A 46,116-nucleotide genomic window follows, 5' to 3' on the forward strand; every position below is an offset into this window, starting at 1 on the left:
CCACCCCGCCACCCCGTAAACGGGCCCGGTCGGGCGCCGGCCCGGCCCCATGCGCGGGGGCCGGGCCGTCGTCGTACGGGCGGCGCCATCCCTCGCGGCGGAGTTTTCCCGCGCCCGGCGAGGGAAGCCGCCGCCCGAGGAGGCACATCATGACCGGACGCGAGCGCACAGGCAGCGAGAGCAGGGGACGCGAGAGCGAGGCACGGGACACCGGGGGCCGCGAGGGCGAGGGTGCCCACGCCCACGCCCAGTACCAACGCGACAAGGCGGAACACCTTCTCCAGCGGGCACGGCGCAGCGCCGACCCCGAGGAGGCCGCACGCCTGCGGGAGCAGGGGGAACGCCTCAAGGAGCGCAGCGAGCGAGCGCTGAGCGAGGAGCACGAGCCCTGGCCCGACGACCTCCACGAGCGGTACCCCGGCTAGAGCCTCTCCGACCCCGATCCGCCGGACAGGCCCTGGCGGCGCCACCCGGGTGAAACCCCGGCCGCCAGGTGTGTCCCACCGCGGACGGGGGCACCCGGCGCACATGGCCCCCATGACGCCCGACAGCACCGCCGCCCTGCTCCTCAAGGGCTACGCCTGGCTCCCCGACCTGCGCCGCCGCAGCGGCGACGGCGCCCTCGTGCGGATCCGGCTCCTCGGCCGGCCGGCGGTCGTCCTGCACGGGCCCGGGGCCGTCGCCTTCTTCTACGACGCGCGGCATGTGCGGCGCCACGGAGCATTGCCGGGACCCGTCCTCGACACCCTGTTCGGACGGGGAGCCGTGCACACCCTGGACGGCGAGGAGCACCGTGTGCGCAAGGCGCTGTTCCTCGGCGAACTGACCGAACCCGCCGCCGTCGCCGAGCTGGTCGACCGGGTCCGGGCCGAGTGGCAGCGCGCCTTCGCCCCGCCGCACGACCGCGAGGTGGTGCTCTTCGACGAGGCCGCGCTCGTCCTGGCCCGCGCGGTCTGCGCCTGGACCGGCCTGGCGCTGACGGAGCGACAGATCGTACGCATGGCCCGGGACTGCGTCGCCATGGTCGACGGCTTCGCCACCCCCGGCCCGCGCCACCTGCGGGCCCGGCGCGCCCGCTCCCGCCAGGAGGAGGTGCTCGCCCGGCTGGTCGAGGCGGCCCGCGGCGGCGCCGCCCATGCCCCCGGCACCCCGTTCGACGCGGTCGTGCGCCACCGCGACGCCGACGGCACGCCGCTGGACGCGCGGACGGCCGCCGTGGAGCTCCTCAACATCGTGCGGCCCACCGTCGCCATCGCCTGGTACCTCGTCTTCGCCGCCCACGCCATGGACCGCAGGCCCGGGCAACGCCAGCTGTTGCGCGAGGACACCAGCCCGCTCGCGGGGCCGTACCCCGAGGCGTACGCCGCGAGCCATGCCGAACTCTTCGCCCACGAGGTCCGCCGCTTCTACCCCTTCGTGCCGTTCGTCGGCGGCCTGGCCGCGGCCGATCTGCGCCGGGACGGCCAGGAGATCGCCGAGGGCACCCTCCTCCTGCTCGACGTCTACGGCCGGAACCACGACCCCGAGCTCTGGCACGAGCCCTACCGCTTCGACCCCGAGCGGTTCCTGCGCCGGGCGCCGCTCCCCGACGAGCTGATTCCCCAGGGCGGCGGCCGCGCCGAGAACGGGCACCGCTGCCCCGGCGAGGACATCACCGTCGCCGTCCTCGCCGCCCTTGCGACGGAACTGGCCCGACTGGAGTACACCGTCCCGGAGCAGGACCTGGGAATCCCCCTCCACCGCATCCCGACCCGCCCCCGCAGCGGCTTCCGCTTCGTCCCGCACCCGTCCTTCCGAGGCCCCGAACGGCCCGTCTGACGTGCGGCGCCCCGGGCCGCCGCCTGGAATGGGGGGATGACCGCGCCTCCAGACGACTGCCTCGCGCGCAACGAGTGGATCTGCGGCGCCTATCTGTCCTCCCGGAGCGAGATCCTCGGCGACGCCGTCCTCCAGCACCTCGGGCTGACCGTCGTCTCGGTCCTCCTCGCTCTGCTGCTCGCCGTCCCCCTCGCCCTCGCCGCCCGCCGCCGGCGCTGGGCCGCGGGCCCCGTCCTCGGGGTCACCACGATCCTGTACACGATCCCGTCCCTCGCGATGTTCTCGCTGCTCCTGCCGGTCTACGGGCTCAGCGCCTCGCTCGTCATCGCGGGGCTCGTCCTGTACTCCCTCACCCTGCTCGTACGGAACATCCTGGCGGGCCTCCGCGCCGTCCCCGAGGACACCCGCCAGGCCGCCCGCGGCATGGGGTACGGCCCCGTCCGCCTGCTGCTCGCCGTCGAGCTGCCGCTCGCGCTCCCCGCGGCGATGGCGGGGCTGCGCATCGCCACCGTCTCCGCCGTCTCCCTCGTCACCATCGGGGCGATCGTCGGCCACGGCGGCCTGGGCAACCTCATCTACTCCGGAATGAACACCTACTTCAAGGCGCAGGTCCTCACCGCCTCCGTCCTCTGCGTGATCATCGCCGTCGTCGCCGACCTGCTGCTGCTCGGCGTGCAGCGGCTCCTCACGCCCTGGACCCGAAGGCAGGCCGCGTGAACACCCTCTCCGCCACCTGGGACTGGCTCACCAGCGCCGCCAACTGGTCCGGCGACAACGGGGTCTGGCACCGGCTCGCCGAGCACCTCTTCCTGACCGTCGTCTGCCTCGCGCTCAGCTGCGCCATCGCGCTCCCGGTCGCGCTGGTCCTCGGCCATCTCGGCAAGGGCGGCGCGCTCGCCGTCAACCTCTCCAACGTCGGCCGCGCCGTGCCCACCTTCGCCGTCCTCGTCCTGCTGCTGCTCAGCCCGATCGGTACGTGGGGGGACTGGCCGACGATCATCGCGCTCGTCCTGTTCGCCGTACCGCCGCTGCTCACCAACGCGTACGTCGGGATGCGGGGCGTCGACGCCGATGTCGTACGGGCCGCGCGGGGGATGGGCATGACCGGGCAGCAGATGCTCTTCCGGGTCGAACTGCCGCTCGCGCTCCCGCTGATCCTCACCGGAGTCCGGATCGCCGCCGTGCAGCTCGTGGCCACCGCGACGGTCGCCGCGCTCGCCGGTGGCGGCGGGCTCGGCCGGATCATCACGGCCGGCTTCAACCTCGCCTCCACCCCGCAGGTGGTCGCGGGCGCCGTCCTCGTCGCCCTCTTCGCGCTCGTCGTCGAGGCCGTCTTCGAGGGGGCGCAGCGGCTCGCCCCGGCCTGGGTGCGGGGGAGCACGGGATGAGGGGGCGGCGGGTCGTGGTGGGTGCGGCGGCGCTGCTCGCCCTCACCGGCTGCTCCACCGGCCCCTCCCTGGAGAACCAGGGCGAGGTCACGGGCTCGCCCGGCGACAGCCGCCATCTGACCATCGGCTCCGCCGGCTTCACCGAGAGCGATCTGCTTGCCCAGATGTACGCCGTGCTCCTCGAACAAGCCGGCTACGGCACCAGGATCCTCTCCGTCACCAACCGCGAGATCTACGAACCGGCCCTGGAGAGCGGCCAGATCGACGTCGTCCCGGAGTACGCGGCCACCTTCGCCGACTGGCTGAACGCGAAGGTCAACGGGCCGGAGGCGCCCACGGTCGGCTCGCCCGACCTCACGGAGACGATGACCGCCCTGCGGCGGTTGGCGGGCCCGCGCGGGCTGACCGTCCTCGACGCCGGGAAGGCCGTCGACCAGAACGCCTTCGCCGTCACCGCGGCGTACGCCACCGAGCACCGGCTCAAGACCCTCAGCGACGTGGGCGCGGCGAAGCTGCCGGTGCGGCTCGCGGCGGGCGACGAATGCGTCCAACGGCCCTACTGCGCGCCCGGCCTGAAGGAGACGTACGGCATCGACATCACGGACGTCGACCCGAAGGGCGTCGGCACCACGCAGGCCAAGCAGGCCGTGCAGAGCGGTCAGGACCAGATGGTCCTGACGACGACCACCGACGCCACCCTCGACGACTTCGGCCTGGTCCTGCTCGCCGACGACAAGCACCTCCAGAACGCCGACCACATCGTCCCGGTCGTCAACCACTCCCGAGCCGGCAGTGAGGGCGTCACGAACGCCCTCGACCGCCTCAACACGGTCCTGACCACGGCCGATCTGGCGCACATGAACAAACAGGTGGACAGCTGGCGCCGCCTCCCCGAGGACGTCGCGAGGACGTACCTCCGGGAGAAGAAGCTCATCCCCGCGGGCTGAGGAACGAGCGCGACGCACGCCAGGTCGCGGTCGCTCACGCGTCCGCGACCGAGTCGAACTCGACCTCGTTCCGGGCCACGCCCCGTGCCTCGGCGTCCACCGAGCGGCGCAGGGCCTCGTGGAGCTTGGCGGGGGTCAGGACGCCGAGGAAGCGGGTCCCGTCGAGGACGGCCACCCAGCCCGCGTCGTGCTGGAGCATCTCGCTGAAGGCATGCTTCAGCGGGGCGCCGACCGGCACCCAGGCCTCCATGCGGCGCGCCAGGCCGCCGACCGTGCCTCCCCGGCCCGCGAGGTCGAGGGCGTCGGCGGACACCCAGCCGTGCAGGTCGCCGTCTTCCCCGAGGACCACCGCCCAGCGGGCCCCGTCGGCGCGCAGCCGGGCCGCCGCGTCCGTGGCCTGCTCGTCCAGGCGGGCGACCGGCGGCTGTTCCAGATCGTGCGGTTCGATCTCGGTGACCGAGAGGCGCTTGAGGCCCCGGTCGGCGCCCACGAACTGGGCGACGTACGGCGTGGCGGGGGTGCCGAGCACGGCCGCCGGCGTGTCGAACTGCTCGATGCGCCCCTGCCCGTACACGGCGATCCGGTCGCCCATCCGGACCGCCTCCTCGATGTCGTGGGTGACGAGGAGAACCGTCTTGCGCACGGTGGCCTGGAGGTTCAGGAACTCGTTCTGGAGGTGCTCGCGGACGACCGGGTCGACCGCGCCGAACGGCTCGTCCATCAGCAGGACCGGGGGATCGGCGGCCAGGGCGCGGGCGACGCCGACGCGCTGACGCTGTCCGCCGGAGAGCTGCGCCGGGTAGCGGCCGCCGTAGACCTCGGGGTCGAGGCCGACCAGATCGAGGAGTTCGGCGGCGCGGGCCCGCGCCCGCGCCTTCTTCCAGCCGATCAGCGAGGGCACGGTCGCGGTGTTGTCGAGGATCGTCCGGTGCGGGAAGAGCCCGACCTGTTGGATCACGTAGCCGATGTTCCTGCGCAGTTCGACCGGATCGACCTTCGCGATGTCCTCGCCGTCGACCAGGATCCGGCCGGAGGTCGGCTCGATGAGCCGGTTGACCATCATCATCGTGGTCGTCTTGCCGCAACCGGACGGGCCGACCAGGGTGACCAGTTCGCCCTCGGAGACGTCGAAGGAGAGTCCGTCGACGGCCGTGGTGCCGTCCGCGTACACCTTGCTGACCTGCTCGAACCGGATCATGGATCCACGCTAGGAGGCGCGGGGGCGGTGCGCACGGGGGCCGGGACCGTCCGGGGACGGACAGCCCGCTGAACCCCGTCTCTTGTCATGACCCTTGCGAGCCTCTCCGTCGGACTGCTATTCATCCGTTAGGAAACTTTCCTTCCAATCCATCGTTCCGGGAGACCCCCATGACATCGGCACGATCGGCACGTCTCCGCCTGCGTTCACTCGGTGCCGCCGGCACCGCGGTGACCGCCCTGTTCCTGGGCCTGGCCGCCGCACCGAGCACCGCCGTGGCCGCCCCCGTCACCCACGAGGCGGAGACCGCCACCGTGTCCCGCGGCGTGGCCGAGTCCAACCACACCGGCTTCACCGGCACCGGATTCGTCAACTACGACAACGTCACCGGCAGTTACGTCCAGTGGAACGTCAACGCCGCCCAGGCCGGCACCGCGACCCTCACCCTGCGCTACGCCAACGGCACCACCACCAACCGCCCCATGGACATCTCCGTCAACGGCGCGGTGGCGACCTCCGGCAAGGCCTTCGCCGGCACCGGAGCCTGGACCACCTGGGCCACCACCACCCTCACGGTGAACCTCAAGGCCGGCGCCAACACCATCCGCGCCACCGCCACCACCGCCAACGGCGGCCCCAACGTCGACCACATCAAGGTCGACACCGCCACCCCGCCGCCCGTCACCGGCACCCCCGTCGAGATCAACGGTCAGCCGTCGGTCTGCGGCACCAAGCTCTGCAACCAGTACGGCAACCCGATCCAGCTGCGCGGCATGTCCAGCCACGGCACCCAGTGGTACCCGCAGTGCCTCACCAGCGGTTCGCTGGACGCCCTCGCGAAGGACTGGAAGGCCGACATCCTGCGCGTCTCCACCTACGTCCAGGAGGACGGCTGGGAGACCGACCCGACGAAGTTCACCAACCTCGCCCACACGCTGATCGACCAGGCCACCGCCCGCGGCATGTACGTGATCGTGGACTGGCACATGCTCACCCCGGGCGACCCGAACAGCAACCTGGCGAACGCCAAGAAGTTCTTCACGGACATCGCCAACCGCCACAAGGGCAAGAACAACATCTTCTACGAGGTCGCCAACGAGCCGAACGGCACGAGCGTGACCTGGCCGAAGATCAAGAGCTACCACGAGCAGATCATCCCGGTGATCCGGAGCATCGACGGCAACGCCCCGATCCTGCTGGGCACCCGCGCCTGGTCCTCCCTCGGGGTCTCGGACGGCGGCAACGAGACCGAGGTCGTGAACAACCCGGTCAACGCCACCAACGTCCTCTACACGTTCCACTTCTACGCGAAGTCGCACCGAGACGAGTACCTGAACACCCTCTCCCGGGCCGCCGACCGGATCCCGATGTTCGTCACCGAGTTCGGCACCCAGGACTACGCGGGTGAGGGCGCCAACGACTTCACCATGTCGCAGAAGTACCTCGACCTGATGGCCGCCAAGAAGATCAGCTGGACCAACTGGAACTTCTCCGACGACCACCGATCGGGCGCGGTCTTCAAGGAGGGCACCTGCAACAGCAACGGTCCCTGGACCGGCACCTCGTCCCTGAAGGAGGCCGGCGTCTGGATCCGTGACCGGATCAAGTCCGCCGACGACTTCCCGACCTCCTGACGCACCTCGATGCGCCTCCGTCCCGCTCCCTGTGATCCACTGGGCGGGCGGGGGCGTACCGAACAGGAGCAGCGTTGACCAGCTACCGCCAGCCCGGCCTCGTCCTCACCGACCGCCGCTTCGCCGTGCCGCTCGACCACGCGGACCCCGGAGGCGAACAGATCGAGGTCTACGGCCGTGAGGTCGTCGCGAGCGACAAGGCCACGGACGACCTGCCGTGGCTGGTGTACCTGGAGGGCGGGCCCGGCTTCGGGGCCCGCCGATTCATCGGCCCCCAGGCATGGCTCGGCCGGGCCGTCCAGGAGTTCCGCGTCCTCCTCCTCGACCAGCGCGGCACCGGCAACTCCACCCCCGCCAACCGCCAGACCCTGCCCCTGCGCGGCACCCCGCGGCAGCAGGCCGACCACCTCGCGCACTTCCGGGCCGACTCGATCGTCAAGGACTGCGAGCTGATCCGGAAGCGGCTCGCCGGCGGGGCACGCTGGACCGTCCTCGGCCAGAGCTTCGGCGGCTTCTGCGCCACCCACTACCTCTCCACCGCCCCCGAGGGCCTGCGCACCGTCCTGATCACCGGCGGACTGCCGTCGCTGCACGCCACCGCCGACGAGGTCTACCGGGCGGCCTACCCCCGCATCCACCGGAAGGTGGAGGCCCACTACGCCCGCTACCCGCAGGACGTCGACCTCGCCCGCCGGATCGCCGCCCACCTCCTGGAACACGAGGTCACGCTCCCGTCCGGCGGAGAGCTCACCCCGGCCGCGTTCCAGTCCCTCGGCATCCTCCTCGGCAGCGGCGACGGCACCCATCAGCTCCACCTCCTCCTGGAGGACGCCTTCGTCCCCACGCCCGCCGGACCCGCGCTCTCGGACACCTTCCTGGAGAACGTCCAGGCCGTCCTCTCGTACGCCGGACACCCGCTGTACGCCGTGCTCCACGAGGCGATCTACGCCCAGGGGCAGGGCCCCACCGCCTGGGCCGCCGAACGCGTCCGCGCCGAGTTCCCCCGTTTCGACGCCGCGAAGACGCTGGCCGGCGACGAACCGCTGCTCTTCACCGGCGAGACCGTCCACCCCTGGCACTTCGAGACCGACCCGGCCCTGCGCCCGCTGCGCGAGACCGCGCACCTCCTCGCCGAACGGGAGGACTGGGCGCCGCTCTACGACCCCGCACGCCTCGCCGTCAACGAGGTGCCGGTCGCCGCCGCCGTCTACCACGACGACCTGTACGTGGACACCGCCCACTCCCTGGAGACCGCCCAGGCGATCCGGGGTCTGCGGACCTGGGTGACCGACGAGTTCGAGCACGACGGCGTACGGGCCGGTGGGCCGCGTGTGCTGGACCGGCTGCTCGCCCTCGCACGGGGCGAGATCTGATCGTCCGGGGATAGGATTCGCCGCGCAATCCGTCAGCAATTCGAGGTGAGCGCGCGGGAGGTCCGGGTGGCACGGAACGAGGTACCGGCGGCCGGACGGGAGCTGAAGTTCCGCGCGCTCATGGCCGAGCTCCGCCGCGGCATCCTGGACGGCACCTGGCCGCCCGGCTCCAAGCTCCCCACCGAGCGGGCACTCGCCACCGAGACCGGACTCTCGGTGACCACGGTCCGCCGCGCGTACGAGGACCTCGTCGCCCTCGGCCTCGTCGAACGCCGCCAGGGCGCGGGGACCTTCGCCGCACACCGACCCGACGGCGACACGGCGACCGCCGCCGACCGGCGGGTCGTCGGCGTCCTCGTCCCCGACACCACCTTCTACTACCCGCGCGTCCTCCAGGGCATCGAACGGGAACTGGCCGCGGCCGGCGCCCGGCTCGTCCTCGCCTGCTCGCACTACGACCCCGACGAGGAGGACGCCGCGGTGCGGCGGCTGCTCTCCGCCGGCGTCCACGGACTGCTGCTCGTCCCCTCCCTGCACACCGCCACCGACCCCGGCCGGCGCGCCGACGAACTCCTCGCGCTGCCCGTCCCTGCGGTCCTCGTCGAACGCCGGCTCGCCGCGCACGGCCCCGGCGACCCCACCGAACACGTCTGCACCGACCACGAGGGCGGCGCCTACGACGCCGTACGCCATCTGCGGGCCCTCGGCCACGAACGGCTCGCCCTCCTCGTCCGCACCGACGCGCCCACCACCGCGCCCATCGAGTCCGGCTTCGCCCGGGCCGTCGCCGACCTCGGCCTCGACGAGCCGCTGGGCGTACGGGCCGAGCGGGACGGCTGGACCCCCGAACGGGCCGACCTGGCCATCGCCGAACTGTGCGCCGCGGGGGTCACCGCCGGGCTCTGCTTCGGCGACCGCGAGGCCGCCCTCGTGCTCGCCGCGGCCCGCCGTGCAGGGCTGCGCGTCCCCGACGACCTCGCCCTGATCAGCTACGACAACGAGTTCGCGGACGTCGCCGAGACCCCGCTGACCGCCGTGTCACCGCCGAAGTTCCAGGTCGGCAGGCTCGCCGCGCAGATCCTGCTGCGCCGGCTCGCCGACGGCGACGCCTCCCCGCTGCACCAGGTGCAGTTGCGGCCGAGGCTGGTGGTCCGGGCCTCGTGCGGCGCGGCGCGGGCGACGACCGCGCGCAAAAGTCCAAGAAGTGCGTACTGATTGCTCCTGGTGCGTCCTCGGCCGGGACGGATAGAACTCGTCGGAGCGCTTTCGACGAGAGGACCCGGACATGACCACCCACGTCAGTGCCGAGATCGCCAGCCAGCCCGACTGCTGGCGCCGCGCCGCCGACACGGCCGCCGACCACGCCGCGCTGCTGCCCGCGCGGGGTGAACGGATCGCGGTCGTCGGCTGCGGTACGTCGTACTTCATCGCCCGTGCGTACGCGGCCCTGCGCGAGTCCCTCGGCGAGGGCGAGACCGACGCCTTCCCGGCCTCCGACGAGACCCCGTTGGGCCGCGGCTACGACCGGATCGTCGCCCTCACCCGGTCCGGGACGACGACCGAGGTGGCGACGCTGCTCGCCCGGGCCGCCGGCCGCATCCCGACGCTCGTCCTGACCGGCGTCCCGGACAGCCGCGCCACGCACCATGCGGACCGCGTGATCGCCCTCGAGTTCGCCGACGAACGCTCCGTGGCCCAGACCCGGTTCGCCACCACGGCACTCCAACTGCTGCGCGCGGGGCTCGGAGTGGACCTGACGTCGTCGATCGTCGACGCCGAACTCGCCCTGTACGAACCGCTGCCGGCGGCCTGGGAGCAGCGCGGCCAGTTCACCTTCCTCGGCACCGGCTGGACCGTCGGACTCGCCGACGAGGCGGCGCACAAGCTCCGCGGAGTCGCTCGCGCTTGGGCGGAGTCGTACGCGGCGATGGAGTACCGGCACGGGCCGATCGTCATCAGCGACCGCTCCAGCCTCGTGTGCTGCCTGGGGCCGGCGCCGGCCGGCCTGCGAGACGAAGTCGAGGCAACCGGGGCGCTGTTCGCCGCCGACGCCATCGATCCGGTGGCCGCCCTGGTGCGCGCCCAGCGGCTCGCCGTCACACTCGCGGTCCGGCGCGGGCTGAACCCGGACCGTCCCCGCCATGCGTCGCGCTCGGTGATCCTCTCCGGAGCGATCCGGGCCTAGGGCGTCTGTCCGCCCGATCTCGCCGGGCGGTCGTCGCGCAGGGAAGTCGCCGTAGCCGTCGACCGTGCTGCTCGAAAACGTGTCGACACCCCCTCCGCGCTGCGGCAGACTTCCCGCGATGACTCGACGAACCGATACGCCTCCCGCGTGGGACGAGCGCACGCAACTGACCACTTTCCTGGACTACGCCCGTGACACGGCGCGAGCCAAGTGCGAGGGCGTGTCCGCGGAGGACGCCCGCAAGGCCCCGCTCCCGAACTCACCGCTGATGACGCTGTGCGGGCTGATCAACCATCTGCGGTGGGTCGAGCACTACTGGATCCAGGTGGTGTTCCTGGGCGAGGAGGACTCGGGTCCGCTCGCCGGGGCGACCGAGGACGACCCCGACCCGGAGATGCGGACGGCGGTCGACATTCCGTTGCCCCGGATTCTCGCCGAGTACGAGGAGCAGAGTGCCCGCTACCGTCGCCTGGTGGCCGAGCACGACCTGAACGCGACGGCCAAGCGCCCCATCCGGGACGGCCGGCACGTGGACCTCCGCTGGGTGATCCTCCACCTCATCGAAGAGACGTCCCGCCACAACGGCCACCTCGACATCGTGCGTGAGCTCCTCGACGGACGGACCGGAGTCTAGGGCCTGTTCGCCCCGCACCGCGTGAGTATCCTGCGCCCATGATCGACACGAGCACCACACAACTCGACGACATGCCCGGTGACTGGCAGCGCGCGCTCGCCGTGGTCGCCCACCCGGACGACCTCGAGTACGGCTGCGCCGCCGCCATCGCCGGCTGGACGGACTCCGGGAAGGAGGTCGTCTACGTCCTCGCCACCCGCGGCGAGGCCGGCATCGACTCGCTCGACCCCGCCACCTGCGGCCCGCTGCGCGAGCAGGAACAGCGGGCGAGTGCGGCCGTCGTCGGGGTGGAGACGGTGGAGTTCATGGACCACCGGGACGGTGTGATCGAGTACGGCCTCGGGCTGCGCCGCGACATCGCGGCGGCCATCCGCCGCCACCGTCCCGAACTGGTCATCACCCTGAACCACCGGGACACCTGGGGCACCGGAGTGGGCGGGTTCTGGAACACCCCGGACCACGTGGCCGTCGGCCGCGCCACCCTGGACGCGGCGGGCGACGCGGGCAACCGCTGGATCTTCCCCGAACTGACCGACCAGGGCCTGGAGCCCTGGGACGGCGTCCGCTGGGTGGCGGTCGCCGGATCGAACACCCCGACCCACGCCGTCGACGCCACCCCGGGCGCCGAGCGCTCCGTCCACTCGCTGCTATCCCACCGCGCGTACATCGAGGCCCTGACGGAGGAGGACCCGGAGGAGTACGTCCGCACCTTCCTCGCGAGCAACAACCAACGCTTCGCGGCACGGTACGGCGACCGGCCGACGGTGGCCTTCGAACTGTTCTCCCGCTGAACACCGGCAGCGGCCTTCCTCCGGCCGCGCCGACCCCCTAACCTGACGCCTTGTCAGATCTAGGGGGTGGGTGCACGGTGATCGACACGCTCGACACGGAGATCCCGGAGGGGGAGGAGCGGCTCACGCTCACGGTCGAGGACGGTGTCGGTGTCCTCACCCTCTGCCGGCCCGAGAAGCTCAACGGCTGGAGCTGGGAGGCGAGTCGGCAGCTCGGGCTGATGGCGGACCGGATCCGGTTCGACGAGACCGTACGGGTCGTGCTGCTGCGGGCCGAAGGGCGCGCGTTCTGTGCGGGGATCGACGTCACCGCACCCGGCGGGGGCATCGCAGGCCGTACGGTCGCCGAGCGGATCCAGCGGTACGACGAGGGCATCCGCTGGGTCCACGAACGCTTCGCCGTCTTCGCCCGGCTGCCCCAGCCCGTCGTGGCCGCCGTGCAGGGCTACTGCCTCGGCTTCGGATTCGAGCTCGCCCTGATGGCGGACGTCCGGATCGCCGCCGACGACGCCCTTTTCGCCCTGCCCGAGGCGGGCATCGGCGTCGCCGTGGACGCGGGCGGCGATCTGAGGATCGCCCGGGAGGCGGGTGCGGGCTGGGCCAAGTATCTCGCCCTCACCGGCCGCCGCATCGATGCGGCCACCGCCGAACGGCTCGGCCTCGTCCAGCTCGTCACGTCCCGCGACGAGCTGGAGCGCACCGCCCGCGAGACGGCCGCCGCTATCTCGGGGAACGCTCCGCTCGCCGTCCGCGCGATCAAGCGGAACATCGACGCCTACGCCGACCACGGAATGGCCGCGGCCCTCGACCGTACGGCCCTCGCCGCGGCGCTCACCCTCTCCTCGGACGACGCCCGCGAGGGCTACGCGGCGAAGGCCGCACGCCGCCCTCCGCACTTCGATGGACGATGAACTACCCCTGCGGGGGTGACGGCTTGAGGACGGCGAAGGGCGCTCCGAAGGGGTCGGTGAGCCAGGCGATCCGCCCCACGTCGGGGATGTCCGCCGCCGGCATCAGGACCGAGCCGCCGTTGCCCTGGGTCCGCACCGCGATGTCGTCCACGTCCGCCACGCCGAAGTACGGAATCCAGCGCGCGTGGTCCCCGCCCTCCTGGAGCTCGGCGATCCCGCCGAACGAGGTGTCCTCCAGGTCGCCCTCGGCGGTGGACAGCACCCGGTAGGTCATCCCCGGCGCCTCCATCTCCTGCGAGCGCCAGCCGAACAGCTTGCCGTAGAAGTCCAGGGCGGCCCGCGGGTCGGGCACGTGCAACTCCGCCCAGATCAGCGCGTTGTCCTCGGAGGTCTTCTCCAGGCCCTTCGTCGTGCCCGGCTGCCACACCGCGAAATCGGCCCCGCCCGGGTCGGTCAGCTGGGCCATCCGCCCGGCGTCCATGACGTCGAAGGGCTCGGCACGCACGGTTCCGCCGGCGCTCTGCGCGGTCTTGGCCGTGGCGTCGGCGTCGGGCGTCTGGAAGTACACCGTCCAGGCACTGCTCGCCCCCTCCTCGGTCAGCGGACCGAGGGCGGCGACCGTCTTCCCGTCCTGCTGGAAGAACCCGTAGCCACCGGCGTCCGGGCCGGCCGAGGCGAACTCCCAGCCGAAGACCGCGGTGTAGAACGCGGCGGCGACCGCCGTGTCGGGACTGCCCAGGTCGATCCAGCTGGGGGAGCCCTTGGTGAAGTCCGTACCGAGCATGTGGTGTGCCCTGCCTTTCCGCTTCTGGAGGTCGTCCGGCCACCCTCGCCGATCCTCGCCGCTCGGTCCCGCCCCCGCAGCCGCAGGCGCCCGGGTTCATCCGCGTGGACCAGCGCGCGTCACTCCCCGAACCGCCCCCGCCCCAGTTGCTCGCGCACCGGCACCACGGGGTCGTTGACGAGGGCCCGGCGCTGCCAGTTCGCGCCGTCCACGACCAGCGTGTGCCCGGAGACGAACCGCGCGTACGGGGAGGCCAGGAAGGTCGCCGCCCAGCCCAGCTCGCGCGGGTACCCCACCCGGAAGGCGGGCTGCCGGGCGTCCTGACCGGACGCCCGGTCGAGGGCGCCCCGGATGTCGGCCGTCATGTCCTCGTGCGGCATCAGCCCCGGCACCAGGCCGTTGACCTGGATCCCGTACGGCCCCCACTCCACGGCCAGCGTCTCCACCAGGTTCTTCACCCCGGCCTTCGCCGCCGCCGAGTGGGCGAAGCCGGGGCCTCCGGTCCAGGCGTACGAGGCCCCCACGTTGACGACGGACCCGGGAGTGCGCCCCGCGAGGTGGCGTCGGGCGAACTCCCGGGTCATGAACCAGGTGCCCGTCAGCGTGATGTCGACGACCGCCCGCCAGCCGTTCGGCGACAACTCCTCGGCCGGTACGGGGAAGTTGGCCGCCGCGTTGTTGACCAGGACGTCCGGGCGGGAGTCGAACGCCGTCTCGCAGGCGTCGAAGGCCGCGGCGACGGCCTCCGACTCGCGGATGTCGCAGACCGCGGCCGCCACCCGCGTCCCGCCGATCCCCTCCAGTTCCTCCCGCGCCGCCTCCAGCCGTGCGGCCGTGCGGCCGACGAGCAGCAGCTCGGCCCCGAGCCGGGCGAACTCGGCCGCGATCGCCTTCCCCAGCCCCGATCCGCCGCCGGTCACCAGGACCACCCTCCCCTCGTACGTCCCCGGTGGGAGCGCGCTCGCACCGAGCGGGGGAGGGGTGGGCAGTCCGGGCGGGTCCGTCTCCGCGTTCGTCACGCCGCATCGATAGCGCGGCGGGAGCGAGAACTGAAGGCCCGTCAGTCGCCCGCAGGGGTCGAGATCGAGCCCGAGGCCGCGGCCTCGCGGTCCAGATCATTCATGATCAGCTCCATGTTGATCGCCACACCGGCCCGGTAGCCGCCGCTCGCCGCGTTGATCACCTGCTCCTGGGCGCCGATCGCGTTCCCCGCCGCCCACACGCCCGGCACGCTGGTCCGCCCCGTCTCGTCCACCGCCACGAACGCGCCGAGCGGCGTCTCGCGCGTGGTCGCGCCCAGCGCGGTCAGCAGGTCGTCCCGGGGCGTCATGCGCGGTCCGACGAAGAGCACGTCCCGCTCGACGACCCTGCCGTCCGCCATGCGTACGCCCGTGAACCGGTCGTCCTCGACGACCAGACCGGCCACCTCGCCCGTCACCACCTTCACGCCGGCCGCCGCCACCCGGGCCCGGTCCTGCTCGGAGAGGGCACCCGCGGTGTGCAGGAAGAGCGTCACGTCATCGGACCAGTGCGCGACGATCAGGGCCTGATGGACGCCCATCTCCGGGTGCGCGATCACCCCGAAGGCCCGGTCCTGGACCTCCCAGCCGTGGCAGTACGGGCAGTGCAGCACCTCGCGGCCCCACCGCTCGGCCACGCCGTCGATCTCCGGGAGCCCGTCGACCAGGCCGGTGGTGACGACGAGCCGGCGCGCCTCGACCCGGCGGCCGTCCTCCACGGTCACCACGAAGCCGTCGGCGCCGTCCGGTACCGCCGCCGTCACCCGCCCGGCCGCCCACTCCACGCCGTACGCGGCGATCTCCCGTCGTCCCGCCGCCAGGAAGTCCGCCGGACTCATCCCGTCCCGGGACAGGAAGCCCTGCATGTGCGCGGCCGGGGCGTTGCGCGGCTCGCCTGCGTCGATCACCAGCGTCCGGCGCCGTGACCGGCCGAGGATCAGGGCCGCGCTGAGCCCGGCCGCGCCGCCGCCGACCACCACCACGTCGTACCGCTCGTTGTCGTGCTCCTCGTGTGCGTTCATGCTGCGACCATGCTCCGGGGCCGCGTGCTTGACAAATGTTCTTGCCGGTTCCGCAAATGGAACCATGACCGAAGACGAACGCATCGACGCCGTCCTGACCGAGGTCGGCCCGCGGCTGCGCCGCATCCGGCGCGAGCGCGGGGCGACCCTGGGAGACCTGTCCGCCTCGACCGGGATCTCGGTGAGCACCCTCTCCCGCCTGGAGTCGGGTCAGCGCAAGCCCAGCCTCGAGCTGCTGCTCCCCATCGCCCGCGCCCATCAGGTCCCGCTCGACGAACTGGTCGGCGCCCCGCCGGTCGGTGATCCCCGGGTGCGCGCGAAGCCGATCGTGCGACACGGCCGGACCATGTATCCCCTCACCCGCCAGCCGGGCGGCCTCCAGGCGTACAAGATCGTGCAGGAGAAGGCCGAGGAGCGGGTGGAGCAGCGCGTCCACGAGGGGTACGAATGGCTCTATGTGCTCTCCGGGAAGCTCCGACTCGTCCTCGGCGAGCACGATGTCGTCCTCGGCGCCGGCGAGGCGGCCGAGTTCGACACGCGGGTGCCGCACTGGTTCGGGCCGACGTCGGGCGGGTCGGTGGAGTTCCTGAGCCTGTTCGGGCCGCAGGGCGAGCGGATGCACGTACGGGCCCGTCCGAAGAAGTCCTGAGCGGAAGAAGTCCGCCGCGCATGGTTCCACCAGGCACAAGCGACCGCTTAGTATGCGACCGACCGCGCAGTACGGACGACGGCTGGTGGAGGACCGCGATGCAGGCATGGCGAGTGCACGAGAACGGCGAACCGGGCGAGGTGATGCAGCTCGACGAGGTGGACACGCCCACTCCCGGCGAGGGGCAGCTCCTCCTCAAGGTGCGCGCCGCCAACGTCAACTTCCCGGACGCCCTGCTCTGCCGGGGCCAGTACCAGGTGCGGCCCCCGCTGCCCTTCACCCCCGGCGTGGAGATCTGCGGCGAGACCGAGGACGGTCGCCGGGTCATCGCCACCCCTGCCCTCCCGTACGGCGGACTCGCCGAGTACGCGGTGGCGGACGCGGCGGTCGTTCTCCCGGCGCCCGAGGCGCTCGACGACGCCGAAGCGGCCGCTCTCCACATCGGCTACCAGACCGGCTGGTTCGGCCTGCACCGGCGCGCCGCCCTGAAGGAGGGCGAGACGCTGCTCGTGCACGCCGCCGCGGGCGGCGTCGGCAGCGCCGCCGTCCAGCTCGGCAAGGCGGCCGGCGCCACGGTCATCGGCGTCGTCGGCGGATCGGACAAGGCCGAGGTCGCCCGGGCGCTCGGCTGTGACGTCGTCGTCGACCGGCACTCCGAGGACGTCATCGCCGCCGTCAAGGAGGCCACCGGCGGCCGCGGCGCCGATGTGATCTACGACCCCGTCGGCGGCGCGGCCTACGCCCAGTCCGCCAAGGTGGTCGCGTTCGAGGGCCGGATCGTGATCGTCGGCTTCGCGAGCGGGTCCATCCCCTCGCCCGCCCTCAACCACGCCCTCGTCAAGAACTACTCGATCGTCGGCCTGCACTGGGGCCTGTACAACCTGAAGGACCCGGCCGCCATCCTGCGCTGCCACGAGACCCTCACCGAGTACGCCGCCAAGGGACTCATCAAGCCGCTGGTCAGCGAGCGCGTCCCGTTCGCCGGCGCGGCGGACGCCGTGCAGCGCGTCTCCGAGGGTGTCACCACCGGCCGTCTGGTCGTCCTCCCGGAAGGGGCCGCCCGATGACCGTCGTGATCGACGCCACCGAACTGAGCGCCCGTACGCAGCGGTTGCTCGCCGAGCACCCGCCCGCCACCACCGACCGTACGGATTTCCTCCGGGCTCGTTTCGACGCCGGACTCGCCTGGGTGCACTACCCCGTCGGCCTCGGCGGCCTCGACGCCCCGCGCTCCCTGCAGGCCGTCGTCGACGCCGAACTGGCCGCCGCCGGCGCCCCCGACAACGATCCCCGCCGCATCGGCATCGGCCTCGGAATGGCCGCCCCGACCGTCCTCGCGTACGGCTCCGATGAGGTCAAGCAGCGCTTCCTCAAGCCGCTCTGGGTCGGCGAGGAGGTGTGGTGCCAGCTCTTCAGCGAGCCCGGGGCGGGCTCCGACCTCGCCGCGCTCGGCACCCGCGCCGTCCGCGACGGTGACAGCTGGGTCGTCAACGGCCAGAAGGTGTGGACGTCCAGCGCCCACGTGGCACGCTGGGCCATCCTCATCGCCCGCACCGACCCGGACCTGCCCAAGCACCGGGGCATCACCTACTTCATCTGCGACATGACCGATCCGGGTGTCGAAGTCCGGCCGCTGCGCCAGATCACAGGCGAGGCCGAGTTCAACGAGGTCTTCCTGACCGACGTACGCATCCCCGACGCCCACCGGCTCGGCGAGATCGGCGACGGCTGGCGGGTCGCCCAGACCACGCTCATGAACGAGCGGGTCTCCATCGGCGGCGCCCGCATCCCCCGCGAGGGCGGGATGATCGGGCCGGTCTCCACGACCTGGCGCGAGCGCCCCGAGCTGCGCACCCATGACCTCCACCGGCGGCTGCTCGACCTCTGGGTCGACTCCGAGGTGGCCCGGCTCACCGGGGAGCGGCTGCGCCAGCAGCTCGTCGCCGGACAGCCCGGCCCCGAGGGCAGCGCCATGAAGCTCGGCTTCGCCCGTCTCAACCAGGCCATCAGCGGCCTGGAGGTCGAACTCCTCGGCGAGGAGGGGCTGTTGTACGACGACTGGACGATGCGCCGCCCCGAGCTCGTCGACTTCACCGGCCGCGACGCCGGCTACCGCTATCTGCGCTCCAAGGGCAACTCGATCGAGGGCGGCACGACCGAGGTCCTGCTCAACATCGTCGCCGAACGAGTCCTCGGTCTGCCCGCCGAGCCCCGCAACGACAAGGACGTCGCCTGGAAGGACCTCGCGCGATGACGGACCTGCTCTACTCGGAAACCGAAGACGACCTGCGGGCGGCGGTCCGCTCCCTGCTCACCGACCGGGCGGACCCGAGCGTGGTGCTCGGCCGGATCGAGAGCGGCGACCCGTACGTCCCCGGCCTCTGGAAGTCCCTCGCGGGCGACATGGGCGCCGCCGGACTCCTCGTACCCGAGAAGCTCGGCGGACAGGGCGCGAGCCACCGTGAGGCGGCCGTGGTCCTGGAGGAGCTGGGCCGCGCGGTGACCCCGGCGCCGTACCTCACCAGCGCCGTGGTGGCGACCGAGACGCTGCTCGCGCTGGACACGGAGAGCGCCCCGGTGGCCGAGCTGCTCGCCGGTCTTGCGGCAGGCCGCACGGTGGCGGTGCTCGCGCTGCCCCTGTCGACGGCGCCCGACGCGGGCCCCGCGACCCCGGCCGCGTCCCCGGCGCCCACCGGAGCCGGGCCGACGACGCCCGCCTCGGGCGCGACGGGTGCCCGCACCGTGACCGGTGTCGCCGACGCCGTCATTGCCGACATCTTCCTCGTGCCGCGCGCCGACGGTCTCCACGCCGTCCAGGCGGCCGACGCCGTTGTCGAGCCGCGGACTCCGCTCGACCTGACCCGACCGCTCGCGGCGGTGACCACGGGCGACGCGACCGGTGTCCGTCTCGCCGACGCGGAAGCCTCCGCAGCGGCGATCCGGCGCGGACTGCTCGCAGGAGCCGGACTGCTCGCCTCCGAGCAGCTCGGGCTCGCCGAGTGGTGCCTGGAGGAGACCGTCCGCCACACCCGCGAGCGCTACCAGTTCAACCGGCCCGTCGGCTCCTTCCAGGCGCTGAAGCATCGGATGGCACAGCTCTGGCTGGAGGTCGTGAACGCCCGGGCGGCGGCCCGCGCCGCAGCCGACGCACTGGCCATCGGCAGCCCGGATGCCCCGCTGACGGTGGCCGTGGTCCAGGCGTACTGCTCCAAGGTCGCCGTCCACGCGGCCGAGGAGTGTGTCCAACTGCACGGCGGCATTGGCATGACCTGGGAGCACCCCGCACACCTCGCGCTGAAGCGGGCCAAGTCCGACCAGATCGCTCTGGGTTCGGCGGGGCGGCACCAGGACACCATCGCCGCCCTGGTCGGTCTGCCGGCGCCCGTCTGACCAATCCGTAAGGGGCCCATGTGCCCGCACCCCTTTACATACTGTTTAATTGCGAGTCGTTCGCAATAACGGTTGATCTTCAAGAGGGGTGTGGGCACGATGACCGCCCGATCCATACGCGGCGCGGCCGCCGCGACCCTTGCAGGGGCCCTGGCCCTCACCGCGGCGGCCTGTTCGAACCCGGGCGGGACCGCCGCGGGCTCCGGCGGTCCGAAGGACTCCGCGGTCGTAGGCATCGCCTACGAGCCCGAGACCCTCAGCCCTCTCCTCGGCTACGGCAAGGACGGCAACTCCAAGATCTTCGACGGGCTCCTCGCCTTCGACGCCGACATGAAGCTGAAGCCGGCCCTCGCCGTCGAGCTGCCCCACATCAGCGACGGCGGCCTCACCTACACGTACACCCTTCGCGACGACGTGACCTTCAGCGACGGCTTCCCCTTCACCTCGAAGGACGTCGTCTTCACGTACCGGACGATCCTCGACCCGAAGACGAACAACCCCTCCCGCACCGAACTCGACGCCCTCGAGAGCGTCGAGTCGGTAGGCGACGACACCGTCGTCTTCCGGCTCAAGTACCCCTACGCGCCCTTCGCCGAGCGCACCGTCCACGCCATCGCCCCCGAGCACGTCGCCGCGAAGCAGGACGTCAACACCGGCGCCTTCACCACCAAGCCGATCGGCACCGGACCGTACGTCCTCAGCGAGTGGTCCAAGGGCGAGAAGCTCAGCTTCAAGGCCAACCCGACCTACTGGAACGGCGCGTCCCGGGTGAAGAAGTTCACCATGGCGATCATCAAGGACGACGACGTCCGCGCCACCCGGCTCCGCGCCGGCGACCTGGACGCCGCCATCCTGCCGCCCAACCTCGCCGCGGGCTTCGAGAACGACAAGACGAAGAAGACCTACGCCGCGAAGACCTACGACTACCGGACCGTCACGCTCCCGACGCACAACAAGGTCACCGGGGACACCGCCGTCCGCCGCGCCCTCGACGTCGCCGTCGACCGGCAGGCCATGGTCGACAAGATCCTCGAAGGCGCCGGAAAGCCCGCCTACGGACCCGTCCCCACCGACAGCGACTGGTTCGCCAAGGGCACCGAGCGCCGCCACGACCTCGCCGGCGCCCAGAAGATCCTCGACGAGGCCGGCTGGAAGCCCGGCCCCGACGGCATCCGCGTGAAGAACGGCGTACGGGCCACGTTCCCGCTCTGGTACCTCTCCGGCGACAAGCTCCGCCAGGACCACGCCCTCGCCTACGCCTCCGATGCCAAGAAGGCCGGCATCGAGATCAAGACGCAGGGCGGCACCTGGGAGGTCATCGAGCCCCGGATGAAGACCGACGCGGTCCTCGCCGGCGGCGGCTCGCCCGGCGACCCCGACTTCGACCAGTACCTGCTCCTGAAGTCCACCCTCGGCGGCGACGGCTTCAACAACATGGCCTGGTACGACAACAAGGCCGTCGACAAGGCCCTGGAGGACGGCCGCCGGACGAACGACGCCGTCAAGCGGCACGCCGCCTACGCGACCGTCCAGCGCGAGCTCGTGAAGGACCCCGGCTACACCTTCCTCACCCACATCGACCACCTCTACGTGGTGAACGACAGCTGGAACGGACTCTCCACCCAGATCGAGCCGCACGACCACGGCCTGGCCTCCGGCCCCTGGTGGAACGTCGAGGCGTGGATCCCCAAGGACACGAAGAAGTGAGCCGACGCCTCCCCTGGGGGGCCATGGCACGGATGACGGGACGGCGGGCCCTGTTCGCCGTCCCCGTCCTCCTCGCCGTCACGTTCGCGGTCTTCGCCGTCGCCGCGGCCTCCCCCTTCGACCCCGTCAAGGCCTACGCCGGCACCGCCGGACTCACCGCCTCGCAGGAGAACCTCGACCAGCTGCGCGCCAACCTCGGCGTCGACCAGCCGCTCGTCACCCGCTGGTGGGACTGGCTCACCTCCGCCCTGCGCGGCGACCTCGGCGACTCCAGCGTCATGCGCCAACCCGTCGCTGACGTCATCGCCGAGCGGATCGGCTGGTCCGCCCTGCTCGCCGTCACCGCCTTCCTCGTCGCCATCGTGCTCGGCACCGGACTCGGCGTCCTCGCCGGCCGTCGCCGCGGCGGCCTGCTCGACCGGACCGTCAGCTCCGTTGCGTACACCCTGGAAGCCGCCCCCGCCTTCTGGCTCGGACTGCTCGCCATCTGGTTCTTCGCACTGAAGCTCGGGGCGCTGCCGGCCGGTGGACTCACCGACACGGCGAGCGACACCGTCACCGCCGACCAGGTGGTCAGCCACCTCGTGCTGCCCGCCCTCGTCCTCGGCGTCTCCCAACTGCCCTGGTTCTTCCTGTACGTCAGGCAGGGCGTCGGCGACGCCCTCGAGGAGGACCCCGTACGCGGGGCACGCGCGCGGGGCCTGCGCGACCGGACCGTCCTGCTCGGCCACGCCCTGCGCTCCGGAATGCTGCCCATGCTCACCCTGGTCGGCTCCCGCGTCCCCGAACTCATCACCGGAGCCCTCCTCGTGGAGACCGTCTTCAGCTGGCCCGGCATCGCCGCCGCGACCGTCCAGGCCGCGACCTCGGTGGACTTCCCGCTGCTCGCCGCGCTCACCGTGCTCGCCACTGCCGCCGTACTCCTCGGCAACCTGATCTCCGACCTGCTGTACGGGCTCGCCGACCCGAGGGTGGGCTTCGATGGCTGATCGGTCCGGGCGCCGGACCCGACGCGTGCGGCTGTGGTCCTCCGCGGGGATCGTCGGCGCGGTCGTCCTCGCCGTGCTCCTCGTACCGCCGCTGGTCCAGCTCGACGAACAGGCCGTCGACCTGTCGCTGAAACTCCTCCCGCCGTCCTGGGAACACCCCTTCGGCACCGACGACGTCGGCCGCGACCTGCTGCTGCGCTGCGTCTACGGGCTGCGGATCTCGCTCCTCGTGGGGCTGGTCGCCGCGCTCGTCGCCACCGTGATCGGCACCGCCGTCGGCGCTGCGGCCGCTTCCCTGGGCGGCTGGACCGACCGGGTCGTCATGCGGATCGTCGACGCCTTCTCCTCCGTACCGCATCTGCTGCTCGGCATCTTCATCGTCGCCATGTTCCGGCCGGGCGTGTGGCCGGTGATCGTCTCCGTCGCCCTCACCCACTGGTTGTCGACCGCCCGGATCGTCCGCTCCGAGGTGCTCTCGCTGCGCTCGCGCCCCTACGTCGACGCGGCGATCTCCGGCGGCGCCTCGCGGTGCCGGGTGACCGCCCGCCACCTGCTGCCCGCCGTCCTGCCGCAGGCCGGACTCGCCGCCGTCCTGATGGTGCCGCACGCCATGTGGCACGAGTCGGCGCTCTCCTTCCTCGGCCTCGGCCTGCCCAGCCACCAGGCCAGCCTCGGCAACCTCGTCCAGTCCGCGCGCTCCTCGCTGCTCGCCGGCGACTGGTGGCCGACGCTCTTCCCCGGCCTGCTCCTCATCGTGCCGACGCTCGCGATCGCCGGGCTCGCCGGAGCGTGGCGGGACCGGCTCAATCCGCGCCGTCGATCGGAGCTGATGCTTTGAATCCTCCCCTCCCTGGAGGGAGAGGATTCCTCACCCTCCAGGGCTGACCGGGGATTTCTAGCTCACGCTGCCCGATGGGGCAGCGCCCCGTCTGGACTTCCACGATCAGCATTAGCCGGGTTGAGACCAGCCCGGACCAGCATGACGCGGGCGGAGTTCTTATCCCTGGGGGATACGGCTCCGCACGCGGTGCAGGCGTACGTTCGTTCCGAGAGAGGTAGTGCGTGCTTGGTTCTCGCTTCGCACTGCGCGCATTCCATCGTGGTGTGCGCAGGGTGCACCAGGCGGACATCCCGCCCGTGCTTGAGGCCCATTTCGATCAGGGCCGCCTTGGTTGCCGAGATGGCGGCGTCGGCGGCCTTGCGGGCCATGGTGGTCTTCGCGAGGGCCTCGGGGCGGAAGTCTTCCACCGCCAAAGCGTCGTGGTCGCGGACGACCTTCTTGGCCCATTTACGGCCGGTGTCCTGGCGTTGCCTGGCCACCTTCTTGTGCAACTTTGCCGTCTGCCGCTTCGCTTCGCGGTAGCTCTTCGAACCAGCCTGCCCGCGCTTCGGCTTCCGGCGCGCCATCATTCTCTGGTAGCGGGCGAGCTTCTGCGCGGCGGTTTTCCCGTGCTGGGCGTGGGGAAGGTCGTGGTCGTCGCTGGTGGTCGTGGCGGTTTCCTTCACGCCCCAGTCGATACCGATCACACGGTCGGTCTGAGGCAGCGTCTCGATGGTCGCCGGGATAACGAAGGAGGCGGACCAGGCTCCGGTGCTGTCCTGGTATACGCGGACGCTGGACGGGTCGGCCGGAAGTTCCCGCGACCACACCACCGTCAGGACGATGCCGCCCGCCAGGCGCAGACGGCCGTCTTTGAGACGGAATCCCCGCTTGGTGTAGTTGAGGCTGGGCAGGGCCTCACGCTTCTTCTTCCAGCGGGGCATCCCGGCGCGCTGCCGCATCGGCAGCAGCTCACGGATGTCCTTCTGCGCCTTGGCCTTGGACGTCCCGAAGTCGCGGATCAACTGCTGCTGCGGCACCGAGGAGCCCTCACGCAGCCACGCGGTGCGCTTGCGGGCCTCGGTCAGCATCTTGTCGAGTTGCGCCGGGCCGAAGGTGCGCTTGTCTGCACCCTCGGGGCGCTGCTTGTTCCACTTGTGGGTCTGCTTCGACTTCGCGACGCATTCGTTCCACACCCACCGGCACCGGTCCCACTCACCCATCAGGGCGGTGCGCGCCGTGGACGACACACGCAGCCGGAAGGTCCACCGGGCATGCCCGGCATCCTCCGTGATCGCTGCGGTCGTCATGCACCACAACCTATCTGGGAGGACTGACAGTTGAGAACAATCGATCTCGGTGGGCTTCCTCGCCCCGTCGCGGGGTGGACGCCGTTTCGCCCTGGCGGCGAAACGGCTACCTCTGCCCTGCTCTGCACGAGTCCGATGATGCCCCGCCCCAAAGGACGGGGCGTTCATCGGAGGAATCCGGTGAACGCCACGGACTCCCGCGTCGCACGAGCCCTTGATGCCGTCACCGCCGAACGCGCCGACGAGGCCGTCCTCAGCGTGCGCGGGCTCTCCGTCCGCTTCCGCATGCGCGGCGGACGCCACGTCGCCGCCGTCACCGACGCGGACTTCGACCTGGCGGCGGGGGAGTGCCTCGCCCTCGTCGGCGAGAGCGGCTGCGGCAAATCCGTCCTCGCCTCCGCGCTCCTCGGACTCCTGCCGGGCAATGCGCAGACGTCCGGCACGGCGCTGCTCGACGGCGTCGACTTGCTCGCCGCGGACGAGCGGACGCTGGCCCGCGCGGTACGGGGACGGCGCGTCGGACTTGTACCGCAGAGCCCGGCCGCCCACCTCACCCCCGTGCGGACCGTTCGCGCCCAGCTGGAGGAGACCGTCCGCGAGCTGACCGGCGTCCCGCGGCGGGAGCGGCGCGCAGCCGCCGAGGCGGCGGCGGAACGGGCCGCGTTCCCGGCCGGGCACCTCGACCGGTACCCGCACGAACTCTCCGGCGGCCTCGCGCAGCGCGCGGCGACCGCGCTCGCCCTCATCGGTGACGCCCCGCTCCTCCTCGCCGACGAGCCGACCACCGGCCTCGACCGCGACCTCGTCGAGCGGACCGTCGACGAACTGCGCCGCCACGTCGACGAGGGCCGGGCGCTGCTGCTGATCACCCACGACCTGGCGGCGGCGGAACGGATCGCCGACCGGGTGGCGGTGATGTACGCGGGCCGGATCGTCGAGACGACGGCCGCCCACCGCTTCTTCGGCGAGCCGGGCCCGCGCCACCCGTACGCCCGCGGCCTGCTGGACGCCCTGCCCGACCGTGCGTTCACCCCGATCCCCGGCTTGCCGCCCGAGCTGACCGCACTGCCGCCGGGCTGCGCGTTCGCCCCGCGGTGCACGCGTGCGACGGCGGCGTGCGACGCACTTCCCGAACCGCTGGCGGGCGTCGCCTGCCACCATCCCGTGGGCCTGGGCCCCGATGCGTAGCCCCTGCGGCCGGGTGGCGCGCCCGGGCGCGCACCCGTGGGGCTTGCCCGCAGCCGGGCCGTCGGTGGCCCGCGGCCGCGTGGCGCGGCTCGGCGCTGACCCGTGCGCGCCCGCCGCCCGGCCTTCGGTGGCCCGCGGCCGTTCCCGCGGCCACGTCTTCGCTCCCTTCGCACCAGGAGTGCCCCGTGCTTGAACTCGACGCCATCACCGCCGGCTACGACCGCCGCGCGCCCGTCTTCCGTGGTGCCTCGCTCACGATCGCGCCCGGCGCGTCGGTCGGACTCCTCGGTCCCAGCGGGTGCGGCAAGTCCACCCTCGCCCGGGTCGCCGCACTGCTCCACCGCCCGGAGGTGGGGCGTGTCACGATTGACGGGGAGAAGGCGCGGGGCTGGCGCCACCAGGCGCCCCGGTCGCAGCGAACGGCGGTCGGCGTGGTCTTCCAGCAGCCCCGGATGTCCGCGGACCCGCGCCTGCGGCTGCGCGACCTCATCGCCGAACCGCTGCGCGCCACCGGCCGCCGCCCGGAGGTCGAGACGCGGCTCGCCGAACTCGCCCCGACGGTCGGCCTGACGGCCGACCTGCTGGCCCGCCGCTCCCACGAGGTCAGCGACGGCCAACTCCAACGCGCCTGCCTGGCCCGGGCGTTGGTGCTGCGTCCCCGCTGGCTGGTCTGCGACGAGATGACGGCGATGCTCGACGCCTCGACGACGGCGGCCCTGGTGGCGGCGGTGGAGGCGTACCGCGCGGAGTCGGGCGCGGGCCTGCTCGCCGTCGGCCACGACCGTGTCCTCCTGGACCGCTGGTGCGACCGCACGGTCGAGTGGTCCGCCTGCGTGGCGGCCTGACATCGAATTGTTGCCACAAGCGGATCGTGCCCGGGGCAACTACCGTGCCATCATGGTGAGTTATGACGCCAGGGGAGGGTGTGACGAAGCAGGAGATCCGCATCAGGCCGGTCCAGGAGACATCACACAGTGATGTCGATGCGCTGCTGACCTGGATCACGCGGGAGCCGATGGTGCAGGAGAGGATCGAGAAGAGGGAGTTACGGGTCGAGCAGCGGGCTACTCCGGATGAGCACGGCACCCCGATGGGCCTGGGGACCGAGATCGCCCTCATCGTGCTCCAGGGGGTTACCGGCCTCGTCCTCGCCGAGCTGATGGAGCAGGTGAAGAGCGCGGTCCGGGAGTGGCAGGAGAACCGCCGGTCGGTCGGGGAGGACGATCCGCCCGACTTCGACGTCACCTCGGACGGCGACGCGAGGTAGCCCGGTGGCGCGCTTCGACCCGCGCGGAAGGACGAATCACGCCCTGCTCGTCACGGTGCCGGAATACACCTCCGATCTGCCACCGGATCCCTCCGGCGTACTGGGCGACATCGCGGCTGTCCGGCACAACGGCACGGAGCTGGAGAGAGTGCTGCGCGCGGGCGGGGTGTTCCGCGAGGAGGACATCACCACCAGCAGCCCGGCGGGATCCGATCGGTTCTTCCGGGACCTCATGCGCGCCCGTGACCGGGCGGACGGCCTGCTCCTCGTCTATTTCGCCGGACACGGCCTGGTGTCCAGCTACAACGAGCCGGACGAACTGTGGCTCGCCATGCCCCGCACGACGATCGTGCCCGGAAACCCGCCGGTGTTCCTACAGGCCGTCCGATGGAGCGAGGTGCTTTCGGCCCTGTGCCAGGCCACCGCGGAACAGGTGGTGGTCGTCCTCGACTGCTGTTACGCCGGCAACGCCTCGGCGGCCTGGAACAGGCTGCCGACGGACCACCGCGAGCGCATCTCGCTGCTTGCCTGCGTGCAGGCCAACGACAGGATCGACGCGGGCGACGCGACCACGCCCACGCCGTTCACAGCCCAACTGGTGCGCGCACTCGACGAGGGCGTAGCCGACGGCGGCGAGGTGAGTTTCAGCTCGCTCGCCGACGCGCTCAGGTCCTACATGTCCAAGAATCACACCACTCTGCGGAAGAAGCCGACCCCATGGGTGCCGCAGAGCTGCCCGGCCGACGGCACGGACGTCGTCCTGGCGGCGGTGCCCCGCCATGACGTCGAGGAGGTGCCGCCGGACACACCGCCGCCCCCTCCTGTCGATCCGCCGAAGCCCGACGGACGATGGCGCCGCATCCCCGTCCTGGCCCTGGCTGTCCTGGCATTGACGCTGGCCGTCCTGCTCGGGTTCGCGGTCTTCCGCGCCCCGTCGGGAAGCGCGTGCACGCCTCCCCTGGAGCTGAGGCTGCTCACCGACGCGGACGCCGAACCGACCGTACGCAAGGCGGTCAACGCCTATCTGGAGTCGGCCGACAACCGGGAAGGCGACTGTCGGCGCAGCGGCATCACCGTCTACCGCGCCAAGGCGGCCGATGCCGTCGCCGCCTTCCGTAACTCCTCCCACTTCTGGCAGGACCCCGACCCCGAGACCAATCCCCAGCGGGACGTCGGACCCCAGCCCGACATCTGGATTCCAGGCTCGGCCGACGCTGTCGATCGCGCACGGTCCTACGGCGGAGGCGGATCCTCGGTGAAGCTGCGGGCGGACAAGCCGTTCGTCCACTCGCCGATGGTCCTAGCCGTCCCCGCGCACCTGGCCGAAGGATCGGAGAAGGACCGCTCCGGCCGCCCGCTCGCCCAGTTCGTCGAGGCGCTGAGCGCGCGGGCCGACGGTGCCGCCGTGGCGCGGACGGACCCGGAGCACACCGACTCCGGACTGCTCGCCACGGTGGGCCTGTACGGGAACCGGCACGGCGCCGCGACCGGCGCGGAACGGGGTCTGGCGCCCGGACGGCCGCTGCCCGACGGCCGCGCCCTGCTGTGCGAGCTGCCCAAGTCGGCCGCCGTCGACACGAAGACCGCCGCGCTTGTGCCGGAACACCTGCTGAAGACGGGGGTGGGCTGCGGCCGTCAGACACGGACTCCCCGCGTGGCCGAGTACCCGGCCGACGTGCCCCGGCTCACCCTGCCGTTCGTACAGGTCGTCTGGGACGGCGCCGACCGGGACAAGGACGCCCGCGACGGCGCCGTCGAACGGTTCCGTGACTGGCTGACGGGCTCGGACGGGGTGGCGGTGTTCACGGCCGATGGCTACCGTGCCGGGCCGGGCGACACCCCGCCCCCGGCCTCTCCGTCCGTGTCACCACCGGCCACCGGCGCTCTCGCCGATCCCGGCAGGCTGCCGGACGCCGGCGAGGCCAAGACGATGAACGCCGCCCTGGAGGCGTACCGCAAGGCCAACGGCCCCGGGCGGGTGCTGTTCCTGCTGGACAACTCCGGGTCGATGAAAGACGTGTGGGACGGACCGGGCGGCGCCCCCGGGATCATCCGGCAGTCCCTTGGGGGGCTGGGCGGCCAGGACGAGTACGGCGTGTGGACGGTGTCGTCGTCGCCCGGAGCCACCCGCCCGTACACCCCGCTGCTGGCCGTCGGCACGCACAGGAACCGCGACGAGGCCAGGAAGACCGTCGGAGGGGCCCGGGTCGAGGGCAACGAGGCCGATCCCCTCCGGGCGCTGCGTGCCGCGTCGACCGCCATGGAGACGGAGGGCGAGGGCGACGACAGCCGCCCCCGGCTGATCGTCTACGTCACGGACGACGAGGACAACACCCGTATCACCCCCGCCGATCTGGAGGGAATGCTGGCGGCCCTGCGGCAGGGCGGGGTTCCGGTCGTCATGGCATCCCTGTCCGTCGGGGGCTGCGCCAAGGGCCGCATGGACGAGCGGATCGCCACGGCGAGTGGCGGACGATGCCTGGACAGCTCGGGGGATCTCATCGCCGGGCTGCGGGACGAGGTCGCCAGAACCGGCACAGGGGAGGGGACATGACAGCCCGCACATCCCGCCGTACCACCTTCCTCCTCGCATGTCTCCTCGCGCTCGGCGCATGCACGGGGGGAGACGGCAAGCCGCCGCCCGAGAAGACACCCGACCCCGGCGCCCCGCTCCTGATCGCCAGCGGCCGTGACGTGACCGGCAAGGGCGGCATCCGCGAGAAGCTGATCGAGGAGTGGAACAAGCGGCCCGGCAACACCCACCAGGCGCGGCTGGTCGAGCTGCCGGGCTCCGCCGACCAGCAGCGCAGTCAGCTGCTCGGGGCCCTCCAGTCGGGCAGCGCCCGGTACGACGTGGTCAACCTGGACGTCACTTGGGTCCCCGAGTTCGCCGAGGCGAAGCTCATTCAGGAACTGGAACCCGGCCTTGTCGACGACGACGTCATCGAGTCCGTCGCCCGCACGGCGAGCTGGGACGGCAAGACGTACGCCGTCCCCTTCAACACCGATGTGGGACTGCTCTACTACCGCCGCGACCACTTGGAGAAGGCGGGGGTGCAGGCGCAGAACACCAGCCTGGGCGAGAACACCACGTGGGAGCAGGTACGCGACCTCATCAGGGACGTCGGCAAGGCCGACCTCCCTGAGTACGAGGCGGGCTGGACGACACAACTCGCCCCGTACGAGGGCCTGACGGTCAACGGCATCGAGGCGTTCGCCTCGGTCCTGGATCAGGGCCTGACCGACGAGCACGGCCGCTACACGGGCACCGTGAGCGGCCTGGAGGACGGTCTGGAGGAACTGCGCGCCCGTACCGAGAGGTCGTATCTCCTCCCGGACGCCACCGGCTCCGACGAAGCGGCGTCCCTCACCGACTTCATCAACGGCAGGACCACGTTCCTGCGCCACTGGCCCTATGCCTACCGCACCATCCACCAGTCGCTCACGTCCGAGCAGCTCGGCGTCGCTCCGTTGCCCGGCAAGGCGGCCCTGGGAGGCCAGAACCTCGCCGTCACCATGTCCGCCTCGGGCGCGCGCGCCGACGCGGCCAGGGATCTGCTGAGGTTCCTCACCGACAAGAGCAGCGAACGCTGCCTGCTCGACGCGGGGTTCGCTGCCACGCGTCAGTCCGCGTACGAGGACGACACGGTCTCCTGCCGGCTCCTGGCAGGTGCCGCCCCCTCGGCCCCGGCGGAGAGTACCGACCGCATGCCGCGTAAAGAGGGACGCCCGGAGTACGCGGCGACCACGCTTCTCCCCGCGCTGAAGGGCGCGACCGTCGAACGCCCGCGCACACCGCATTACGGGGCCTTCAGCCAGACCTTCACCACCCATCTGACCCGGCTGTTCGGCGACAGCCCGCCGAAGGTCAAGGAGCTCGCACACGAGCTGGACTCGGCTCTCCGACACGTCCTGCCCGACCCCTCCCGGTGAATCCGTCGGCTCCCCTGAATCCCTGACGGCGAATGTCACCCGTATGGCAGGCATGCCGTACGGCCGGACGGCGCCCCCACTGCGCCACACTGGCCGCCGAACGCCGCGATTCCGGCGCGGCGCAAGGAGGGTGTGGGCGATGGCCGTGTCCATTTCTGTCGTACTTCTTCTGCTCGTCCTGGCGGTGATCTTCCTCCGCAACGGCGGCCTCAAGCTCTCCCACGCGTTGGTCTGCGCCCTGCTCGGCTTCTTCCTGGCCGGTACGAGCATGGCGCCGACCATCCAGAACGGGGTCGCCGCCACCGCCAACGTGGTCAGCAGCCTCAGGCCCTGACGCCCCGGGGCGGGCGCGTGACGTTTCACGATCATGAAGTGCCCGTGAAACCAGGGGCAGTTGCATGTACAAGTCACATGCTCGGGCCTAACGTCGGCCGCCGGCGCGACCGACGTACGCACCCGAGGAGCCGCATTGACCACCCCCCGAAACCGAGCCCGCGGGCTCGCCCTGATCGCCGCGGTGAGCGCGACCGCCCTCGCGTTCGCCACCCCCGTCGCCCTCGCCGACGACATACCCTTGGCCCCCGGCCACCGGCTCGTCGACCACTACGACGGTGCCCCCGCACCCGCCCGGCCCATCCCGGGCGCGGCACCCGCCCAGCACCCGTACCTCGCACCCAACGGGCGCAGCGGGATGCACGCGGACGGTGCCGGCAGCGGCACCCACCCCTTCTCCGGGCCGCTCGGGCGTGACCCGCAGGTCTCCAGCGAGAAGATCGCCGCCCTCGGCGGCGAGTGCGCCACCGTCACCTTCGACTCGGCCGGCCGGATCCTCACCGTCTGCGGCACCTTCTCCGGCTTCCTGCTCAAGCTGCTCGACCCCCGCACCCTGGACACGCTCGCCGAGTACAAGCTGCCGCAGCGCTCCTCGACCGTCGAGGCCATCACCCGCCTGGACTTCGAGAAGATCTTCAAGGACACCTCCGGCGGTGCCTACTTCTACCTCGACGACCAGGACAGGGTCGTCCTCGCCGACTCCCGCCAGCACATCCTCCGGATCGCACACCGTCAGAAAGCCGACGGCGACTGGGAGTTCACGGTCGAGGACGACTGGGACCTCACCTCGCTCGTCCCGCACGACTGCGTCAGCTGGACCAACCTCTTCCCGAGCGGCGTCTGCGACCCCGTCACCTCCGTCATGCCCGACTGGGACGGCCGCATCTGGTGGGTGACCCGGCTCGGCCGGGTCGGCACGGTCGACCCCGCCACCGGCACGCTGCGCTCGGTGCGGCTGGCCGGCGAGGAGATCCAGAACTCGTTCTCGGTCGCCGAGGACGGTGTCTCCATCGTCTCCGACCACGCGCTCTACAGCTTCCGCGCGGACGGCGACGGCACCCCGCGGATCCAGTGGCGCCAGACGTACGACCGGGGGACCGGCACCAAGCCCGGGTCGGTGAACCAGGGTTCGGGCACGACCCCCGACCTCTTCGGTGTCGACACGGACTACGTCGCCATCACCGACAACGCCGACGACCGGATGAACGTCCTCGTCTACCGGCGTGACGCCGGTGTCCCCGAGGCCGAGCGCCTCGTCTGCAAGGTCCCGGTCTTCGGCTCCGGCGCCTCCACCACCGACAACTCCCTGATCAGCTGGGGCGACAGCCTCGTCGTCGAGAACAACTACGGCTACGAGAACCCCGGCACGCTGACCTTCGGCCGCAGTGTCGTCGGCGGGGCGACCCGGATCGACGTCCGGCCCGACGGCAGCGGCTGCGACACCGTCTGGGAGAGCGACGTCCGCTCACCCTCCACCGTGCCCAAGCTGTCCACCGCGAACGGACTCCTCTATTTCTACGAGAAGGAGCCCAACGCCTTCGGGATCGACGCCTGGTACCTGACGGCCGTCGACTTCCGCACCGGCAAGCGCGCCTGGAAGCGGTTCACCGGCACCGGCCCGCTGTACGACAACAACTGGGCCCCGATCACCATCGGGCCCGACGGTATCGCGTACGTGGGGGTGTTCAACGGCATCGTCGCCGTCCGCGACGGCGGCTGAGACGCGACGGTGCCCGGGGCCGCCACGGCCCCGGGCACCGTCCCGCGTACCGCTCAGACCATCTCGGGCATCTCGCCCTCGGTGGTCTTCACGTCGATCACGGCGAAGGCCGCGCCCTGCGGGTCGACGATCGTCGCGAACCGCCCGAAGGGGCTGTCCATCGGCCCGAAGACCTTCTGGCCTCCGAGCTTCACGGCCTTGTCGACCGCCTGGTCGCAGTTGTCGACGGCGAAGTAGTTCTGGATGTAGGACGGGACCTCGGCCGGGAAATCCTCCGGCGTCATCTTCATCCGCCCCAGGACCGGCGTGTCGCCGCCCAGGTCGAAGACCTTGTAGTCCATGTGCTCGTCGGCCATCTTCTTGGCGTTGTAGCCGAACACCGACGTGAGGAAGTCGTCCGACTTCGCCGGCTCGCGGGTGAAGACCTCGGCCCACGCGAAGGACCCGCTCTCGCCCTCCAGCTCGAAGCCCTCGTGCGTGCCGGGCTGCCAGACGCCGAAGACGACGCCCGCGGGGTCCTGCGCCAGACACATCGAGCCGAAGTCGCCGACGGCCATCGGCTCCATGACGATGGTGCCGCCGCTGCTCTTGATCTTCTCGGCCGTGGCGGCGACATCGGGCGAGGAGAAGTACAGACACCAGGCCGACTGCGGCGGGGCGTCCTGCCCCGGCATGGGCGGGACGACGGCCGCGACCGCCTTGCCGTTCTTGTAGGCCTGGGTGTAGTTGCCGTATTCCGAGGAGGCTTCGCCGAAGGTCCAGCCGAGCACCTCGCCGTAGAAGTTCTTGGCTCCTTCGACATCGGTGAACATCGCGTCGAGCCAGATCGGCGCGCCTTCAGGTCGTGCGGCCATGACGGTGACTCTCTTCCGATCGATGGTGGTTCTCGATGGGGTTTCCGAGTCCCACGCTAGCCAGCACGGACGCCCCGCGCGCGGTGACGGAGCGTGTTCGTGAGGGTTCAGCCGTGCGAGAAGATACCTATACCGTTCGGTACGGGTCGCTCGACCTCTGCGGCGGGATGGTTGCGCACGGTGACAGCACCGGTGGTGTCGGCGTCCCGGGCGACCAGCGTCGAGGAGCCGCCGCCGTCGAGGCTGAACGCGTCCTCGGCCCCTGCCCGGGCCATCACCGAGGCGACCTCGGCGATCGTCAGCCCGGTGCGGAACTCGGGCGCCCCGTCCAACGCCATCAGCAGCAGCCGGCGCCCACGGTCCGTGACACCGGCCGCCGAGCGGACGGCCGCGGTGCTCGCGTCGAGGCCGGGCAGCGGACCGCCCGCGCGCAGCACCGGATAGCCGCCGACCGCGAAGCGGTACGGGACCCGGGACCCGTCCGCGACCAGCCGATGCCGTATGCCGACGCGGTCGCCCACGGCCAGGGAGCGCAGCCGCCGCGCGCCCGCCTCCCGGCCCACCAGGATCTCGGAGTCCCTGGCGATCGTGCCCCGGCCGGGCGTGTCGGCCACCGCCACGACCCGTCCGTCGCGCACCGTCACCTCGTACGTCTCCTCGCTGCACGGCGCCGCGCGGTCCGTGTCCGTACCGCAGGTGGCGCGCAGCCGTGAGACGGCGCCCCAGTCGGAGGTGAACGCCCCGACCGAGCCGACCGGCAGCGCGTACTGGTTCAGGCCGCCGAGCGGGAGTGTGCCGGCGGGCGTGGACACCGTGCCGTCCAGGGTGAGCCGGCCGAGCCGGGCCCGGCCGTCGACGCCCACGCCCAGCACCTCGCGCGTGTCGGTGCCCGGGGGCAGCGCGGGGCCGAAGCGCTGACCCGTCGGCACCGCCGCCTTCAGCGCCCGCCCGCCGGCGATCGCGGGACCGACCGGCGCGCCGGTCGCCTCGACGCCCGGGTGCTGCGTCTCGGTGATGTTGAAGAAGTCCCCGTTGACCCCGGCGACCGCGCCGCGCGTCCCGGCGAGCACCGACAAGGGGGCGCGCGCCCCGACGGCTCCGGGCGTCAGCAGATCGACGTCGACGCGCGAGCCGCGCAGATCGACGGAGAGCAGATGCACCCGGGCCGGTCCCTTGAGCCCGGCCACCTCGAAGGAGCGGTACGCGACACCAGGCGCCACCTCCGTCCAGACGGCGTCGGCCGTGCCCGGCGTGGCACCGGCGAGCAGGGCGCACCAGGCGAGCAGAACGGCCGGCACGGCGCGCGTACGCGCACTCGGACCCCGCACGATCCCCCCAGGCGTCGCGTCAAATTCCTGACGTATCAGGAGAGTTGACCAGAAGTCCGTTCCTGCGGAACGGCTAGGAGCCGACCAGCCGGGAACGGATGAGGAAACGAACTCCCTCGGGTGCTTCCAGCGAGAAGCCACTGCCGCGCCCCGGTACCACGTCCACGATGAGCCGGGTGTGACTCCACACCTCGAACTGGGACGTCGACATCCAGAACGGGACCGGTTCCGCGACGCCGGCGACGTCCAGCGAGGCGAGCAACACGTCGGAGCCGCCGGTGCGGAACTCCCCGTCCGGATAGCACATCGGGGCGCTGCCGTCACAACAGCCGCCCGACTGGTGGAACATCAGCGGCCCGTGGAGCTCTCGCAGCCGCCGCACCAGCTCGGCGGCGGCGGGGGTCAGCTCCACACGTGCCTCGGATCGGCCCATCTGCGGCCCCTTCCCGCTCGGTCGGCGTAACCAGCCAACACGGCCCGGGGTTGCGAAAGGGTTGCGGCCGTCCTCCTGCTCGAAGCTCATCCAGAAGGTGATCAGGCGGAGGGTCACCGTCATCCCGGCAGGGCAAGGAGTCCGTCGGGCGTGGGGAACGGTCGGGGTGAGCCGGTCCGTTCACGACCCTAGAAACTGACGGCCCGTCAGGTTAGTCTCCGCGCATGATTCCGACCGTCGTCTGGGGTACCGGAAACGTCGGCCGCGCGGCCCTGCGGGCCGTCGACGCCCACCCCGCGCTCGAACTCGCCGCCGTCCTCGTCCACGACCCCGCCAAGGTCGGCCGCGACGCGGGCGAACTCGCCGGCCTCGACCGCGTCCTGGGGGTCGCGGCGACCGACGACGTCGACGCCGTGCTCGCGGCCCGCCCCCGGGCGGTGGTGTACGCCGCGTCCGGCGACATCCGCCCCGACGAGGCGCTCGCCGACGTCGTCCGGGCGATCCGCGGGGGCGCGGTCGTCGTGACCCCCGCGCTCTACCCGCTCTACGACCCGCGCAGCGCCCCGCCGGAGTTCCGCGACCCGGTGCTCGCCGCCGTCGCGGAGGGCGGAGGCTCGCTGTTCGTCTCCGGCGTCGACCCCGGTTGGGGCAACGACGTACTGCCCCTCCTGATCAGTGGCCTCGGCACCACCGTCGACGCGATCCGCTGCCAGGAGATCTTCGACTACTCCACGTACGAGCAGGAGGACTCGGTCCGCCATCTCATCGGCATGGGGCACCCGATGGAGTACGAGCCGTTGATGCTGGCCCCGTCGATCCCGACCATGGTGTGGGGCGGCCAGATCCGGCTCATGGCCCGGGCCCTCGGCGTCGAACTCGACGAGATCCGCGAGACCTTGGAGCGGCGCGCCCTCGACACCACCGTGACCGCCCGGACGATGGGCGTCTTCGAAGCCGGCACGCAGGGGGCCGTGCGCTTCGAGGTGCAGGGGATCGTCGGGGGCGAACCCCGCATCGTCATCGAGCACGTCACCCGTATCCACCCCTCCTGCGCCCCCGACTGGCCGACGCCGCCCGACGGCACGGGCGCGCACCGGGTGGTCATCGAGGGACGCCCGCGCATCGAGGTCACCGTGGAGGCCAGTGACGAGGGCGAGAACCGCTCCGCGGGCGGGAACGCCACCGCCGTCGGACGGCTCGTGAACGCCGTCGACTGGCTCGTGAACGCCGAGCCCGGCCTGTACGACGCGCTCGACGTCCCACTGCGGCCCGCAGTCGGCACACTGGGAAGGAAGCAGACATGAGGATCGACGTCCCCGAGGGCAGGCACCCGATCGAGTACGTGTGGGGCGAGATCGTCCCCGAGATCGGGACGGCAGCCGCGAACTTCTCCCTGTCCGTCTACGCCCACACGACCCTGGGGCTGCGCGAGTTCGAGGCCGCGCGGCTGCGCATCGCGCAGGTCAACGGCTGTCTGTTCTGCCTGGACTGGCGGACCGACCGCGACGGCGAGAAGGTCGAGGAGTCGTTCGCGGACGCGGTGACCCAGTGGCGCACCACCGATGCCTTCGACGACCGCACACGACTGGCCGCGGAGTACGCCGAGCGGTACGCCCTGGATCATCATGGTCTCGACGAGGAGTTCTGGACGCGTATGACCGCGCACTACAGCCAGGCGGAGATCGTGGAGCTGACGATGAGCATCGGCTCCTGGCTGTCGTTCGGGCGGCTCAACCGGGTGCTCGGTCTCGACGCGGTGTGTGTGCTGCCCACACAGTGACGCGCACGGTGACCCGCACGGTGACCTCAGAGGTCGGTGGCGATGATCTTCTCGATGTTCCGTTCGGCGAGCGCGGTGATGGTGACGAACGGGTTGACGCTGGTGTTGCCGGGGATCAGCGCGCCGTCGATCACGTAGAGGCCCGGATGGCCGTGGAGACGGCCGTAGTTGTCGGTGGCCCGGTTGAGCACCGCGCCGCCGAGCGGGTGGTAGGTGAGATGGTCGCCCCAGATCTTGTACGCGCCGAACAGGTCGGTGCGGTAGATCGTGCCCTCCTTCGCGTTGATCTTGTCGAAGATGGTCTTGGCGGCGTCGATGGACGGCTGCTTCCAGGTGGTCTGCCAGTTCAGCTCGACGCGGCCCGCCGCGGCGTTCCACGAGAAGGCGGCGCGGTGCGGGTTCTTGGTGATCGACAGATAGAACGAGGCGTACGTCTCGATCCCCGTGGGCAGCGGAGCCACCTCGGCGAACGCCCCGCCCGCGGCCCAGTTGTCGATGCCGGCCGTCGGCATGGACGCCTGGAGCTTCCCGGTCGCGTCCCACATGTGGTTGGCGCGCCCGCACATGACGTTGCCGTTGTCCCCCCAGCCCTGGCCGATCTCGCCGTTGAGGTGGGGCAGCGCGCCGGTCGCCTTCAGCATGGTCAGCAGCTTGCTGGTGCCGACGCTGCCGGCCGCGAAGAACACCCGGTCCGCGACGACGGAGGTGGTCGCCGTGGTGTTCCCGCCCGTGTCGAGCCGGTCCATCACGACCGTGTAGCCGCCGCCTGACGCCGGGGACACCGACGTCACCTTGTGCAGCGGCGCGACGGTGACCCGGCCGGTCGCACGGGCCTGCGCGAGATAGGTCTTCTGCAGGCTCTTCTTGCCGTGGTTGTTGCCGTAGAGCACCTCGCCGGCGAGCGCGGACTTGGGGACGGCTCCTGCCGCCTCCTGCTTCATGTACTCCCAGTCGTACACGTTGGGCACGAAGACGAACGGGAACCCGGAGCGCTCGGCGTGCTTACGGCCGACCCGGGCGTACTGGTAGCAGGCGGCGCTCTCCCACCAGGCGGGGTCGACGTGGTTCACCCCGAGGCCGGCGTTGGCGCGGGGGTAGTAGACGTCGTACATCTCGTCGGCGTTCACGGACGGCAGGATCGCGCCGAAGTTCTCCCGGCGCGGGGTGACCGCCATACCGCCGTTCACCAGTGAACCGCCGCCGACGCCCCGGCCCTGGTAGACCGTGATGCCGCCGAACTCCTCGGCGTCCAGGATGCCGGTGTGCCGGGGCACGTCCTTGTCGAGCGGGAAGCCGAGGAACTGGCTCAGGGGCTGCTTGGTCCGGGTGCGGAGCCAGAAGGAGCGGTAGTCGGGCGTGGTCGTGTTGGCGAAGATCCTTCCGTCGGGGCCGGGGGTGTCCCAGGCCATGCCCATCTCGACCATGTGCACGTCCACGCCCGCCTGGGCGAGGCGCAGCGCGGCGACGGAGCCGCCGTAACCGGTGCCGATCACCAGGGCGGGGATGCGGGTCTGCGCGGTCGAGGCGAGGGCGTGAGAGGGGAGCGCCAAGGCGCCGAAAATAGAACCTGTTCCCGTGATGAAACCACGGCGTGAAACAGCCATGTGAGTCCCTCACTGTCGGTGGAATGGGAACGAGTTCTACTGCCGCCCGCATGGGAAGTCACGGCATACCGATTGGTAACTTTTGGGTGGATCGCTCAAGAATGAACGGGGCAAAGCCGACATTCTGATGGCCAGTTCTGATGAGTCAGAGATCCGCCCGAGCCCGGAGCACCCATGCCCCTGCCGACCCTCGCCCCCGACACCGTCGACCGTGCCGCGGCGCAGCTCTACGACACCGCCGCCTGGCAGGAGATCGTCCGGCATTGGGGCACCCCCGCGGGCACTTCCGAGGAGACGGCACCCGCCCCCGAGGAGACGGCACCCGCCCCCGAGGACTGGCGCCGGCTGCTCTCCGTCCCCGTCGACCAGCTCGTCGCCACCGCCCTCGCCGGCCTCACCGCGCCGCCGCCCACCGAACGACCACTCCCCGGACGGCTCGGCGCGATCCTGCCCGACCGGCTGCACGCCTGGCGCCGCATCGGCCAGGCCGACCTGCGCCCCTCCACCCACCTCGCCCACGCCCGCCGGGTCCTCGTCGAGTGGGGTTGGCAGAACCAGCCGTACCGCCTGCGTGACGCCCGGGGCGCCCGCTGCCTCTGCGGCGCCCTGCTCACCGCGCACCGCCTCGGCCACGGCAGCGCCGACACCATGAACCGCTCCGCCGCCTGGATCGTCACCGAACTGCGCGCCCAGGGCTGGACCGGCCTGATCGGCCCCTGGAACCGCGCACCGGGGCGTACGGCGGACCAGGCCCTGGCGCTCCTCGACGCCACCATCCACCGAGCCGCGCACGCGGGCGAGTGACCTCCCGGGCGGGGTGCCCGGCGATCACTCCACGCTGTCCGCCACCGTGAACAGTCCGCCGTCCGGGTCGCGCAGCGTCACGCGCCGGCCGTTCCCCGAAGGCAGGACGGCCGACGTGGTCGTGCCGCCCGCCCGGAGCGCCGCCTCGATGGCGAGATCGACGTCGGGCACCCGGAAGTGCACGTGCCAGCGCGGCCGGACCTGCGGATCGGGCGCCGCTTCCACCGCGCCGCCGTACAGCCGTGCGACGGTGATGCCCCCATGGCTCAGCACGACATGGTCGTCCTCGTACGCGACCTGGCAGCAGCCGGGCCGCTCGCCGGCCCAGTCCAGCACCTCGGCGTAGAAGATGGCCGCGTCGAAGGCGTTCCTCGTCCGCAGCTCCAGCCAGGCCGGGGCGCCGCCCTTGCCGACGCTCCAGTCGGGGATCACCTCGCCCTCCCAGATACCGAAGACGGCGCCCTCGCGGTCGGACGCGAGCGCCGCGCGCCCCGTGCCGAACCGCAGGGGTCCGACGGCCACGGTGGCGCTGCGCTCACGGATGCGGGCCGCGGTCACATCGGCGTCGTCCACGGCGAAGTACGGGGTCCAGGCGACCGCCACCGCCAGACGTGGCGCGAGCGCCCCGATCCCGGCGACCGGTGCCCCGTCGCTCAGTGCGACGGAGAACTCCTCACCCAGTCGGGTGGGCCGGAAGTCCCAGCCGAAGACGGCGCCGTAGAACGCCTCTGCGGCGCGCAGATCGCGGGCCATGAGACTGACCCAACAAGGGGCGCCGGACACCGCATGGCTCGAGGTCGACACAACCTTCATCCATCCGTCGTGGACGCGTGATCGTTCTCCATCCCACCGTACCCCCGTCGAGATCGCCATTCCGGCGAGCCGTCCCGGTACGGCGTGCGAACCCGCCGCGGGTGCGAAAGCCTGAAAAGGTGACGGACGTGCGCGGTGCGCTACGACAACGAGTGGCCGACCTGCTCGCGCGGCGCAGGGACCCGGCCGTCGTGCAGACGTTGCGTTCCACCGCCGCGGCGACGATCTCGTACGTCGTCGCCCTCCAGCTGAGCAGCGAGCCGGCCCCCCTGACCGCGCCGCTCACCGCCCTGCTGGTCGTCCAGGTGACGCTCTACTCCACGCTCACCACCGGGATCCGCCGGGTCAACTCCGTGGTCGTCGGCGTGATCATCGCGATCGCGTTCAGCGCCCTGGTCGGTCTGACCTGGTGGAGCCTCGGGCTGATCATCCTGGCCTCGCTGGTGGTGGGCCGCTTCGTGCGCGTCGACGAGTTCGTGCCCGAGGTCGCGATCAGCGCGATGCTCGTCCTCGGCGTCACGCAGGTCACCAACACCGCATGGGACCGCGTCCTCGAAACGCTGATCGGGGCGGTGGTGGGCATGCTCTTCAACGTGCTGCTCGTCCCGCCGGTCTGGGTCGCACCGGCGGGTGAGTCCATCGAGGACCTGGCGCGGCGCATGCGGCAGCTCCTGCTGGGCATGGGCGAGGGGCTCACCACCGCCTCGGCCGCCCACGCCGCCGCGCGCCGGTACGAGGCGCGGCTGTACGAGGCCCGCCGGCTCGACAACGACGTGGCCGACGTCGACGCGGCGCTGCGCCAGGCCGAGGACAGCCTCCGCTTCAACCCGCGCGTCAAGGAGGGGCTCCTGCACCGTGTCGTGCTGCGCACCGGGCTCGACACCCTGGAGATCTGTGCCGTCGTCCTGCGCGTGCTGGCCCGCACGCTCGCCGACCTCGCCAAGGAACGCCGGGGTGAGGAACTCTTCCCGCGCCATGTGGCGATCGCGCTCGAAGACCTCCTGGCACGTGTCGCGGACACACTGGTGAGCTACTCCGTCCTCGTCACCTCGGACGTCAGCGCGGACGCCGACGCGGCGGAGGAACGGCTCGCCGGGGAGCTCGTCGCGGCCCGCGCCGTCCGTGACCACGCGGCGGACCAGCTGCTCCGGGTCGTGCTGGCGGACCCCCGGCAGTGGCAGCTCCACGGCGCCCTGCTCGCCGAGATCGACCGGATCCTCGACGAACTGGATCTCGACCACCGCGGTCGCCGCCTGATGGAGGAACTCGACCGCCACTCGCGCGAACGCGCCGGGAAGAACCCGAAGCTGTCGGCGGTGCGTGACCGGATGGGGGTCTAGGGGGTCCGCACCGGATGGGGGTCCAGTGGGGGTCCGGAGTGGGGTTCCACAAGGTCACCGCCGGTCGTTCATCAGCTCCTGGAACGAGCTCATGCAGGGGGTGCAGTGACGGTCGGTCCTGTCGCGCTCTTCGAGGTGCTCCTCGTGGAGGGACTGCCCGCAGAGGGCGGTCGCGGTGCCCATGGCGGCCACGTGCCAGACGAAGACCCCGTCACGGGGCGCTATGCCGACGTGCATTTCGTACATGGTCGTTCTCCATGCTCGGCGGACGGTTGCCTCTCCAGTGCACCGGACGGAGGGGTGGTTGCACGCCTGGAAGAGGGCTGTTCGGGTGATGCCGTCCGGACCGCCGACCAGGCTGCGCAGGTGCCGGATGGCTACGCTGGTTCTGGGGGCGTGGACGGCGACCCGGTCGGAGGCGACCCCATGAGACGACGCCACCATTTCCACATCGACCACGCGGGGCACTCGATCAGCGTCACCGTCCAGACGGGCCGCACCGCCGTGGTGGAGGTCCTCGTCGACGGCAAGGAGACGGGCCACGCCACGGCCGGTTCCCACCACCCGGTGACCGTGCACATCGAGCTGCCGACCGAACCCCCGACACCGGCGACGGTCCGGGCGGCAGCCGGTCCCGGCATCCCGCGCTGCGTCCTCGAAGTGCCGGGCGTCGAACCGCAGGTCATGTCCCCGCGCCTCTACTGACGGGCGGGACCGACGGGCAGGCGCAGCACGAAGCGCGCGCCGCCGTCGCGCTCTCCCCGGCCCGCGGAGAGGCTTCCGCCGTGGGCGTGGGCGACCCACGAGGCGATGGACAGCCCGAGCCCGGTCGACCCCGCACCGCTGCGGAAGCGTTCGAACAGGGACTCCGCCACGCCCGGGGGCAGCCCCGGACCGGAGTCCTCGACGGTCACAGTGCCGTCCCGCGTGACCTCGATCCGGACGTCGGCGGGCACACCGGGGTCGTGACCGTGGGCGAGCGCGTTGCCCAGGAGGTTCGCCACGGCGCGCCGTACTAGCTCGGGATCGGCCACGACCACCGTCTCCTCGGCCCGCACCGTCACCCGGTGCCCCTCGGCCGGTGTGTCCGCGACCACCGCCTCCACCAGCTGGTCCAGGCGCAGCGGCTCCGGAGCGAGGCTCTGCGTCCCGCTCATCAGCCGGGCGCGGGTGAGCAGCCCGTCGACGAGGCCGCCCATGCCGTCCGCGAGCCGCATCGTGCGGCGCAGCACCTCGGTGCCGTCCGTCTCACCGCGCAGGGCGGTCTCGGCGAGCATCCGCAGTGAGGCGACCGGAGTCCGCAGATCGTGGGCCGCGTCGGCCAGGAACGACTCCTGCTGGCCCAGCACCGTCAACGCCGGGCGGATCGCCCGCCCGGAGAGCAGATGGCCGACGGCCGCCGACAGCAGGACGAGTACCGCGCAGCCGCCGGTCAGGAGCCAGGTCGTCCGCCGGTGCTCGGCCAGCGGAACCGCGGTCTCGTACGCGGTGACCACGACACCGTCCCTCCCGTCGGCGCCCTCGGCGTCGGGTGCGAAGAACGGCTCGGCGAAGAGCCGCACGGGCCGTCCGTCGACCGCACGCCGGTCGACGGCGACGACGTCCTGCGTGCGCACGGCGTCCTCCGCGGCCGCCCGGACGTCCGCGGGGCGGGCGGCCAGACAGGGCCGGTCCGGCGCGAAGTCGACCACGGGCCCGGATCCGTCGCGCGGCACGGAGAGCACCGTCAGCGGCGGGCAGCCGGCGTCGACGGTCTCGACGAGGTCGCGGGTGTCGATCCGGTCGTCCGCGTCGTACGTGAGCAGGCTGATCGCCTGCGTGGTGTCGAGGTTCATCGACTGGTCGAGCTGCTCGCGCCACCGCGCGTCGTCGCTGCGGACCGCGAGGACGGCCATGGTGACGAGCCCCACGGCGCTGGTGAGGGCGAACAGCGCGGTGATCCGCCTGCGGAGCCGGCGAACCCGCCCGGCGGGCGTCAGGGCTCTCATCCGGTGCCCTCCGACGCCGGCCGACGGCCGCCCCCACCCACGACGTCCTCCTCGACCGGCAGCACTCGCACGGCGCTCACGATAGCCGCCTGCCCGGGGTTCCCGCCGAGGTGGGACCCGGTACGGAACGAAGCGCCCATCGAGTCGGAAACCCACCCCGACCGACACCCCGTCAGGTCAACACTGTGTAACACCAACAGGCTTGTCGGACAGAATCCTTCCTTCCGCCCGGCATCGTCTGGGATCTTGCGTCCACCCCACACAACACACGGCCCGGCCGGCGCCACCAGCGTCACCGGGCCATCGGAGGACGCATTGTTTTCCCACATATCCAGCCGGCTGAGACTCTCGGTCGCGGCCGCCGCCGCCCTCGGCGCGGCCGTCGCTCTCGCCGCACCCGCCGGCCTCGCCCAGGCGGCGGAGTCGACCACCCCGGAGCCCTCCGGCACCTCGGTGTCGAGGACGGCCTCCGTCGCGGCCCCGGCCGCCTGGGCCGCCGGCACCCGCGCCTACCTGGTCATCACCGCTCCCGGTGACACCACGGCCGTGCGCACCGCCGTCGCGAACAACGGCGGTTCGGTCTTCGCGTCGTACGACGCCATCGGCGTCATCGTCGCCCACTCGACGTCCACGGGCTTCGCCTCGACGATGCGTACGGTCGCCGGCGTCCAGCAGGTCGGCGCCACCCGTACCTCCGACGTCCCCGCCGACGCCTACAACCCGGCGCTCCCCGCGAACCCGGCGCAGTCGCCGACGACGCTGACCGAGTCCAACCGCTGGGACATGACCCAGATCAAGGCCGACCAGGCCTGGGCCGTCACCACCGGCTCGGCCTCCGTCAAGGTCGGCATCCTCGACACGGGCGTCGACGACCAGCACCAGGACATCGCGCCCAACTTCAACGCGGCCGACTCGGTCTCCTGCGCCTACGGCAAGGCGGACACCCGCGCCGGCGCCTGGCGGGACGTCGGCACCCACGGCACGCACGTCGCCGGCACCGTCGCCGCGGCCAAGAACGGCAAGGGCGTCATCGGCGTCGCGCCGAGCGTGAAGATCTCCTCGGTCCGCATCGCCGAGCCGACGAGCAGCCTCTTCTTCGCCGAGAACACCGTCTGCGGCTTCATGTGGGCCGGCGACCACGGCTTCAAGGTCACCAACAACAGCTACTACACGGACCCGTGGCAGTTCAACTGCCCGGACAACCTGGACCAGGCCGCCATCATCGAGGGCGTCAAGCGAGCCCAGGCGTACGCCGAGGGCAAGGGCTCCCTCCAGGTCGCCGCGGCCGGCAACTCCAACTACGACCTGGCGAACAAGACGACCGACACCGAGAGCCCCAACGACTCGACGCCGGTCACCCGCACCATCACCAACGCCTGCATCGACATCCCGACCGAGCTCCCGGGTGTCGTGACGGTCGCGGCACAGGGCAACGGGGGCGCCAAGGCCTCGTACTCGAACTTCGGCAACGGCGTCATCGACATCGCGGCCCCCGGCGGCGACGGCGCCTCCGGCGTCTACTCGACGCTCCCGGGCGGCAAGTACGGCAACATGAACGGCACGTCGATGGCCTCCCCGCACGTGGCGGGCGTCGCGGCCCTGATCGCGAGCGTGAACCCGACGTTCACCCCGGCGCAGATCCGGGACCAGTTGGGTCTCCAGGCCACGGACCGGGCGTGCCCCTCCGACAGCCGCTGCACGGGTACGACGACCAAGAACGGCTTCTTCGGCGAGGGCCAGACCGACGCGCTGAAGGCCGTCGGCGGCACCACCCCGCCGCCCGGGAAGTACTTCGAGAACCTCGGCGACGTCACGATCGGCGACAACGCCACCGTCGAGAGCCCGATCACCGTCAGCGGCGTGACCGGCAACGCGCCGACCACCCTCAAGGTGGGCGTCGACATCAAGCACACGTACATCGGTGATCTGAAGGTCGACCTGGTGGCCCCGGACGGCACCGTCTACACGGTGCACAACCGGACCGGCGGCGGCACGGACAACATCGTCCAGACCTTCACCGTCAACGCCTCCTCGGAGGTCGCGAACGGCGTCTGGAAGCTCCGCGTCAACGACAACGCCGCGCAGGACACCGGCAAGATCGACGCCTGGAACCTGACCTTCTAGGTCGGGACCACGCGCGAAGGCGCCCGACCCGGCAGCAC

At 71.8% G+C, this 46,116-nt stretch carries 44 protein-coding genes; 32 read left to right on the plus strand and 12 right to left on the minus strand.

Features of this window, described 5'->3' with window-relative positions; all coding sequences use genetic code 11:
* The first annotated feature begins 149 nt into the window (after positions 1-149).
* From ACFV9D_RS35765 to ACFV9D_RS35785, 5 genes are all read left to right on the plus strand, one after another.
* Positions 150-425 (plus strand): DUF6381 family protein, encoded by a 276-nt coding sequence (locus ACFV9D_RS35765; protein WP_385156093.1) that lies wholly within the window; start codon positions 150-152, stop codon positions 423-425.
* A gap of 103 nt (positions 426-528) precedes the next feature.
* Positions 529-1,818, plus strand: coding sequence for a cytochrome P450 (locus ACFV9D_RS35770; RefSeq protein ID WP_385156096.1), 1,290 nt, complete (start codon positions 529-531; stop codon positions 1,816-1,818).
* 36 nt (positions 1,819-1,854) lie between these two features.
* Positions 1,855-2,535 carry an ABC transporter permease gene (locus tag ACFV9D_RS35775; protein ID WP_385156099.1) on the plus strand — a complete coding sequence of 227 codons (681 nt, stop codon included), beginning with the start codon at positions 1,855-1,857 and terminating at the stop codon, positions 2,533-2,535.
* Positions 2,532-3,206 carry an ABC transporter permease gene (locus tag ACFV9D_RS35780; protein ID WP_385156102.1) on the plus strand — a complete coding sequence of 225 codons (675 nt, stop codon included), beginning with the start codon at positions 2,532-2,534 and terminating at the stop codon, positions 3,204-3,206. The genes ACFV9D_RS35775 and ACFV9D_RS35780 overlap by 4 nt, the downstream gene beginning before the upstream one ends.
* Positions 3,203-4,153, plus strand: a complete 951-nt coding sequence (locus ACFV9D_RS35785; RefSeq protein ID WP_385156105.1) for an ABC transporter substrate-binding protein — start codon at positions 3,203-3,205, stop codon at positions 4,151-4,153. The genes ACFV9D_RS35780 and ACFV9D_RS35785 overlap by 4 nt, the downstream gene beginning before the upstream one ends.
* A gap of 34 nt (positions 4,154-4,187) precedes the next feature.
* On the opposite strand, the gene ACFV9D_RS35790 is transcribed toward ACFV9D_RS35785, so the two are convergent.
* The gene (locus ACFV9D_RS35790; protein ID WP_385156108.1) at positions 4,188-5,351 is read right to left on the minus strand and encodes a betaine/proline/choline family ABC transporter ATP-binding protein; all 1,164 of its coding nucleotides are present in this window, start codon (positions 5,349-5,351) and stop codon (positions 4,188-4,190) included.
* Between the two features lie 170 nt (positions 5,352-5,521).
* Here ACFV9D_RS35790 and ACFV9D_RS35795 point away from each other — a divergent pair, with 170 nt between their 5' ends.
* From ACFV9D_RS35795 to ACFV9D_RS35825, 7 genes are all read left to right on the plus strand, one after another.
* Positions 5,522-6,985 carry a cellulase family glycosylhydrolase gene (locus ACFV9D_RS35795; RefSeq protein ID WP_385156111.1) on the plus strand — a complete coding sequence of 488 codons (1,464 nt, stop codon included), beginning with the start codon at positions 5,522-5,524 and terminating at the stop codon, positions 6,983-6,985.
* Between the two features lie 74 nt (positions 6,986-7,059).
* Positions 7,060-8,358: an alpha/beta fold hydrolase gene (locus ACFV9D_RS35800; protein ID WP_385156114.1), complete on the plus strand. Its 1,299-nt coding sequence runs from the start codon at positions 7,060-7,062 to the stop codon at positions 8,356-8,358.
* A gap of 66 nt (positions 8,359-8,424) precedes the next feature.
* Positions 8,425-9,573 (plus strand): GntR family transcriptional regulator, encoded by a 1,149-nt coding sequence (locus ACFV9D_RS35805; RefSeq protein ID WP_385156117.1) that lies wholly within the window; start codon positions 8,425-8,427, stop codon positions 9,571-9,573.
* A gap of 70 nt (positions 9,574-9,643) precedes the next feature.
* A complete protein-coding gene (locus ACFV9D_RS35810; protein ID WP_385156120.1) occupies positions 9,644-10,543 on the plus strand; it encodes an SIS domain-containing protein in 900 nt (299 codons plus the stop codon).
* Positions 10,544-10,661: 118 nt separating this feature from the next.
* The gene (locus tag ACFV9D_RS35815) at positions 10,662-11,177 is read left to right on the plus strand and encodes a DinB family protein (protein ID WP_385156123.1); all 516 of its coding nucleotides are present in this window, start codon (positions 10,662-10,664) and stop codon (positions 11,175-11,177) included.
* A 38-nt stretch (positions 11,178-11,215) separates the two neighbouring features.
* Entirely contained in the window at positions 11,216-11,968 is a 753-nt protein-coding gene (locus ACFV9D_RS35820) for a PIG-L deacetylase family protein (RefSeq protein ID WP_385156126.1), read from the plus strand.
* Positions 11,969-12,045: 77 nt separating this feature from the next.
* Entirely contained in the window at positions 12,046-12,879 is an 834-nt protein-coding gene (locus tag ACFV9D_RS35825) for an enoyl-CoA hydratase/isomerase family protein (protein WP_385156129.1), read from the plus strand.
* A gap of 1 nt (position 12,880) precedes the next feature.
* Here the strand turns inward: ACFV9D_RS35825 and ACFV9D_RS35830 are convergent, their stop codons facing one another.
* The 3 genes from ACFV9D_RS35830 to ACFV9D_RS35840 form a co-directional block, all read right to left on the minus strand.
* Positions 12,881-13,663 carry a VOC family protein gene (locus ACFV9D_RS35830; protein WP_385156132.1) on the minus strand — a complete coding sequence of 261 codons (783 nt, stop codon included), beginning with the start codon at positions 13,661-13,663 and terminating at the stop codon, positions 12,881-12,883.
* 119 nt (positions 13,664-13,782) lie between these two features.
* The gene (locus ACFV9D_RS35835) at positions 13,783-14,682 is read right to left on the minus strand and encodes an SDR family oxidoreductase (RefSeq protein WP_385156135.1); all 900 of its coding nucleotides are present in this window, start codon (positions 14,680-14,682) and stop codon (positions 13,783-13,785) included.
* Between the two features lie 41 nt (positions 14,683-14,723).
* The gene (locus tag ACFV9D_RS35840; RefSeq protein WP_385156138.1) at positions 14,724-15,704 is read right to left on the minus strand and encodes an NAD(P)/FAD-dependent oxidoreductase; all 981 of its coding nucleotides are present in this window, start codon (positions 15,702-15,704) and stop codon (positions 14,724-14,726) included.
* A gap of 64 nt (positions 15,705-15,768) precedes the next feature.
* On the opposite strand from ACFV9D_RS35840, the gene ACFV9D_RS35845 reads away from it, so the two are divergent.
* The 7 genes from ACFV9D_RS35845 to ACFV9D_RS35875 all read left to right on the plus strand — a co-directional run bounded on the left by ACFV9D_RS35845 (position 15,769) and on the right by ACFV9D_RS35875 (position 23,277).
* Positions 15,769-16,353 (plus strand): helix-turn-helix domain-containing protein, encoded by a 585-nt coding sequence (locus tag ACFV9D_RS35845; protein ID WP_385156141.1) that lies wholly within the window; start codon positions 15,769-15,771, stop codon positions 16,351-16,353.
* Between the two features lie 98 nt (positions 16,354-16,451).
* Positions 16,452-17,420: an NADPH:quinone oxidoreductase family protein gene (locus ACFV9D_RS35850; protein ID WP_385156143.1), complete on the plus strand. Its 969-nt coding sequence runs from the start codon at positions 16,452-16,454 to the stop codon at positions 17,418-17,420.
* A gap of 5 nt (positions 17,421-17,425) precedes the next feature.
* Entirely contained in the window at positions 17,426-18,607 is a 1,182-nt protein-coding gene (locus ACFV9D_RS35855) for an acyl-CoA dehydrogenase family protein (RefSeq protein ID WP_385156214.1), read from the plus strand.
* Positions 18,604-19,743 carry an acyl-CoA dehydrogenase family protein gene (locus ACFV9D_RS35860; RefSeq protein WP_385156146.1) on the plus strand — a complete coding sequence of 380 codons (1,140 nt, stop codon included), beginning with the start codon at positions 18,604-18,606 and terminating at the stop codon, positions 19,741-19,743. Before ACFV9D_RS35855 ends, ACFV9D_RS35860 begins: the two co-directional genes overlap by 4 nt.
* A 99-nt stretch (positions 19,744-19,842) precedes the next feature.
* The gene (locus ACFV9D_RS35865; RefSeq protein ID WP_385156149.1) at positions 19,843-21,450 is read left to right on the plus strand and encodes an ABC transporter substrate-binding protein; all 1,608 of its coding nucleotides are present in this window, start codon (positions 19,843-19,845) and stop codon (positions 21,448-21,450) included.
* Positions 21,451-21,473: 23 nt separating this feature from the next.
* Entirely contained in the window at positions 21,474-22,439 is a 966-nt protein-coding gene (locus tag ACFV9D_RS35870; RefSeq protein ID WP_385156217.1) for an ABC transporter permease, read from the plus strand.
* Entirely contained in the window at positions 22,432-23,277 is an 846-nt protein-coding gene (locus ACFV9D_RS35875; protein WP_385156152.1) for an ABC transporter permease, read from the plus strand. The genes ACFV9D_RS35870 and ACFV9D_RS35875 overlap by 8 nt, the downstream gene beginning before the upstream one ends.
* A 62-nt stretch (positions 23,278-23,339) precedes the next feature.
* On the opposite strand, the gene ACFV9D_RS35880 is transcribed toward ACFV9D_RS35875, so the two are convergent.
* Positions 23,340-24,569 (minus strand): RNA-guided endonuclease InsQ/TnpB family protein, encoded by a 1,230-nt coding sequence (locus ACFV9D_RS35880; protein ID WP_385156155.1) that lies wholly within the window; start codon positions 24,567-24,569, stop codon positions 23,340-23,342.
* Between the two features lie 285 nt (positions 24,570-24,854).
* On the opposite strand from ACFV9D_RS35880, the gene ACFV9D_RS35885 reads away from it, so the two are divergent.
* The 7 genes from ACFV9D_RS35885 (at position 24,855) to ACFV9D_RS35915 (ending at position 33,010) form a co-directional block, all read left to right on the plus strand.
* Entirely contained in the window at positions 24,855-25,757 is a 903-nt protein-coding gene (locus ACFV9D_RS35885; RefSeq protein WP_385156220.1) for an ABC transporter ATP-binding protein, read from the plus strand.
* 185 nt (positions 25,758-25,942) lie between these two features.
* Positions 25,943-26,602 (plus strand): ABC transporter ATP-binding protein, encoded by a 660-nt coding sequence (locus ACFV9D_RS35890; protein WP_385156158.1) that lies wholly within the window; start codon positions 25,943-25,945, stop codon positions 26,600-26,602.
* A gap of 80 nt (positions 26,603-26,682) precedes the next feature.
* Positions 26,683-27,024: a hypothetical protein gene (locus ACFV9D_RS35895; protein WP_385156161.1), complete on the plus strand. Its 342-nt coding sequence runs from the start codon at positions 26,683-26,685 to the stop codon at positions 27,022-27,024.
* Between the two features lie 4 nt (positions 27,025-27,028).
* Entirely contained in the window at positions 27,029-29,578 is a 2,550-nt protein-coding gene (locus tag ACFV9D_RS35900) for a substrate-binding domain-containing protein (protein WP_385156164.1), read from the plus strand.
* A complete protein-coding gene (locus ACFV9D_RS35905) occupies positions 29,575-30,957 on the plus strand; it encodes an extracellular solute-binding protein (RefSeq protein ID WP_385156167.1) in 1,383 nt (460 codons plus the stop codon). Before ACFV9D_RS35900 ends, ACFV9D_RS35905 begins: the two co-directional genes overlap by 4 nt.
* A gap of 139 nt (positions 30,958-31,096) precedes the next feature.
* The gene (locus ACFV9D_RS35910) at positions 31,097-31,291 is read left to right on the plus strand and encodes a hypothetical protein (RefSeq protein ID WP_385156170.1); all 195 of its coding nucleotides are present in this window, start codon (positions 31,097-31,099) and stop codon (positions 31,289-31,291) included.
* Positions 31,292-31,426: 135 nt separating this feature from the next.
* Positions 31,427-33,010, plus strand: coding sequence for a hypothetical protein (locus ACFV9D_RS35915; protein WP_385156173.1), 1,584 nt, complete (start codon positions 31,427-31,429; stop codon positions 33,008-33,010).
* Positions 33,011-33,063: 53 nt separating this feature from the next.
* On the opposite strand, the gene ACFV9D_RS35920 is transcribed toward ACFV9D_RS35915, so the two are convergent.
* The 3 genes from ACFV9D_RS35920 to ACFV9D_RS35930 form a co-directional block, all read right to left on the minus strand.
* Positions 33,064-33,864: a VOC family protein gene (locus ACFV9D_RS35920; protein ID WP_385156175.1), complete on the minus strand. Its 801-nt coding sequence runs from the start codon at positions 33,862-33,864 to the stop codon at positions 33,064-33,066.
* 107 nt (positions 33,865-33,971) lie between these two features.
* The gene (locus ACFV9D_RS35925; protein WP_385156178.1) at positions 33,972-35,192 is read right to left on the minus strand and encodes a phosphodiester glycosidase family protein; all 1,221 of its coding nucleotides are present in this window, start codon (positions 35,190-35,192) and stop codon (positions 33,972-33,974) included.
* 73 nt (positions 35,193-35,265) lie between these two features.
* A complete protein-coding gene (locus ACFV9D_RS35930) occupies positions 35,266-35,625 on the minus strand; it encodes a DUF779 domain-containing protein (RefSeq protein WP_385156181.1) in 360 nt (119 codons plus the stop codon).
* A gap of 224 nt (positions 35,626-35,849) precedes the next feature.
* Here ACFV9D_RS35930 and ACFV9D_RS35935 point away from each other — a divergent pair, with 224 nt between their 5' ends.
* Complete coding sequence (locus tag ACFV9D_RS35935; RefSeq protein ID WP_385156184.1) at positions 35,850-36,929, plus strand: dihydrodipicolinate reductase; 1,080 nt, start codon at positions 35,850-35,852, stop codon at positions 36,927-36,929.
* The gene (locus tag ACFV9D_RS35940) at positions 36,926-37,405 is read left to right on the plus strand and encodes a carboxymuconolactone decarboxylase family protein (RefSeq protein WP_385156187.1); all 480 of its coding nucleotides are present in this window, start codon (positions 36,926-36,928) and stop codon (positions 37,403-37,405) included. Before ACFV9D_RS35935 ends, ACFV9D_RS35940 begins: the two co-directional genes overlap by 4 nt.
* Before the next feature lie 26 nt (positions 37,406-37,431).
* Here the strand turns inward: ACFV9D_RS35940 and ACFV9D_RS35945 are convergent, their stop codons facing one another.
* On the minus strand, positions 37,432-39,009 hold the full coding sequence (locus ACFV9D_RS35945) for a GMC oxidoreductase (protein WP_385156190.1): 1,578 nt from the start codon (positions 39,007-39,009) through the stop codon (positions 37,432-37,434).
* A gap of 174 nt (positions 39,010-39,183) precedes the next feature.
* On the opposite strand from ACFV9D_RS35945, the gene ACFV9D_RS35950 reads away from it, so the two are divergent.
* Entirely contained in the window at positions 39,184-39,813 is a 630-nt protein-coding gene (locus tag ACFV9D_RS35950; protein WP_385156193.1) for a hypothetical protein, read from the plus strand.
* Positions 39,814-39,837: 24 nt separating this feature from the next.
* Here the strand turns inward: ACFV9D_RS35950 and ACFV9D_RS35955 are convergent, their stop codons facing one another.
* The gene (locus ACFV9D_RS35955) at positions 39,838-40,566 is read right to left on the minus strand and encodes a VOC family protein (protein WP_385156196.1); all 729 of its coding nucleotides are present in this window, start codon (positions 40,564-40,566) and stop codon (positions 39,838-39,840) included.
* Between the two features lie 179 nt (positions 40,567-40,745).
* Between ACFV9D_RS35955 and ACFV9D_RS35960 the strand changes: the two genes are divergently transcribed.
* The gene (locus ACFV9D_RS35960; protein ID WP_385156199.1) at positions 40,746-41,966 is read left to right on the plus strand and encodes an aromatic acid exporter family protein; all 1,221 of its coding nucleotides are present in this window, start codon (positions 40,746-40,748) and stop codon (positions 41,964-41,966) included.
* A gap of 54 nt (positions 41,967-42,020) precedes the next feature.
* Here ACFV9D_RS35960 and ACFV9D_RS35965 read toward each other — a convergent pair whose 3' ends face one another.
* Positions 42,021-42,212, minus strand: a complete 192-nt coding sequence (locus tag ACFV9D_RS35965; RefSeq protein WP_385156202.1) for a hypothetical protein — start codon at positions 42,210-42,212, stop codon at positions 42,021-42,023.
* Between the two features lie 180 nt (positions 42,213-42,392).
* Here ACFV9D_RS35965 and ACFV9D_RS35970 point away from each other — a divergent pair, with 180 nt between their 5' ends.
* Positions 42,393-42,671 carry a hypothetical protein gene (locus ACFV9D_RS35970; RefSeq protein WP_385156204.1) on the plus strand — a complete coding sequence of 93 codons (279 nt, stop codon included), beginning with the start codon at positions 42,393-42,395 and terminating at the stop codon, positions 42,669-42,671.
* Here ACFV9D_RS35970 and ACFV9D_RS35975 read toward each other — a convergent pair.
* Positions 42,665-43,954, minus strand: a complete 1,290-nt coding sequence (locus ACFV9D_RS35975) for a sensor histidine kinase (protein WP_385156207.1) — start codon at positions 43,952-43,954, stop codon at positions 42,665-42,667. The genes ACFV9D_RS35970 and ACFV9D_RS35975 overlap by 7 nt on opposite strands.
* 315 nt (positions 43,955-44,269) lie before the next feature.
* Here ACFV9D_RS35975 and ACFV9D_RS35980 point away from each other — a divergent pair, with 315 nt between their 5' ends.
* A complete protein-coding gene (locus ACFV9D_RS35980) occupies positions 44,270-46,078 on the plus strand; it encodes a S8 family serine peptidase (RefSeq protein ID WP_385156210.1) in 1,809 nt (602 codons plus the stop codon).
* The last annotated feature ends 38 nt before the right edge of the window (positions 46,079-46,116 follow it).

Source organism: Streptomyces sp. NPDC059875, assembly GCF_042731085.1.
Lineage (GTDB): Bacteria > Actinomycetota > Actinomycetes > Streptomycetales > Streptomycetaceae > Streptomyces.

What these genes read in the sequence shown, in the direction of transcription:
- ACFV9D_RS35920 (WP_385156175.1), bottom strand. Translation starts at nt 33,864, where the DNA reads ATGGCCGCACGACCTGAAGGCGCGCCGATCTGGCTCGACGCGATGTTC.
- ACFV9D_RS35945 (WP_385156190.1), bottom strand. Translation starts at nt 39,009, where the DNA reads ATGGCTGTTTCACGCCGTGGTTTCATCACGGGAACAGGTTCTATTTTC.
- ACFV9D_RS35785 (WP_385156105.1), top strand. Translation starts at nt 3,203, where the DNA reads ATGAGGGGGCGGCGGGTCGTGGTGGGTGCGGCGGCGCTGCTCGCCCTC.
- ACFV9D_RS35885 (WP_385156220.1), top strand. Translation starts at nt 24,855, where the DNA reads ATGCGCGGCGGACGCCACGTCGCCGCCGTCACCGACGCGGACTTCGAC.
- ACFV9D_RS35815 (WP_385156123.1), top strand. Translation starts at nt 10,662, where the DNA reads ATGACTCGACGAACCGATACGCCTCCCGCGTGGGACGAGCGCACGCAA.
- ACFV9D_RS35935 (WP_385156184.1), top strand. Translation starts at nt 35,850, where the DNA reads ATGATTCCGACCGTCGTCTGGGGTACCGGAAACGTCGGCCGCGCGGCC.
- ACFV9D_RS35860 (WP_385156146.1), top strand. Translation starts at nt 18,604, where the DNA reads ATGACGGACCTGCTCTACTCGGAAACCGAAGACGACCTGCGGGCGGCG.
- ACFV9D_RS35845 (WP_385156141.1), top strand. Translation starts at nt 15,769, where the DNA reads ATGACCGAAGACGAACGCATCGACGCCGTCCTGACCGAGGTCGGCCCG.
- ACFV9D_RS35970 (WP_385156204.1), top strand. Translation starts at nt 42,393, where the DNA reads ATGAGACGACGCCACCATTTCCACATCGACCACGCGGGGCACTCGATC.
- ACFV9D_RS35950 (WP_385156193.1), top strand. Translation starts at nt 39,184, where the DNA reads ATGCCCCTGCCGACCCTCGCCCCCGACACCGTCGACCGTGCCGCGGCG.
- ACFV9D_RS35930 (WP_385156181.1), bottom strand. Translation starts at nt 35,625, where the DNA reads ATGGGCCGATCCGAGGCACGTGTGGAGCTGACCCCCGCCGCCGCCGAG.
- ACFV9D_RS35955 (WP_385156196.1), bottom strand. Translation starts at nt 40,566, where the DNA reads ATGGCCCGCGATCTGCGCGCCGCAGAGGCGTTCTACGGCGCCGTCTTC.
- ACFV9D_RS35910 (WP_385156170.1), top strand. Translation starts at nt 31,097, where the DNA reads ATGGCCGTGTCCATTTCTGTCGTACTTCTTCTGCTCGTCCTGGCGGTG.
- ACFV9D_RS35870 (WP_385156217.1), top strand. Translation starts at nt 21,474, where the DNA reads ATGGCACGGATGACGGGACGGCGGGCCCTGTTCGCCGTCCCCGTCCTC.
- ACFV9D_RS35790 (WP_385156108.1), bottom strand. Translation starts at nt 5,351, where the DNA reads ATGATCCGGTTCGAGCAGGTCAGCAAGGTGTACGCGGACGGCACCACG.
- ACFV9D_RS35880 (WP_385156155.1), bottom strand. Translation starts at nt 24,569, where the DNA reads ATGACGACCGCAGCGATCACGGAGGATGCCGGGCATGCCCGGTGGACC.
- ACFV9D_RS35975 (WP_385156207.1), bottom strand. Translation starts at nt 43,954, where the DNA reads ATGAGAGCCCTGACGCCCGCCGGGCGGGTTCGCCGGCTCCGCAGGCGG.
- ACFV9D_RS35940 (WP_385156187.1), top strand. Translation starts at nt 36,926, where the DNA reads ATGAGGATCGACGTCCCCGAGGGCAGGCACCCGATCGAGTACGTGTGG.
- ACFV9D_RS35770 (WP_385156096.1), top strand. Translation starts at nt 529, where the DNA reads ATGGCCCCCATGACGCCCGACAGCACCGCCGCCCTGCTCCTCAAGGGC.
- ACFV9D_RS35850 (WP_385156143.1), top strand. Translation starts at nt 16,452, where the DNA reads ATGCAGGCATGGCGAGTGCACGAGAACGGCGAACCGGGCGAGGTGATG.
- ACFV9D_RS35795 (WP_385156111.1), top strand. Translation starts at nt 5,522, where the DNA reads ATGACATCGGCACGATCGGCACGTCTCCGCCTGCGTTCACTCGGTGCC.
- ACFV9D_RS35965 (WP_385156202.1), bottom strand. Translation starts at nt 42,212, where the DNA reads ATGTACGAAATGCACGTCGGCATAGCGCCCCGTGACGGGGTCTTCGTC.
- ACFV9D_RS35875 (WP_385156152.1), top strand. Translation starts at nt 22,432, where the DNA reads ATGGCTGATCGGTCCGGGCGCCGGACCCGACGCGTGCGGCTGTGGTCC.
- ACFV9D_RS35820 (WP_385156126.1), top strand. Translation starts at nt 11,216, where the DNA reads ATGATCGACACGAGCACCACACAACTCGACGACATGCCCGGTGACTGG.
- ACFV9D_RS35810 (WP_385156120.1), top strand. Translation starts at nt 9,644, where the DNA reads ATGACCACCCACGTCAGTGCCGAGATCGCCAGCCAGCCCGACTGCTGG.
- ACFV9D_RS35905 (WP_385156167.1), top strand. Translation starts at nt 29,575, where the DNA reads ATGACAGCCCGCACATCCCGCCGTACCACCTTCCTCCTCGCATGTCTC.
- ACFV9D_RS35765 (WP_385156093.1), top strand. Translation starts at nt 150, where the DNA reads ATGACCGGACGCGAGCGCACAGGCAGCGAGAGCAGGGGACGCGAGAGC.
- ACFV9D_RS35840 (WP_385156138.1), bottom strand. Translation starts at nt 15,704, where the DNA reads ATGAACGCACACGAGGAGCACGACAACGAGCGGTACGACGTGGTGGTG.
- ACFV9D_RS35775 (WP_385156099.1), top strand. Translation starts at nt 1,855, where the DNA reads ATGACCGCGCCTCCAGACGACTGCCTCGCGCGCAACGAGTGGATCTGC.
- ACFV9D_RS35865 (WP_385156149.1), top strand. Translation starts at nt 19,843, where the DNA reads ATGACCGCCCGATCCATACGCGGCGCGGCCGCCGCGACCCTTGCAGGG.
- ACFV9D_RS35830 (WP_385156132.1), bottom strand. Translation starts at nt 13,663, where the DNA reads ATGCTCGGTACGGACTTCACCAAGGGCTCCCCCAGCTGGATCGACCTG.